37 protein-coding genes and 3 pseudogenes (1 of these 40 cut by a window edge) are annotated in these 57671 nt (G+C 61.4%); 27 read left to right on the forward strand and 13 right to left on the reverse strand.

Translation table 11 applies throughout. The features are described 5' to 3' along the window. The 4 genes from QNH97_RS00565 to QNH97_RS00580 form a co-directional block, all read right to left on the reverse strand. Positions 1 to 474, reverse strand: partial view of a non-ribosomal peptide synthetase gene (locus QNH97_RS00565; protein WP_283555125.1) — the 5' end (the start) only. 2952 nt of this gene lie to the left of the window's left edge; 474 of the gene's 3426 nt are visible here — the first part of the coding sequence; its start codon is at positions 472 to 474; the stop codon falls past the left edge of the window. Between the two features lie 10 nt (positions 475 to 484). After that, positions 485 to 1417, reverse strand: coding sequence for a diiron oxygenase (locus tag QNH97_RS00570; protein WP_283555126.1), 933 nt, complete (start codon positions 1415 to 1417; stop codon positions 485 to 487). Next, positions 1414 to 2190: a DUF3050 domain-containing protein gene (locus tag QNH97_RS00575; RefSeq protein ID WP_283555127.1), complete on the reverse strand. Its 777-nt coding sequence runs from the start codon at positions 2188 to 2190 to the stop codon at positions 1414 to 1416. The genes QNH97_RS00570 and QNH97_RS00575 overlap by 4 nt, the downstream gene beginning before the upstream one ends. Positions 2191 to 2877: 687 nt before the next feature. Further along, positions 2878 to 3570: a GntR family transcriptional regulator gene (locus QNH97_RS00580; protein WP_283555128.1), complete on the reverse strand. Its 693-nt coding sequence runs from the start codon at positions 3568 to 3570 to the stop codon at positions 2878 to 2880. A 202-nt stretch (positions 3571 to 3772) separates the two neighbouring features. On the opposite strand from QNH97_RS00580, the gene lapG reads away from it, so the two are divergent. The 3 genes from lapG to QNH97_RS00595 all read left to right on the forward strand — a co-directional run bounded on the left by lapG (position 3773) and on the right by QNH97_RS00595 (position 7931). Then, entirely contained in the window at positions 3773 to 4465 is a 693-nt protein-coding gene (gene lapG, locus QNH97_RS00585; RefSeq protein WP_283555129.1) for a cysteine protease LapG, read from the forward strand. 14 nt (positions 4466 to 4479) lie between these two features. Beyond that, positions 4480 to 6426, forward strand: coding sequence for a cyclic di-GMP receptor LapD (gene lapD / locus QNH97_RS00590; protein ID WP_283555130.1), 1947 nt, complete (start codon positions 4480 to 4482; stop codon positions 6424 to 6426). A gap of 1151 nt (positions 6427 to 7577) precedes the next feature. Continuing rightward, positions 7578 to 7931 carry a DUF6124 family protein gene (locus QNH97_RS00595; protein ID WP_283555131.1) on the forward strand — a complete coding sequence of 118 codons (354 nt, stop codon included), beginning with the start codon at positions 7578 to 7580 and terminating at the stop codon, positions 7929 to 7931. A 293-nt stretch (positions 7932 to 8224) separates the two neighbouring features. Here QNH97_RS00595 and QNH97_RS00600 read toward each other — a convergent pair whose 3' ends face one another. The 3 genes from QNH97_RS00600 to QNH97_RS00610 all read right to left on the reverse strand — a co-directional run bounded on the left by QNH97_RS00600 (position 8225) and on the right by QNH97_RS00610 (position 22487). Then, a complete protein-coding gene (locus QNH97_RS00600; protein ID WP_283555132.1) occupies positions 8225 to 8563 on the reverse strand; it encodes a tryptophan synthase subunit beta in 339 nt (112 codons plus the stop codon). Between the two features lie 120 nt (positions 8564 to 8683). Next, entirely contained in the window at positions 8684 to 22108 is a 13425-nt protein-coding gene (locus QNH97_RS00605) for a LapA family giant adhesin (protein WP_283555133.1), read from the reverse strand. A gap of 184 nt (positions 22109 to 22292) precedes the next feature. Next, on the reverse strand, positions 22293 to 22487 hold the full coding sequence (locus QNH97_RS00610) for a hypothetical protein (protein WP_283555134.1): 195 nt from the start codon (positions 22485 to 22487) through the stop codon (positions 22293 to 22295). On the opposite strand from QNH97_RS00610, the gene QNH97_RS00615 reads away from it, so the two are divergent. The 7 genes from QNH97_RS00615 (at position 22468) to QNH97_RS00645 (ending at position 31453) form a co-directional block, all read left to right on the forward strand. Continuing rightward, the gene (locus QNH97_RS00615) at positions 22468 to 23817 is read left to right on the forward strand and encodes a TolC family outer membrane protein (protein ID WP_283555135.1); all 1350 of its coding nucleotides are present in this window, start codon (positions 22468 to 22470) and stop codon (positions 23815 to 23817) included. The genes QNH97_RS00610 and QNH97_RS00615 overlap by 20 nt on opposite strands. Before the next feature lie 39 nt (positions 23818 to 23856). After that, entirely contained in the window at positions 23857 to 26013 is a 2157-nt protein-coding gene (locus QNH97_RS00620; protein WP_283555136.1) for a type I secretion system permease/ATPase, read from the forward strand. Beyond that, positions 26003 to 27370, forward strand: coding sequence for an HlyD family type I secretion periplasmic adaptor subunit (locus tag QNH97_RS00625; protein WP_283555137.1), 1368 nt, complete (start codon positions 26003 to 26005; stop codon positions 27368 to 27370). The genes QNH97_RS00620 and QNH97_RS00625 overlap by 11 nt, the downstream gene beginning before the upstream one ends. 374 nt (positions 27371 to 27744) lie before the next feature. Beyond that, positions 27745 to 28647 carry a TauD/TfdA dioxygenase family protein gene (locus tag QNH97_RS00630; RefSeq protein ID WP_283555138.1) on the forward strand — a complete coding sequence of 301 codons (903 nt, stop codon included), beginning with the start codon at positions 27745 to 27747 and terminating at the stop codon, positions 28645 to 28647. 35 nt (positions 28648 to 28682) lie between these two features. Beyond that, the gene (locus tag QNH97_RS00635; protein ID WP_283555139.1) at positions 28683 to 29708 is read left to right on the forward strand and encodes an ABC transporter substrate-binding protein; all 1026 of its coding nucleotides are present in this window, start codon (positions 28683 to 28685) and stop codon (positions 29706 to 29708) included. Positions 29709 to 29713: 5 nt separating this feature from the next. Beyond that, entirely contained in the window at positions 29714 to 30574 is an 861-nt protein-coding gene (locus tag QNH97_RS00640; protein ID WP_283555140.1) for an ABC transporter ATP-binding protein, read from the forward strand. A gap of 12 nt (positions 30575 to 30586) precedes the next feature. Further along, positions 30587 to 31453, forward strand: coding sequence for an ABC transporter permease (locus tag QNH97_RS00645; RefSeq protein WP_283555141.1), 867 nt, complete (start codon positions 30587 to 30589; stop codon positions 31451 to 31453). Positions 31454 to 31741: 288 nt separating this feature from the next. On the opposite strand, the gene QNH97_RS00650 is transcribed toward QNH97_RS00645, so the two are convergent. Then, positions 31742 to 31945, reverse strand: coding sequence for a DUF6124 family protein (locus QNH97_RS00650; protein ID WP_350356206.1), 204 nt, complete (start codon positions 31943 to 31945; stop codon positions 31742 to 31744). A gap of 408 nt (positions 31946 to 32353) precedes the next feature. Continuing rightward, a complete protein-coding gene (locus QNH97_RS00655) occupies positions 32354 to 32725 on the reverse strand; it encodes a DUF6124 family protein (RefSeq protein ID WP_283555142.1) in 372 nt (123 codons plus the stop codon). A 405-nt stretch (positions 32726 to 33130) separates the two neighbouring features. On the opposite strand from QNH97_RS00655, the gene QNH97_RS00660 reads away from it, so the two are divergent. Continuing rightward, the gene (locus QNH97_RS00660) at positions 33131 to 33586 is read left to right on the forward strand and encodes a cell division protein (RefSeq protein WP_283555143.1); all 456 of its coding nucleotides are present in this window, start codon (positions 33131 to 33133) and stop codon (positions 33584 to 33586) included. Next, complete coding sequence (locus QNH97_RS00665) at positions 33583 to 36033, forward strand: alpha/beta fold hydrolase (protein ID WP_283555144.1); 2451 nt, start codon at positions 33583 to 33585, stop codon at positions 36031 to 36033. The genes QNH97_RS00660 and QNH97_RS00665 overlap by 4 nt, the downstream gene beginning before the upstream one ends. On the opposite strand, the pseudogene QNH97_RS00670 reads toward QNH97_RS00665, so the two are convergent. Next, positions 36014 to 36435 (reverse strand): annotated as a pseudogene (locus QNH97_RS00670) (NYN domain-containing protein). The gene QNH97_RS00665 and the pseudogene QNH97_RS00670 sit on opposite strands and share 20 nt — an antisense overlap. 465 nt (positions 36436 to 36900) lie before the next feature. On the opposite strand from QNH97_RS00670, the gene QNH97_RS00675 reads away from it, so the two are divergent. The 4 genes from QNH97_RS00675 to QNH97_RS00690 are packed head-to-tail and all read left to right on the forward strand — an operon-like array spanning position 36901 to position 41583. Continuing rightward, on the forward strand, positions 36901 to 37680 hold the full coding sequence (locus QNH97_RS00675) for an efflux RND transporter periplasmic adaptor subunit (protein ID WP_283555145.1): 780 nt from the start codon (positions 36901 to 36903) through the stop codon (positions 37678 to 37680). After that, complete coding sequence (locus tag QNH97_RS00680; RefSeq protein WP_283555146.1) at positions 37677 to 38996, forward strand: efflux RND transporter periplasmic adaptor subunit; 1320 nt, start codon at positions 37677 to 37679, stop codon at positions 38994 to 38996. Before QNH97_RS00675 ends, QNH97_RS00680 begins: the two co-directional genes overlap by 4 nt. A 1-nt stretch (position 38997) precedes the next feature. Beyond that, positions 38998 to 41082, forward strand: coding sequence for a site-2 protease family protein (locus QNH97_RS00685; protein WP_283555147.1), 2085 nt, complete (start codon positions 38998 to 39000; stop codon positions 41080 to 41082). A 9-nt stretch (positions 41083 to 41091) separates the two neighbouring features. Next, positions 41092 to 41583, forward strand: coding sequence for a GNAT family N-acetyltransferase (locus tag QNH97_RS00690; RefSeq protein ID WP_283555148.1), 492 nt, complete (start codon positions 41092 to 41094; stop codon positions 41581 to 41583). Positions 41584 to 41716: 133 nt separating this feature from the next. Here QNH97_RS00690 and QNH97_RS00695 read toward each other — a convergent pair whose 3' ends face one another. Together QNH97_RS00695 and QNH97_RS00700 are read right to left on the reverse strand one after the other, a co-directional pair. Continuing rightward, on the reverse strand, positions 41717 to 42028 hold the full coding sequence (locus QNH97_RS00695; protein ID WP_283555149.1) for a DUF6916 family protein: 312 nt from the start codon (positions 42026 to 42028) through the stop codon (positions 41717 to 41719). Positions 42029 to 42073: 45 nt separating this feature from the next. After that, positions 42074 to 42661, reverse strand: coding sequence for a phage tail protein (locus tag QNH97_RS00700; protein ID WP_283555150.1), 588 nt, complete (start codon positions 42659 to 42661; stop codon positions 42074 to 42076). Positions 42662 to 42966: 305 nt separating this feature from the next. Between QNH97_RS00700 and QNH97_RS00705 the strand changes: the two genes are divergently transcribed. From QNH97_RS00705 to QNH97_RS00725, 5 genes are read left to right on the forward strand one after another with little or no spacing between them, the layout of a single operon-like run. Next, the gene (locus QNH97_RS00705) at positions 42967 to 43812 is read left to right on the forward strand and encodes a sulfotransferase (protein ID WP_283555151.1); all 846 of its coding nucleotides are present in this window, start codon (positions 42967 to 42969) and stop codon (positions 43810 to 43812) included. 51 nt (positions 43813 to 43863) lie between these two features. Continuing rightward, positions 43864 to 50184: an Ig-like domain-containing protein gene (locus tag QNH97_RS00710; protein WP_283555152.1), complete on the forward strand. Its 6321-nt coding sequence runs from the start codon at positions 43864 to 43866 to the stop codon at positions 50182 to 50184. Between the two features lie 40 nt (positions 50185 to 50224). Then, positions 50225 to 51736 carry a TolC family protein gene (locus QNH97_RS00715; protein ID WP_283555153.1) on the forward strand — a complete coding sequence of 504 codons (1512 nt, stop codon included), beginning with the start codon at positions 50225 to 50227 and terminating at the stop codon, positions 51734 to 51736. A gap of 13 nt (positions 51737 to 51749) precedes the next feature. Beyond that, complete coding sequence (locus QNH97_RS00720; protein WP_283555154.1) at positions 51750 to 52535, forward strand: aspartyl/asparaginyl beta-hydroxylase domain-containing protein; 786 nt, start codon at positions 51750 to 51752, stop codon at positions 52533 to 52535. After that, positions 52523 to 53467, forward strand: a complete 945-nt coding sequence (locus QNH97_RS00725) for a sulfotransferase family protein (RefSeq protein WP_283555155.1) — start codon at positions 52523 to 52525, stop codon at positions 53465 to 53467. Before QNH97_RS00720 ends, QNH97_RS00725 begins: the two co-directional genes overlap by 13 nt. 133 nt (positions 53468 to 53600) lie before the next feature. On the opposite strand, the pseudogene QNH97_RS00730 reads toward QNH97_RS00725, so the two are convergent. Then, positions 53601 to 53696: pseudogene (locus QNH97_RS00730) on the reverse strand (slipin family protein); the annotation flags it as partial. A gap of 107 nt (positions 53697 to 53803) precedes the next feature. On the opposite strand from QNH97_RS00730, the gene QNH97_RS00735 reads away from it, so the two are divergent. From QNH97_RS00735 to QNH97_RS00760, 6 genes and pseudogenes are all read left to right on the forward strand, one after another. Then, the gene (locus QNH97_RS00735) at positions 53804 to 54049 is read left to right on the forward strand and encodes a DUF2789 domain-containing protein (protein WP_283555156.1); all 246 of its coding nucleotides are present in this window, start codon (positions 53804 to 53806) and stop codon (positions 54047 to 54049) included. 59 nt (positions 54050 to 54108) lie between these two features. After that, the gene (locus QNH97_RS00740) at positions 54109 to 54354 is read left to right on the forward strand and encodes a type II toxin-antitoxin system Phd/YefM family antitoxin (protein WP_025211236.1); all 246 of its coding nucleotides are present in this window, start codon (positions 54109 to 54111) and stop codon (positions 54352 to 54354) included. Continuing rightward, positions 54344 to 54626: pseudogene (locus tag QNH97_RS00745) on the forward strand (type II toxin-antitoxin system RelE family toxin). Before QNH97_RS00740 ends, QNH97_RS00745 begins: the two are co-directional and overlap by 11 nt. 120 nt (positions 54627 to 54746) lie before the next feature. Further along, on the forward strand, positions 54747 to 55328 hold the full coding sequence (locus QNH97_RS00750) for an alpha/beta hydrolase (RefSeq protein WP_283555157.1): 582 nt from the start codon (positions 54747 to 54749) through the stop codon (positions 55326 to 55328). A 47-nt stretch (positions 55329 to 55375) separates the two neighbouring features. Next, positions 55376 to 56311, forward strand: coding sequence for a sigma 54-interacting transcriptional regulator (locus QNH97_RS00755; protein WP_283555158.1), 936 nt, complete (start codon positions 55376 to 55378; stop codon positions 56309 to 56311). 285 nt (positions 56312 to 56596) lie between these two features. Next, positions 56597 to 57379, forward strand: a complete 783-nt coding sequence (locus QNH97_RS00760) for a MetQ/NlpA family ABC transporter substrate-binding protein (RefSeq protein ID WP_003186887.1) — start codon at positions 56597 to 56599, stop codon at positions 57377 to 57379. Positions 57380 to 57671: the final 292 nt, after the last annotated feature.

Raw genomic sequence — 57671 nt, forward strand, 5'->3', positions numbered from 1 at the left:
CTCGAAGGCCAGTGGCTCCAGCGCATCGAGTGCCTGCAACGGTTGATCGGCTGCGTCAGCCGGCACCGTTGGCCAGTGATCGAAGCAGGCTTCATCCCGGGAAAACTGGCTGACCAGCCGCGCACCGTCCTCGACCACCGCCGCCAGCGTACGCAGCCTTAGGGACTGGCCGTTGCCGTCGCTGTGCTCGGCAATGGCCTGTCGCGACAATAGCCGCTGCCCACCGTCGCGGAACACCACCACCGGTTGCGGCAATGCCTGACCGGGCATTGCCGGCAATGCCACGCGCACCTGAAGGCGCAGCCGGGCGTGGATGACGCTCGACAGCGTACCGTCGTCGATCAGCACATCCACCGCATCGTGGCGGGCCAACGATTCATGAACGACGACCCCATGGCCGTGCAGTTCAAGTTCCTGGGCCAGTTCGATCATGGCCTGGCTTGTGCCAGACACTGCAATTTCGAGGCGTCTCATTGGAGGATCCTCATGGGGTCAGGTAGTCGGCGATGGCGTCGCGCACGCAGGGGGAGGCGAGCATGGAGCTGCTGCGCAAAAAGCGTGTGATGTTGCCCACCAACGGGTGAAAACGATTGATGGGGTAGGCCAGCGCACTGGCGTCTTCACGCAGCGACTGGCGCACCGATTCGTCGACGGGCAGGTGGGTGATCAGTGCGCAATCGAACGCCTGCTGCAGATCGCTCGCCAGGTACTGGGCGATGAAACCGGGCAGCAAGCGCGCAAGTGCCTCGCGGTCCTCTTCGGGCGCGGTGCGCCAGTAGATCTGCACCAACCGCGTCCAGAAACCGGAGTGCCGGCCCTCGTCCAGCAAGTGGTCGGCCATCAAGCCCTTGATCGAAGCCTTGACCGAATCATCGCGAGCGAACGCGGCCACTTCGTTGGTCACGGTGTTTTCGGCGATGGCGATGCAGATCAGTTCCATGGCGCTGAGCAAATGCTCCGGCGCCTGGGCCAGTGTCGCGGGAATCGCGCGGCTGAGTTCAATCTGCGAAGGCAGCGGGATCGGTGCGATGCCGGTCATGTCGATGGTCTGTTGCATGAAGTCCATCGCCACCAGTGCGTGATAATCCTCGTCGACCACCACCGTCATTGCGTCATAGCGGCAGGCGAAGGGGAATTCGATGCCGAAGCTGTTCTTGGCGATGCGTCGGGCGGTGTGGTCCACCAATTCAGTCTCGAAAATCACCACGTCGTTGATGAACTTGTAGAGGCTCTGCACCAGCACAAAATCGCGCAGTTGCGGGCAATGACTGAGAAAGGTCTGGCTGTGCACCAGCGGTTGACGGCTCATGGGGAAGATCAGCTTGTCGTCGTCTTCCACCCGGCGCCGTGGTCGGGTGCGGATGGTGGCGCGGCTTTCCCAGGCGTCGGCAAAGGATTGGTATTCGACGGCGTTCATGGCGTCACCTGTGCAACGGGTTGAGCCATGCTCTGACGCAGCCCGTCCCACAGCGCCGCGCGACTTTGAACGGCGGCGAGAGCGGCAGCCAGCACCTCTGTTTCGCGCTGGGGGTCGCCGTCGATCAGCCGGGCCAGCAGTTTTTCCGCCGCCGGGCCGTGGTCTTCGGAGTCGACCTCGATGTGCCGTTGCAGGTAATAACGAAACGTCGGCGCCTGATCCAGGCCAATGCCCCAGGCGTCCAGCATGCGCTGGAACATCTGTGGGATGACACTCTCGCGACCATGCACGAAGGCGGCGGCCACGCTGTGGGCCGGGGCGTGCAGGGCGGTGTGCAGCGTCTGGCGAACGAAGCGCGCCGCCGCAGGTTCCACCTCGACGCTTTCCAGTGCCGTCTCGGGGCTGACACCTTCCTGCTGCAGAGTGATGAACTGCTCGATCGCACGGGTATCTGCACCGACCTCCCGCATGGCGTCCAGATACAGTTCGAAATGGCTGCAATACCCGGCACCGGGGCGATCATCCGATTCCTCGCCCAAGACAATTTCGTTGATCAGGCGTGCAGCGTGTGGGTCCGCCGGCGGCAGCCAGGGCAGGTGGACACAGGTCAGCTCGCGTTGCAGCCGTTTGGTCAGTGACATGAAGTCCCATACGGCAAAGACGTGGCTTTCCATAAAGCGGCGTAACAGATCGATTGATGTTATTTCGGAAAAAACCGGGTGTTGGCCAAGTTCATGCTTTTTCAGAAATAGTTGTTCTTTGGTTGGCTGCATTGGAACGTCCTCATCAATGATGTTGTGTTCGGAAAGTTGCCCGTTCTTTATCAAGGCGAACGGGCGCCTGAACCGAAGTCCATGAATTACCCAAATGCTCAAGTAGTGGCTTTTAATGCGTGTTGTCGGCTTGTAATGCTTGATTTTGACGCCTGTGTCGGAAGCGGACACAGGCGATAACAATTCGACGAATAAAAAACTAATACACAAGACAAGTAAGCGGCAAGGGTTTTTTTAATTATTTAAAGTGGCAAGTTTATTGGGCGCGAAGTGGGGTATTAAAACTTTTTATATAAGTTTTATTCAGGCGAAGAGGCTCCTTCCGATTTAGGGGTATCAGAATCGAATAGTTCGAGCGAATGCCTCGCTCGGAGCACTTCAGGGATCAGGGGAATTAAGAGATTTGGCTTCTAAGGGAGGGACACCGGTCGGACCACCGATCATCCCGCCAGTTGGGCGACGCTCCTTGCGTATTGGCTTCGATTCGCCTGGTCTATGGCCAGGCGCTGACTTCTTCAGGTCTGTTTTTGAATCGACAAGCGCAAGAGTGAGCCCAAATCGTTGGCAGTGCCATTGAACTGGTGGACCAATGCGCTGCAGGCACGGTCAGGCCACGCCGGGCAGGCGAGAGTGCGGTTGGAAGGATATGTAAGAAGTTTTTACGCCGGCGGGACCGCCGGCGTGGGATCAACGATTTGACTGCTGCTCCAGATACCGGCGCATGGTGACGGAGGCTTTTTCCAGGTGGCGCTCCAGCAAGACAATGGCTTTATCGATGTCTTTGGCGCGTGCGGCGTCGAGCAATGCGCGGTGATCGTCCTGACTCAACTTGCCCAGCCCCATGGACGACAGATGAAAGCGCAGAAAACGCTCTTCTTCATTGAGCTCGCGCTCGATCAGGTCCAGCAGTTTCCCGTTGGGGGCCTTATGGTAAAGCGACATGTGAAACAGTCGATTGAGCTTGCCGATCTCTGCATGCACAGTTTCTGTTTCCAACTGTTCGATGTACTGGGCAGCCAGGACCAGATCGCTGTCATCGAGCAGCGGAATGGACAGGCGCAAGGCGAAAGACTCCAGGACCGAACGCAGGGCGTAGGTCTCGACCGCATTGTTGGTGATCAACGGCGCTACCACGGCGCCTTTGTGCTGAACCACATTGAGCAGTGATTGGGCCTCGAGCTGGCGCAACGCCTCGCGTACCGGCATGCGGCTTACGCCGAACAGGTCCGCCAGCTCCTGCTGGCGCAGGGCGGTGCCGCAAGGCAGGCGTCCATCGAGAATGGCCTCGCGCAGGGATTCTTCGATGATCGAGCGTGCCTGGTCAGAGGGAATGGGTCCGTTGACCTGGATAGTGCTGAGCGGTTTGGGCTTCTGTGTCACGACAACGCACCCTGACTGGTTATGGCGAATTGGATCCAAGCGAACATTAGTTACAGATTGCCAAGCCGTCAAAATATCGCGGTCCCGGTTCCTGAGCTAAAGTTTAGCCTGCCTGCGGTGATTGCACCCTGCCATTGTTTTTTGTCGGGCCAGGCTTCACCATCCAACGAATTTCCAACGGCCCTTTTCGGACGTACCTCCCTTGGCTGCACCTTCTCCTGTCCTCAGGTCCTTGCGCTGGTTGTGTTCGGCATTGTTGCTGGCCGGCCTCCTGCTGGGCGGTCTGCAGGCTGACTGGGACTTTGCGCAGATCAGCCGACGGGCGCAAGCGTTATATGGTCCGCTGGGCGAAGGGCAACAACGCATCGACGCGTGGCAGCAGTTGTTAGCGACCCAGAAGCAGATTCCGGAGCTCGAACAGCTCAAGGTGGTGAACCTGTTCTTCAACAAGCAGGTGCGCTACGTGGAAGACATCGACTTGTGGCGTGAGGTCGATTACTGGGAAACGCCGGTCCAGGCCCTGTGGAAGGGTGCCGGCGATTGCGAGGACTACGCCATCGCCAAGTACTTCAGCCTGCGTCATCTCGGGGTCTCCAGTGACAAGCTGCGCATCACCTACGTCAAGGCCTTGCGGCAGAACCGTGCGCACATGGTGCTCACCTACTACGCCACCCCCGAGGCGATGCCGCTGGTACTCGACAGCCTGATCGACGGCATCCAGCCGGCCAGCCAGCGAACCGACCTGCTGCCGGTCTACTCTTTCAATGCCGAAGGGCTGTGGCTGCCGGGTGCCAAGGGCAACAAAAAAGTGGGTGACACCAAGCGCCTGTCCCGGTGGCAGGATGTGTTGAAGAAAATGCAGGCCGAAGGTTTTCCGGTCGAGACGACTAACTAGGAGCGCGCGCTCAGATGTCCTTGTTCAAACAGCTGTTGATCGCTATCTGTCTGTTCCTGGTGGTTGCCTTCAGCGGCAGCTTCATGGTCAGCCTGGAGAGCTCGCGGGCCCAGTACGTCAACCAGTTGCGCTCCCATGCCCAGGACGCGGCTACGGCGCTGGCGCTGTCGCTGACGCCGAACATCGACGACCCGGCGATGGTGGAGCTGATGGTCAGCTCGATCTTCGACAGCGGCTATTACGCCAGCATCCGGGTGGTCGACGTGGCGACCGACAAGACCCTGGTGGAGCGCACCGGCACGCCCGACGCCGGCAGCGTGCCGCAGTGGTTCATCAAGCTCATCGGCCTGGAGCCGGCCGGCGGCGATGCCATCGTCAGCCGTGGTTGGGAGCAGGCGGCGCGGGTCGAAGTGGTCAGCCACCCGATGTTCGCCCTCGCCAAGCTCTGGCAGAGCGCGCTTGGCAGCCTGGGCTGGTTGCTGCTGTGCGGCGCCGTGAGCGCGGTGCTGGGGGCCTTGCTGCTGCGTCGCCAGCTCAAGCCGCTGGATTACATGGTGCATCAATCCCATGCCATCGCCCGGCGCGAATTCTTGAGCCTGCCGGAACTGCCCCGTACCCCTGAACTGCGCCGGGTGGTGCAGGCGATGAACCAGATGGTCGAGAAGCTCAAGGCGTTGTTCCAGGAGCAGGCCGAACGCAGCGAGAAACTGCGGGTCGAGTCCTATCAGGACAACCTGACGGGGCTGGCGAACCGGCGCTACTTCGAAATGCAGCTCAACGCCCGGGTGAGCAATCCGGAGCAGGCCAGTTCCGGTTATCTGCTGTTGCTGCGGGTCAAGGACCTGGCCGGTTTGAACCAGCGGCTGGGCGGGCAGCGCACTGACCAGTTACTCAAGGCCGTGGGCGAGCAATTGCTGCGTGAGTGCGCCCGGTATCCGGAAACCCAGAACCTGGTGACGCGCATTCGCGGCGGGGAGTTTGCCGTGCTTGCGCCAGGGCTGGTGCGTGACGAAGCGCTGCAATTGGCGCAGAACCTCGAGGCTGCATTGGCGAGCCTGCACGCCACTGGGGCGACCGACGTGGCCTCGGTGGCCTCCATCGGGCTGGCGCCGTTCATCCATGGCGACGCGCCGCAAGCGGTGCTCCAGCTCGGCGACCAGGCCCTGGCCCAGGCCGAAAGCCAGGGCGAGCCGGGTTGGGCCTGTCTGGACCATAGTGCATCGGCTAGCGTTGGCGACGATCACCATGCCTGGCATACATTGCTCGACCAGGCCTTGAGTCATCAGCGTTTTGAGCTGTACTTCCAACCGGTGGTGGCCGCTCAGGACACCCAAGTGGTGTTGCATTACAAAGTTCTGTCGCGGTTGCTGGATGAGCAGGGCCAGACCATTCCCGCTGGGCGCTTCCTGCCCTGGCTGGAGCGCTTTGGCTGGACTGCGCGCCTGGACCGCCTGATGCTTGAGCAGGTGCTCAAGCAGATGGCTGGGCACGAACAGTCCCTGGCGCTGAACCTGTCCTCTGCGACCCTGGCCGATCCTCAGGCATTGAATAAAATCTTTGAGATCCTGCGGGCGCATTCCAACCTCGGGCCGCGCTTGACCCTGGAGATCGGTGAAGAGCAATTGCCGGAGCAAGCGGTGCTGGAGCAGTTGACCCGGCGTCTGCGCGAGCTTGGCTTCTCCTTGAGCCTGCAGCGCTTTGGTGGGCGGTTCAGCATGATCGGCAACTTGTCTCGGCTGGGGTTGGCTTACTTGAAAATCGATGGCAGTTACATTCGTGCCATTGATCAGGAAAGTGATAAGCGTTTGTTCATCGAGGCTATCCAGCGCGCGGCCCACAGTATCGATTTGCCGTTGATTGCCGAGCGGGTGGAGACGGAGGGGGAGTTGGCGGTGATTCGGGAGATGGGGTTGTTTGGGGTGCAGGGGCAGTTGGTTGGGGAGCCTCGGCGGTGGGGGTGAGGCTTGTTGACGAGGCGGCCTGGTAGCCGGCCTGTCGCCCTTTTGACCGAGTACATATCCGTTCTTTTCGTAACGGCGACTTATGGTTTCGCCCTTACGGCGAGTCACTTTCGAAAATCCGGAAGCCGGCCCAGGCGAAAGTAACCAAAGCGCTTTTTGCCCCACCACTCGGCACCTCGCCTAGGCTCGGTGTGCCCTCACTCCGGCATTGCTCCGTGGGCCCGCTGCGAAGGGCCATCCATGGCCCAGCGCAGCTATCCCGGCATCCATGCCGGGATGCCCACTGCGTAATGCCTGCGTTCGGCCAGCGTGGTTAACGGGGCGCCGAGATCAACGTCCGACGCGAGGCGGCCTTATAGCCGACCTGGTTCTTGACTGGGACCGCGTTTCCCCTGTGGGAGCGGGCTTGCTCGCTCCCACATGGGTTTTGGTCGTTTACAAGATCAGTGTCCACCGCCGATCCCTGTGGGAGCCGAGCTTGCTCGCGATGGCGGTGGGTCAGCTAAGTAAATGCCGGGATGTGCCCCGCTCTTGCTCTTGCTTTGGCTTTTGATCTTGGGCGCCCCGTTAAACCACGCTGGCCGAACGCAGGCATTGCGCAGTGGGCACCTCGGCATGGATGCCGAGGTAGCCGCGCTGGGCCATGGATGGCCCTTCGCGGCGGCCCACGGAGCAATGCCGGAGTGAGGGCATGCCGAGCCTAGGCGAGGCACCGAGTGGTGGGGCATGAAGCGTTTTGCTTACTTTTGCGCTTCTCAAAAGTGAGCCGCTGTAAGAGCGGAACCGCCAGTAGCCGTTACGAAAAGAACGGATATACACCCCCTCTAAAGTAAGGTCCTAGGAGATTTCCTTCGAGTTGTAGCGAACTTGGTGAACTTGTCCGGCGTCTGCCTCGTGGCTAGTCTGGGTTTGTCACTGAAAAAACGGTGACACGGACGTGCAAGTCCGAAGAAACTGTTTAGGATGCGACGCTACATCGCTCAGGGGCTTTTTTCTGCCCACTGGCTTTATGGCGGCTGCACGCAGGAGATCCTTGGATCTGCTGGGTTTCCTAAACAGGCCCGGTCTTGCACACCTGCGTAAGGCCGCCACCCTCATTCGCGTGCAAGCGAACGGTGACGGTTTCCACTTAACTGTTTAGGAAATCTCTAATGTTCAAAGTAACTCCGAATCCGCCAGGAAGTCCTGGCAACGCCTCCAAAAAACTCGATGAGGCCGCCGAGCGCGCCCTCGACTACTACCTCAATCCCAAATCTACCGATGAAGCCTCGGGAAAACCCTCAACCGCCCAGCTCTTCATGGTTTCCCCAGACATCGACACTGAAACCCTTCTGGCCAATGCCTCCGAAGACTTGCTGTCCATCAGCGCCATCGCCGCCGACCTGGCTGACGACGTCGACGGCTCACGCCGCAGCGTGGTCCTGGCGATCAGTCGGATGGCCGATGGGGTGCAGTTGTTGGTGGAGCGGGCGATGGATCGGCTGGAGGTTCAAGCGGCGGGCTGACAGGCCTGCGGTGAATTGAGGACTATCATCGCGAGCAAGCTCGCTCCCACACGGGGTCTGTGTCGAGCCGGACTATCGAGGTCAATACCGATCAACTGTGGGAGCGAGCTTGCTCGCGATGGCGTCAGCCCAGACAACACGATCCCCTGTGGCGAGGGAGCTTGCTCCCGCTGGCCTGCGCAGCAGGCCCCAGCAGTTTTTCAGGCAGACTGCGTTGTCTGGTTTTGCGACTGCTGCGCAGCCGAGCGGGAGCAAGCTCCCTCGCCACGGGAATTGGGTTGTGCCGTTTGTAGTTAGATCAGGCCCTTCTCATCATCATCGATCAACCGGCTCAACCCGCCCAAGGCTTCCCGGGCCTGGGTACGGTCCATCAGCTTGGCCTGGGCCGCGGCTGGCAGGTCGGTGACGCGGATGACGCCTTTGCTGGTCAGCACCTGGATCAAGTCGTCGAGTACCCGGATCATTTCCAGGTCGCTCTGCTTGAGTTGCTTGAGGCTGTTTTCTACCGCCTGGTTGGCGAACCAGTCCTGGATCTCGTGGCTGTCGGCCGGCAGGGTTTCGGTGGCTTCGGCATACGCGGCGGCTTCCACGCGCGCCAGCAGGCCTTGTGCATCGCGTTGCACATAAAACATCGGGCATCCCTCATGTATGAAGCGGCGTCATGCTGGGCAGCATAGGCCAACTGCGGGGAGTATGAACACAAAACCGGTGGAGAGGGAGCAAGCACCCTCGCCACCGGTTTTGTGTCAGGTTCAGCTGTTGTTGTGATCGACCTTGATGGTCGGGTCACTGCCGGCGATCAACGAGTTCAGGTTGACGTTCGACCAGTTGTTGCCTTCGAGCTTGATCGTCACGTCCGGTGTGGCCGCTGCGCCGTTGGCCGCGTTGAACTGGCCGGTGGTGCTGACTTGCAAGGACGACACGCCATCGACCGTGCTGATTTTCAGGAAGTGGTCGATGGTGCTGCCGGTTTCGCCCTGCAACAGATCCCGCAGGTCGATCCGGTCGCCATCGCCGGCCTTGAAGTCCTTGATCACGTCGTTGCCCGTATCACCGGACTTCCAGACAAAGGTGTCACCCCCCAGCCCACCGATCAGGGTGTCATTACCCTGACCGCCGTTCAGCGTGTCGTTGCCAGTGCCTCCGAGCAGGATGTCATTGCCCTTGCCGCCACTGAGCGTGTCGTTGCCGCCTTGGCCGAAGATAATGTCATTGCCACCGCCGCCGAGCAGCGTGTCGTTGCCATCATGTGCACCCGACACGTCGAACGCGGTGTAGTGCTCGGTGATGTACTGGTGCACGTTGCTGGTGGTGACTTTGCTGGCGTCCACGCCGCTCTGCTGGGCCACGAACGCCTGGATGGCCTGGTAACCCTCGCCAGTGACGCCGTTGAAGCTCACCAGGTCGCCGAACAGGATGTCGTTGCCTTCGCCGCCGTTGACCGTGTCGGAGCCCGGCAGGGTCGCTTCGGTGTGGCCGATGATCGAATTCGCCAGGTCTTTCGGGTCGATGTTGGTCTGCGGTTTTGCATCCGAGTCGTATGGCTTGAGATCGGTCAGGGTCACGTCGCTGTTCAGGCCGATGGCCTCAACCGTGCTAAGGCCCTTGAGCAGCGTGAAGCTGTCGGACGAGCCGGCCGCCGAATCGACATAGTTCCAGTAGTCGGCATAGCCGGTGCCGCCCAGGTTCGACAGTTCAAAGGTGCCATTGCCCTCGGCATGCACCGTGCCCACATAGCTGTCGGTCCATTTCTTGCCGTTTTTGGTCGACAGGTACATCTCGCCGTTTTCGTAGATGGTGTACTTGTGCGTGCTGTCGATCGTCTGGCTGTAGAGCTTGCCGACGGTGTAATCGGCCGCACTCAATACGCTGTCGAGTTTGACGCTGCCGTACAACGTCGGGTTGGCCTGTTCGCCAGTCTGGTAGAAGGTCGGCTTGCCGTCGGTAATGAAATACGTCAGGTTTTTCGCGCCGGTATTGCTCAGGGCTTCGCTGCTGTTGAAGAAGTTCGCCGTGGTCTTGAACACGTCTTCGTAGTTGGTGCCGCCGCCGGAGACCATCGAATCCAGCACGCCTTTGAGCAGGGTCAACGCGCCCGGGTCGTTGAGGTTGACCGAGACGCTCTTGTTCACCTGGTTGTCGAAGTCCGCCAGGAAGATGTTCACTGTCCCGGAGTTGCCACCCATGCTCTGCTTGAGGGTATTGAACACCGAGGTCAGCGAGTTCTTGGCTGCTGCAATGGACGCGTCGCTCATGCTGCCGGAGCTGTCGACCATGAACGCGATGTTGTAGTTGACGCCCGGCACTACGGTCAGCCCGCCAATGTCGGCGACCACGATGTCGTTGCCGTCGGTGCCGGTGACGTTGTCACTGCCCGACGTGGCGGTGACGGCGTTATAGGTTGCCGGGTGCACGGTGACGGGGATCTGCGCCGTGCTCGTGGCCGAGCCGCCGAGGGCTTCGGTGGAGGTCGACGTCACGGTCAGGTTGAACTGGCCGTTGTAGTAGGTCGGCGGTGTCAGGGTCAGGCTGCCCAGGTTCCAGCCAGTAACCGAGGTCTCGCCGTTGCTGCCCACGGTCGCGGTGTGGCCGGCGCCGTCGCTCAGCACGCTGCCTTCCGGGATGCCGCCGACCTTCACGCTCAGGCTTTCGGAGCCGTCGGTATCGGTCAAGGCGGTGGTGATCTTCGACAGGTTCACGCTGGTGCCTTCGGCGCCTTCGTTGAGCTTGTAGCCGTCGTAGTAACCTTCGCCGTTGGTGCCATGCAAGTCGGAGACGGTCACGCCGGCATTCGCCAGGTCGGACACGCCGGTGTACAGCGGTATGCCGGCCCCGCTCAGGTCGACCGGTGTGCTGCCGTTGACCGACAGGTTCACGTCATAACTGCCCGGGCCGGTCTGGTTGTGGTGGTAGATGTCCAGGGTGTAGTAGCCGCTGGTGGTCGGCGTGAACGAGCCGTTCAGCTTGCCGCCCGCGCCCCAGGTAATGCCCGCCACGTCTTTGCCGCCGATAGTCACCAGCAGACTGTCGTCGCCGGTGCCGCTGAAGGTATAGACCTTGCCAGCTTCGAGGAAAATCAGGCCCGAGGTTTTCGACGCTGTACCGGCGTTTACGTTGCTGTCGGACTGCACGTTGGTCACGGTGCTGCTGCTGTTCGGCGTGCCGGCAGCGTCGATCACCGATTTGAGCGTGCCGGCTGGCGCACCATTGCCATCGCTGCCCAGGCCCGACAGGCCGGTCCAGACTTCCTTGATCAGGCCGGTAGAGGCCACGCTGTTGCCGGCCACGTTGAGGCTCGGTGCGTCGGCGACCGGGGTGATGTCGATCTTCACGGTACCGGTATTGCCCAGCGCCTGGCCGTCGGTTGGCTGGAATTGGATCTGTGCGTAATCAGACTTCTGGTTGCCCACGCCGCTCGGGTTGCCGTTGGCGCCGGATTCGTTGGCGTCCGGGGTGAAGCGCAGCTTGCCGGCGTCGATGTCGGCCTTGGTGAAGGTCTGGTTGTTGGCCACGTCCTTCCAGGTCGCGCCGTCAAGGTATTGCAGCTTGCCATCACCCGGCAGTCCGGTGATTTTCACGCCTTGGCTGGCGGCGGAACTGTCCACGTCGCTGACGCCGAAGGTCGACCAGCCGAGCACCAGCGACGTGTCTTCGGTACCGGTCACCGCACCGCCAGTGGCCACTGGTGCATCGTTGACCCCGACCACGTTAACAGTGGTGGTGGCGGTGTTGGAGTAGTTGCTGCCGTCGGTCACCGTCACGGTGATGACGCGCGGCACGGTGCTCGGATCTTCGCTGTTGTTGATGAAGCTGATGTTCTTGATCTGCTGCATGTAGTCGGCGAGCGTCGCGTTGCCCGAGAGCGTCAGCGTGACTTTGCCGTCGGTGCTGTTGGCGTTGATGCTGATGCCGTTGACGCTATTGCCCAGGTTCAGCGCATCGCCGGGCTGACGGTTGGTCAGCACGATGGTGGCGCCGGTCAGCATCGTGCTGTCCGGGTCGGTGATTTTCAGGTCGGTGTCGCCGATGGACACGCCCGGGCCGGTGGTGCCTTCGGTGAAGGTTACCTGATAATCGGCCCCGGTCTTGCCGCTGGAGTTGTTGGCGTCCAGGTCCAGTACCGGCGGCGCATCGTTGTCGATGATCGAGGTGCTGACGCTGCCGTTGGTGCCGCTGACCGCCAGGTGCTCGAAGTTGCCACCGGTGGCCGAGTCGACCTTGACCACGAAGTTTTCCGTGCCTTCGGTGATCTTGTCGTCCAGCGTCGCCACATTAAAGCTGGCGCTGGTGGCGTTGGCCGGGATCTTCACGGTGTAGACACCGGTGAAGTCCGAGCCGTCGGCGGCGGTGCCACTGTAGACGATCTTGATCGTCACCTCGGTCTGTGCCGGGTTTGTCAGGCTGACGGTGTACGTGGCGGCCTGGCCTTCAGTGACAGAGGTGCTGCCGGTGATGCTGACGGTGGTGTTGTCGACGGTATCGCCCACGGCCGTCGAGGCGCCGGTCTTATCGACAGCGATGGCTTCGAGGTTGCCGCCGGAGGCCGACTTGATCGTTTCGGTGATGGACGGTGCACCGGTGTAGACATCGTTGCCGACTGCGACGTCGAGCACGCCCGAGCTTGCGCCCGCTGCGATGGTGATGGTTTTTCCGCTGTCGAGCGTGACGGTGACCGGACCATTCTGCGCAGTGACGGGTTTGCCGTCGGCACCGGTCAGCGTGGCGGTGTAGGTGATGGTGCCGTTTTCATTCACGGTCGGCGTAGCGGTCAGCGTCACGGTGGTGGTGTCGTTGACATCGCTGACGATGGTGCTGACAGGAGCGGTGTTCGGCGCGATGGCTTCGAGATTACCGCCAGTGGCAGTACTGATGCTTTCGCTGATGGTGGTCGGACCTTGGTAAACGTCGTTGCCAACAGCCACGTCCAATACGCCCGAGCTTGCACCGGCTGCGATGGTGATGGTCTTGCCGCTGTCCAAGGTTACGGTCACCGGACCGTTCTGCGCAGTGACGGGTTTGCCGTCGGCACCGGTCAGGGTCGCGGTGTAAGTAATGGTGCCGTTTTCATTTACGGTCGGCGTAGCGGTCAAGGTCACCGTGGTGGTGTCGTTGACGTCGCTGACCACGGTGCTGACTGGAGCGGTGTTCGGCGCGATGGCTTCCAGATTGCCGCCGGATGCCGAGGCAATCGACTCAGTTACCGTGGTCGGACCTTGATAAACGTCATTGCCAACCGCTACATCCAATACGCCCGAGCTCGCGCCCGCTGCGATGGTGATGGTCTTGCCGCTATCGAGTGTGACGGTCACCGGACCATTTTGCGCAGTGACGGGTTTGCCGTCGGCACCGGTCAGGGTAGCGGTGTAAGTGATGGTGCCGTTTTCATTCACGGTCGGCGTAGCGGTCAAGGTCACCGTGGTGGTGTCGTCGATATCGCTAACGATAGTGCTGACTGGAGCGGTGTTTGGCGCGATGGCTTCCAGGTTACCGCCCGATGCCGAAGCAATCGATTCAGTCACCGTCGTTGGGCCTTGGTAAACATCGTTACCCACAGCGACATCAAGCACACCCGAGCTTGCGCCCGCAGCGATGGTGATGGTCTTACCGCTGTCCAAGGTTACGGTCACCGGACCGTTCTGCGCAGTGACGGGTTTGCCGTCGGCACCGGTCAGGGTCGCGGTGTAAGTGATGGTACCGTTCTCGTTTACGGTCGGTGTGGCGGTCAACGTCACGGTGGTGGTGTCGTTGACGTCGCTGACAATGGTGCTGACAGGAGCGGTGTTCGGCGCGATGGCTTCGAGATTACCGCCAGTGGCAGTACTGATGCTTTCGCTGATGGTGGTCGGACCTTGGTAAACGTCGTTGCCAACAGCCACGTCCAATACGCCCGAGCTTGCGCCGGCAGCGATGGTGATGGTCTTGCCGCTGTCCAAGGTTACGGTCACCGGACCGTTCTGCGCAGTGACGGGTTTGCCGTCGGCACCGGTCAGGGTTGCGGTGTAAGTAATGGTGCCGTTTTCATTCACGGTCGGCGTAGCGGTCAAGGTCACCGTGGTGGTGTCGTTGACGTCGCTGACCACGGTGCTGACTGGAGCGGTGTTCGGTGCGATGGCTTCGAGGTTGCCGCCGGATGCCGAGGCAATCGATTCAGTTACCGTAGTAGGACCTTGATAAACGTCATTACCGACGGCTACATCTAGCACACCCGAGCTTGCGCCCGCAGCGATGGTGATCGTTTTGCCGCTGTCCAAAGTCACGGTCACCGGACCATTCTGCGCAGTGACGGGTTTGCCGTCGGCACCGGTCAGGGTGGCGGTGTAGGTGATGGTGCCGTTTTCGTTCACGGTCGGCGTGGCGGTCAATGTCACCGTGGTGGTGTCGTTGATATCGCTGACGATAGTGCTGACTGGAGCGGTGTTTGGCGCTATGGCTTCCAGGTTGCCGCCGGTGGCGGTACTGATGCTTTCGCTGATGGTCGTCGGACCTTGATAGACGTCATTGCCAACGGCGACATCCAGCACACCCGAGCTGGCGCCCGCTGCGATAGTGATGGTCTTGCCGCTTTCCAAAGTGACGGTGACTGGACCATTTTGTGCGGTGACGGGTTTGCCGTCGGCACCGGTCAGGGTGGCGGTGTAGGTGATGGTGCCGTTTTCGTTCACGGTCGGCGTAGCGGTCAGCGTTACGCTGGTGGTGTCGTTGACATCGCTGACGATGGTGCTGACCGGAGCCGTGTTCGGAGCAATGGCTTCCAGGTTACCGCCCGTGGCGGTGCTGATGCTTTCGCTGATGGTCGTCGGACCTTGATAGACGTCATTACCGACGGCTACATCCAGCACACCCGAGCTTGCGCCCGCAGCGATGGTGATGGTTTTGCCGCTGTCGAGCGTGACAGTGACCGGACCATTCTGCGCAGTGACGGGTTTGCCGTCGGCACCGGTCAGGGTCGCGGTGTAAGTAATGGTGCCGTTTTCGTTCACGGTTGGTGTGGCGGTCAGCGTCACGCTGGTTGTGTCGTTGACATCGCTGACGATGGTGCTGACAGGAGCGGTGTTCGGTGCGATGGCTTCGAGGTTGCCGCCGGATGCCGAGGCAATCGACTCAGTTACCGTGGTCGGACCTTGATAAACGTCATTGCCAACCGCTACATCCAATACGCCCGAGCTCGCGCCTGCTGCGATGGTGATCGTTTTACCGCTGTCGAGCGTGACGGTGACCGGACCATTCTGCGCAGTGACGGGTTTGCCGTCGGCACCGGTCAGGGTGGCGGTGTAAGTGATGGTGCCGTTTTCATTCACGGTCGGCGTAGCGGTCAAGGTCACCGTGGTGGTGTCGTCGATATCGCTAACGATAGTGCTGACTGGAGCGGTGTTTGGCGCGATGGCTTCCAGGTTACCGCCCGATGCCGAAGCAATCGATTCAGTCACCGTCGTTGGGCCTTGGTAAACATCGTTACCCACAGCGACATCAAGCACGCCCGAGCTTGCGCCCGCAGCGATGGTGATGGTCTTACCGCTGTCCAAGGTTACGGTCACCGGACCGTTCTGCGCAGTGACGGGTTTGCCGTCGGCACCGGTCAGGGTAGCGGTGTAAGTAATGGTGCCGTTTTCATTTACGGTCGGCGTAGCGGTCAACGTTACGGTGGTGGTGTCGTTGACGTCGCTGACAATGGTGCTGACCGGAGCCGTGTTTGGCGCGATAGCTTCAAGGTTGCCGCCGGAGGCCGAAGCAATCGACTCAGTTACCGTGGTCGGACCTTGATAAACGTCATTACCGACGGCTACATCCAGCACACCCGAGCTTGCGCCCGCAGCGATGGTGATGGTCTTGCCACTGTCGAGTGTGACGGTCACCGGACCATTTTGCGCAGTGACGGGTTTGCCGTCGGCACCGGTCAGGGTAGCGGTGTAAGTAATGGTGCCGTTTTCATTTACGGTCGGCGTAGCGGTCAACGTCACGGTGGTGGTGTCGTTGACATCACTGACAATGGTGCTGACTGGAGCGGTATTCGGTGCGATGGCTTCGAGGTTGCCACCGGAGGCCGAAGCAATCGACTCAGTTACCGTGGTCGGACCTTGATAAACGTCATTACCGACGGCTACATCCAGCACACCCGAGCTTGCGCCCGCAGCGATGGTGATGGTCTTGCCACTGTCGAGTGTGACGGTCACCGGACCATTTTGCGCAGTGACGGGTTTGCCGTCGGCACCGGTCAGGGTAGCGGTGTAAGTGATGGTGCCGTTTTCATTCACGGTCGGCGTAGCGGTCAAGGTCACCGTGGTGGTGTCGTTGACATCGCTGACGATAGTGCTGACAGGAGCGGTGTTCGGCGCGATGGCTTCGAGATTACCGCCAGTGGCAGTACTGATGCTTTCGCTGATGGTGGTCGGACCTTGGTAAACGTCATTGCCAACCGCCACATCCAATACGCCCGAGCTTGCACCGGCTGCGATGGTGATGGTTTTGCCGCTGTCGAGTGTGACGGTGACCGGACCATTCTGCGCGGTGACAGGTTTGCCGTCGGCACCGGTCAACGTTGCGGTGTAGGTGATGGTGCCGTTTTCATTCACGGTCGGCGTGGCGGTCAATGTCACCGTGGTGGTGTCGTTGACGTCGCTGACAATGGTGCTGACCGGAGCCGTGTTTGGCGCGATAGCTTCAAGGTTGCCGCCGGAGGCCGAGGCAATCGACTCAGTTACCGTGGTCGGACCTTGATAAACGTCATTACCGACGGCTACATCCAGCGCGCCCGAGCTTGCGCCGGCAGCGATGGTGATGGTCTTGCCGCTGTCCAAGGTTACGGTCACCGGACCGTTCTGCGCAGTGACGGGTTTGCCGTCGGCACCGGTCAGGGTCGCGGTGTAAGTGATCGTGCCGTTTTCATTCACGGTCGGTGTGGCAGTCAATGTCACCATGGTGGTGTCGTTGACGTCGCTGACCACGGTGCTGACTGGAGCTGTGTTCGGAGCAATGGCTTCCAGGTTACCGCCCGATGCCGAGGCGATCGACTCAGTAACCGTCGTTGGGCCTTGGTACACGTCGTTGCCAACGGCAACATCCAATACGCCCGAGCTTGCACCGGCTGCGATGGTGATGGTTTTGCCACTGTCGAGCGTGACGGTGACCGGACCATTTTGCGCAGTGACGGGTTTGCCGTCGGCACCGGTCAGGGTCGCGGTGTAAGTGATGGTACCGTTCTCGTTTACGGTCGGTGTGGCGGTCAACGTCACGGTGGTGGTGTCGTTGACGTCGCTGACAATGGTGCTGACAGGAGCGGTGTTCGGCGCGATGGCTTCGAGATTACCGCCAGTGGCAGTACTGATGCTTTCGCTGATGGTGGTCGGACCTTGGTAAACGTCGTTGCCAACAGCCACGTCCAATACGCCCGAGCTTGCGCCGGCAGCGATGGTGATGGTCTTGCCGCTGTCCAAGGTTACGGTCACCGGACCGTTCTGCGCAGTGACGGGTTTGCCGTCGGCACCGGTCAGGGTAGCGGTGTAAGTGATGGTGCCGTTTTCGTTCACGGTTGGTGTGGCGGTCAGCGTCACCGTAGTGGTGTCGTCGATATCGCTAACGATAGTGCTGACAGGAGCGGTGTTCGGCGCGATGGCTTCGAGATTACCGCCAGTGGCAGTACTGATGCTTTCGCTGATGGTGGTCGGACCTTGGTAAACGTCGTTGCCAACAGCCACGTCCAATACGCCCGAGCTTGCACCGGCTGCGATGGTGATGGTTTTGCCGCTGTCGAGCGTGACGGTGACCGGACCATTTTGCGCGGTAACCGGATTGCCGTTGGCATCGGTCAGGGTCGCGGTGTAAGTAATGGTGCCGTTTTCATTTACGGTCGGCGTAGCGCTCAACGTCACGGTGGTGGTGTCGTTGACATCACTGACAATGGTGCTGACTGGAGCGGTGTTCGGAGCAATGGCTTCCAGGTTACCGCCCGATGCCGAGGCGATCGACTCAGTTACCGTCGTTGGGCCTTGGTAAACGTCGTTGCCAACAGCCACGTCCAATACGCCCGAGCTTGCACCGGCTGCGATGGTGATGGTTTTGCCGCTGTCGAGCGTGACGGTGACCGGACCATTTTGCGCGGTAACCGGATTGCCGTTGGCATCGGTCAGGGTCGCGGTGTAAGTAATGGTGCCGTTTTCATTCACGGTTGGTGTGGCAGTCAATGTCACCGTGGTGGTGTCGTTGACATCACTGACAATGGTGCTGACCGGAGCGGTGTTCGGTGCGATGGCTTCCAGGTTACCGCCGGAGGCTGAGGCAATCGATTCAGTTACCGTGGTCGGACCTTGATAAACGTCATTACCGACGGCTACATCCAGCGCGCCCGAGCTTGCGCCGGCAGCGATGGTGATCGTTTTACCGCTGTCGAGCGTGACCGTCACAGGGCCGTTCTGCGCAGTGACGGGTTTGCCGTCGGCACCGCTCAGCGTGGCGGTGTAGGTGATGGTGCCGTTTTCGTTCACGGTCGGCGTAGCGGTCAGCGTCACGCTGGTGGTGTCGTTGACATCACTGACAATGGTGCTGACCGGAGCGGTGTTCGGCGCGATAGCTTCAAGGTTGCCACCGGATGCCGAGGCAATCGACTCAGTTACCGTGGTCGGACCTTGGTAAACATCGTTACCAACAGCGACATCGAGCACACCCGAGCTCGCGCCCGCTGCGATGGTGATGGTTTTGCCGCTGTCGAGCGTGACGGTGACCGGACCATTCTGCGCAGTGACGGGTTTGCCGTCGGCCCCGGTCAGTGTGGCGGTGTAGGTAATGGTGCCGTTTTCGTTCACGGTCGGCGTAGCGGTCAGCGTCACGCTGGTGGTGTCGTTGACATCACTGACAATGGTGCTGACCGGAGTGGTGTTCGGCGCGATAGCTTCAAGGTTGCCACCGGATGCCGAGGCAATCGACTCAGTTACCGTGGTCGGACCTTGATAAACGTCATTACCGACGGCTACATCCAGCACACCCGAGCTTGCGCCCGCAGCGATGGTGATGGTCTTGCCACTGTCGAGTGTGACGGTCACCGGACCATTTTGCGCAGTGACGGGTTTGCCGTCGGCACCGGTCAACGTGGCGGTGTAGGTGATGGTGCCGTTTTCGTTCACGGTTGGCGTGGCGGTCAGCGTCACTGTGGTGGTGTCGTTGACATCGCTGACAATGGTGCTGACCGGAGCCGTGTTTGGCGCGATAGCTTCAAGGTTGCCGCCGGAGGCCGAGGTAATCGACTCAGTTACCGTGGTCGGACCTTGATAAACGTCATTACCGACGGCTACATCCAGCGCGCCCGAGCTTGCACCGGCTGCGATGGTGATGGTTTTGCCGCTGTCGAGCGTGACGGTGACCGGACCATTCTGCGCAGTGACGGGTTTGCCGTCAGCACCGGTCAGGGTCGCGGTGTAAGTAATGGTGCCGTTTTCATTTACGGTCGGCGTAGCGGTCAACGTCACACTGGTGGTGTCGTTGACATCGCTGACGATGGTGCTGACTGGAGCTGTGTTCGGAGCAATGGCTTCCAGGTTACCGCCCGATGCCGAGGCGATCGACTCAGTTACCGTCGTTGGGCCTTGGTAAACGTCGTTGCCAACAGCCACGTCCAATACGCCCGAGCTCGCGCCCGCTGCGATGGTGATGGTCTTGCCGCTATCGAGTGTGACGGTCACCGGACCATTTTGCGCAGTGACGGGTTTGCCGTCGGCACCGGTCAGGGTAGCGGTGTAAGTGATGGTGCCGTTTTCATTTACGGTCGGCGTAGCGGTCAACGTCACGCTGGTGGTGTCGTTGACATCACTGACAATGGTGCTGACAGGAGCGGTGTTCGGCGCGATGGCTTCAAGGTTGCCGCCGGAGGCCGAGGCAATCGACTCAGTTACCGTGGTCGGACCTTGATAAACGTCATTGCCAACCGCTACATCCAATACGCCCGAGCTTGCACCGGCTGCGATGGTGATGGTTTTGCCGCTGTCGAGCGTGACGGTCACAGGACCATTTTGCGCGGTAACCGGATTGCCGTCGGCACCGGTCAGGGTCGCGGTGTAAGTGATCGTGCCGTTTTCATTCACGGTCGGTGTGGCAGTCAATGTCACCGTGGTGGTGTCGTTGACGTCGCTGACCACGGTGCTGACTGGAGCGGTGTTTGGTGCGATGGCTTCCAGGTTACCGCCCGATGCCGAAGCAATCGATTCAGTAACCGTCGTTGGGCCTTGGTAAACGTCGTTGCCAACAGCCACGTCCAATACGCCCGAGCTTGCACCGGCTGCGATGGTGATGGTTTTGCCGCTATCGAGTGTGACGGTCACCGGACCATTTTGCGCAGTGACCGGGTTGCCATTGGCATCGGTCAATGTGGCGGTGTAGGTGATGGTGCCGTTTTCATTCACGGTCGGTGTGGCGGTCAGCGTCACGCTGGTGGTGTCGTTGACATCGCTGACGATGGTGCTGACCGGAGCCGTGTTCGGAGCAATGGCTTCCAGGTTACCGCCGGTGGCGGTACTGATGCTTTCGCTGATGGTCGTAGGACCTTGATAGACGTCATTGCCAACGGCGACGTCCAGCACACCCGAGCTCGCGCCCGCTGCGATGGTGATGGTCTTGCCGCTTTCCAACGTCACGGTCACCGGACCATTCTGCGCGGTAACCGAATTGCCGTTGGCATCGGTCAGCGTCGCGGTGTAAGTGATCGTGCCGTTTTCATTCACGGTCGGCGTAGCGGTCAAGGTCACGCTGGTGGTGTCGTTGACATCACTGACAATGGTGCTGACTGGAGCGGTATTCGGTGCGATGGCTTCGAGGTTGCCACCGGATGCCGAGGCAATCGACTCAGTTACCGTCGTAGGCCCTTGATAAACGTCATTGCCGACGGCTACATCCAGCACACCCGAGCTTGCGCCCGCAGCGATGGTGATGGTCTTACCGCTGTCGAGCGTGACGGTCACAGGACCATTTTGCGCAGTGACCGGGTTGCCATTGGCATCGGTCAATGTGGCGGTGTAGGTAATGGTGCCGTTTTCATTCACGGTCGGCGTGGCAGTCAACGTCACCGTGGTGGTGTCGATCGAATCGGTAATCGTAGTAACCGCAGGCGTGGTGCTTGGCACCAGATTTTCAAAGTTGCCACCGGTCGCGCCGGTAATAGTGGTACTGACAGTGCTGCCGTTGTTGTAGACGTCATTGGCCGGCGTCTCGACATTGACGGTGCCAGTCGTCTGGCCGGCTGCGATGGTGATGACCGAGCCATTGCTCAAGGTCACAGTCACTGGAGTCTGGGCCGGGTTGGTCAATGTAGCGGTGTAGGTGATCTGCCCGCCTTCGGTCACCGTATTGCCTGCCGTCAGGGTGACGGTGGTGGTGTCGATGGTGTCGGTAATCTGGGTTACGGCTGGCGTGGTGGGCAGGGTTACGGCAATGCCGCTGCCGCCGGTGGTGCCGGTGACCGTCACGCTGATCTGGCTTGGGTCGTTATAGACGGTGTCGTTCGGTGCCAGCGGTACGTTGACGCTGCCGGTGGTTTGTCCGGCAGGAATCACGATCACGGAGCCGTTGGACAGGGTCACGGTCAGGTTGGTCAGGGGCGCCTGGGTGACGGTCGCGGTGTAGACCAGCACGCCGCCGGCCTCGGTCAGGGTCGGGGTGGCGGTCAGGGTCAGGGTCGAATCGAGCAGCGCGTTGGCGGTGGTATCGCCGTTGGTGTCCAGAGCGGTGATGTTGTCGTCGGTAGCTGCGGCGGTGCTCAAGCCTTCAGTCGGGAAACCGACAGTAGGGTCGACGCTACCAGCGGTGGCATCCAGCACCACAAAGCTGTGCCCACCACCGGCGGCACCACCTGTACCCGCAGCTGTAGCGCCGGCGGCGGTGGCTTCCAGGGCTGTCGTCGGGTCAGCGCCCGCAGCAATGGCTTGTTGCAGCTCTTCTACCGACGGCGCGGCCTGGGCAGTGGCCTGGGCGAGGTCGGTGGACGAGTCCGGAGCACTGGCGCTCCACTGAGTGTCGCGGCCCAGGTCCAGGGAGCGGCCGTCGGCCAGCTCCAAGGTGACGGCACCGGCAGGTCCGGTGTCCAACTGGTCGCCCGTGTACAGGCGATCACCTTCAATGAGTACACGCCGAATGCCCTCGGGGGATACGACGAAAACTTGGCCAACAATGCTTTTGACAACGGCAACAACACTGCTCATTGAAGATTCTCCGGGTGCCACACTCAGTAGACTTCCATGGACCCGGCAGCCGGTAGGCGGCATCGGTCTGGACGCTCTTGCTTCACTAGATAAAGTTATTTTGACGTATTGGTCCGTCAATGTTTTGGCTGTTTATTATCGCTGACTTTGTTTATGCCAAACTATTGACCTTCTTCGAGCCATCCTAAACAATCACTGCCGTAATGTCACATTGATATTTAAGCGGCGACCTGTTCTTTTGGTGCGTGTTCAGCCCCAGTTTTGAACTTTCCGACATACGGTCATTCCGGTTGCCATCATCCGATGCAGCGCCACGTTTCGCTGTGATCCAAGACAAGTGTTTCAGGAAAAAATCCACCATGCGTTCGCCCTTGTTCATGGCCTTACCCTTCGCCCTTGCTGCCAGTTTCGTACAAGCACAAACCTTGCCGCAGGCCATGCAACAGGCGCTGGATGTCCATCCTGAAATTCAGGCGGGCGTGAACAGCCGCCTCGCGGCGGACTACCAACTCAAGGCCGCCAAGGGCGGCTACCTGCCTAGGGTGGACCTTGCAGCCGGGTACGGTCGCGAAGGTACCGACAGCGTCACCACCCGCTCGGGCAGTGCTGATCATTGGGAAACCCTGAACCGCAGCGAGTCGAGCCTGCGCCTGTCGCAAATGGTTTTTGACGGTTTTGCGACGTCCAGCGAAGTAGGGCGTCAACAAGCCACCGTCAATGCCCGCGCCTACTCGTTGTTGGATGCGTCCGAGCGCACTGGGCTGACGGTGGCCCAGGTTTACCTGGCCGTGCTGACCCGCCGTGAGTTCGTGCGCCTGGCCGAGGAAAACCTCAAGAGCCACGAGCGCATCTTCGACCAGATCAAGCTGCGCACCTCCCGTGGCGTGGGCAGCGGTGCCGATCTGGACCAGGCCGAAGCGCGCATGGCCCAGGCTCGCAACAACCTGATCACCGAGCAAACCAACCTGGCCGACGCCGAGACCAACTACCTCAGCGCCGTCGGACAACTGCCGGATCAACTGGAACGCCCCGCCGACTTTCTGGCGCTGTTGCCGGCCAACCTGACCGAAGCTCGCGCCCAGATGCTGGAAAACAGCCCGGTGTTGCGTTCGGCCGAGTCGGACATCGCCGCTGCCGAGCAGCAGTACGAAGCCGCCAAGTCGAGCTTCTACCCGCGCTTCGACGCCGAGCTGGGCCGCACCGCCGACAATGACCTGGACGGCCAGAACGGGCACAACAACGAATGGCAAGCCATGCTGCGCATGCGTTTCAACCTGTATGCCGGCGGCAGTAACAAAGCGGACCTGGAGTCCAAGTCGTACCTGTCCAACCAGGCCCTGGACATCCGCAACAACGCGCTGCGCCAGCTCAATGAAGAGCTGGGCCTGGCCTGGAACGCCTTGAACAACGCCAACGCCCAGGTGCCGGTCGCCCAGCAATACGTGGACCACAGCACCAGCGTGCGCACCGCCTACCAAAAGCAGTTCAGCCTCGGCGAGCGGACCCTGCTCGACTTGCTCGACAGCGAAAACGAACTGTTTAGTGCTTCCCGGCGCCTGGCAGAAATCAAGAACGTGCAGCTGTTCACCCAATACCGGATCAAGGCGACCATGGGCCAGTTGCTCAAAAGTCAGGGCGTAGTCGCACCGTTGGCATCGGTTGTGCAGAACGACGTGAAACCCAAGGTTCAGTTGCCTGGAATGAATTGAGTCATCCATCCAGTTTTGATCAGCAAAAGAGTGCCAAGCGTGGAATCAGAAGTCAGTCGAGTTGAACTCATCCATGATCCACGCACCCTGCACGACGACCCGTTGCTGGACGGTTTACTGGCGCTCTGCATGCTGCATCAGAAACCGGCCAGCGCCGCGATGCTCACCACCGGCCTGCCGCTGCCTAAGCAACGCCTGAGCGTCGAATTATTGTCGCGTGCGGCGGCCCGTGCCGGTTTGCAAGGTCGGGTGCTGCAGCGCAAGCTCGAACAGATCCCGGCCATTGCCATGCCGGCCCTGTTATTGCTCAAGGATGGCCGCAGTGCTGTCTTACTGGGTTGGGTCGGCGACGACCAGGCACGGCTGCTGCTCAGCGAAAGCGACGGCGGTGAAGTGACGATCAGCCGCGAGCTGTTGGCCGACGACTACAGCGGCAAAGTCTTCTTCGCCCAACCCCAGCATAAATTCGATGTGAACCACGGCACGCTGATTCCCCGGGCGCGTTCGTGGTTTCGCGACACCCTCAAGCGCTCCCGCTGGCTGTACGTCGATGCCATCGCCGCCAGCCTGCTGATCAACATCATCGCCATGGCCGCGCCGCTGTTCGTGATGAACGTCTACGATCGCGTGGTGCCGAACCAGGCTGAATCGACCCTGTGGGTGCTGGCCATCGGCATCACCGGCGCCTACGTGTTCGACCTGATTCTCAAGATGCTGCGCAGTTTGTGCCTGGACCTGGCGGGCAAAAAGACCGACCTGATCATTTCGGCGACGCTGTTCGAGCGCATCGTTGGCATGGCCATGAAGTACCGTCCGGCGCGGGTGGGCAGCTTTGCCCAGAACATCCATGAATTCCAAAGCCTGCGGGACTTCCTCGCCTCGCTGACCCTCACCAGCCTGATCGACCTGCCATTCACCTTGCTGATCTTCGCGGTTATCGCGATCCTCGGCGGGCACCTGGTGTGGATTCCCGTGCTGGCGTTCCCGCTTGCCCTGTTGATTGGCTACGTATTGCAAAAGCCTCTGGCAGCGACCATGGAGCGCACCATGGCCCTGGGCGCCGAGCGCCAGTCCAGCCTGATCGAAACCCTGGCGGGCCTGGATGCGGTGAAGGTCAACAACGCCGAGAGCGAGCGCCAATACCAGTGGGAACAGACCATTGGCACCCTCAGTCGCCTCGAGTTGCGGGTGAAGATGCTGTCCGGCCTGGCGATGAACATCACGCTGCTGATCCAGCAACTGGCTGGGGTGATCATGATCGTCTTCGGTGTCTACCAGATCATCGCCGGCAACCTGAGCATGGGCGGGCTGATCGCCTGCTACATGCTCAGCGGTCGCGCCCTCAGCCCGTTGGCCTCGCTGTCGGGCCTTCTGACCCGTTATCAGCAGGCGCGGGTGACCATGGTTTCGGTCGACCAGATGATGGAGCTGCCCCAGGAGCGCAATTTCGAAGAGCGTCCGCTGAGCCGCAAGGTCCTGCAGGGCGCCATTGAATGCCGCCAATTGAATTTCACCTACCCGAATCAACAGAACGCCGCGCTGAAGAACATCAACCTGGTGATCAAGCCAGGCGAGAAAATCGGCATCATCGGCCGTAGTGGCTCAGGCAAGAGCTCCCTGGCCAAGTTGCTGGTGGGTCTTTACCAACCCGACGACGGCGCTTTGCTGGTGGACGGCGTGGACATCCGCCAAATCGATGTCAGCGAACTGCGCTACAACATTGGCTACGTACCCCAGGACATCCAGCTGCTCGCCGGCACCCTGCGGGACAACCTGACCTCCGGCGCCCGTTACGTCGAAGACCAGCTGGTGCTCCAGGCCGCAGAGCTGGCGGGGGTGCATGAGTTCGCGCGCCTGCATCCGCAAGGCTATGAACTGCAGGTCGGTGAGCGTGGGCAGAACCTCTCCGGCGGCCAGCGCCAGAACGTCGCCCTGGCCCGCGCGCTGTTGCTCAATCCGCCCATCCTGCTGCTGGACGAACCCACCAGCGCCATGGACAACACCGGCGAGGAACGCTTGAAGCAGCGCCTGGCCGCCGTGGTGGAGAACAAGACGGTATTGCTGGTGACACACCGGGCATCCTTGCTCTCGCTGGTGGATCGCCTGTTGGTGATCGACCGTGGGCAGATCCTGGCCGACGGCCCGAAAGCTGCCGTGATGGAAGCGTTGAAGAAGGGGCAGATCAGTGTTGCTTAAGTCGGGTTTCAAGGATTCCGTAGGCCGCTACTTCAAAGGCTCTGCCTCGCTGCATGGACAACCGCTGCCCGAGGTCAACAAGGCGCTGATCGAGGACGCCCCGCGCGTGGTGCGCCTGACGATCTGGGGCATCATTGGCTTCTTTGTGTTTCTGGGGGTGTGGGCCAACTTCGCCGTGCTCGACGAAGTGACCAAGGGCGACGGCAAGGCGATTCCATCGTCCAAGATCCAGAAAATCCAGAACCTGGAAGGCGGGATCGTCGCTGAGCTGTTCGTCACCGAAGGGCAGATTGTCGAGGTCGGCGCGCCGTTGATTCGCCTGGACGACACGCGGTTTGTCTCCAATGCGGGAGAAACCGAGGCCGATCGCCAGGCCATGCTGTTACGCGTCGAGCGCCTGAGTGCCGAGGTCGATGACCGGCCGCTGAATTTCCCCGCCGATGTACTCAAGGCCGTACCGCGCCAGGCCGCCAGCGAGGAATCGCTGTACCTCAGCCGCCGCCAGCAGCTGCACGATGAAATCGGCGGGTTGCAGGAACAGTTGATCCAGCGCCAGCAGGAACTGCGCGAATTCATTTCCAAGCAAGCGCAGTATCGCTCCGGCCTGGCGTTGCAACGCCAGGAAATCAACATGTCCGAGCCGCTGGTGGCCCAGGGCGCGGTGTCGCCGGTGGAAGTACTGCGGCTCAAGCGCGGTGAGGTGGAAACCCGTGGGCAACTGGATGCCACGACGCTGGCGATTCCTCGCGCCGAATCGGCGATCAAGGAAGTGCAGCGCAAGATCGACGAGACCCGCGGCAAGTTCCGCAGTGATGCCCTGACTCAGCTTAACGAAGCGCGCACCGACCTGAACAAGGCCCAGGCTACCGGCAAGGCCCTGGAAGATCGGGTGAGCCGTACCTTGGTGACTTCGCCGGTGCGCGGCATTGTCAACAAACTGCTGGTGAACACCATCGGCGGGGTGATCCAGCCCGGCAGCGACCTGGTGGAAATCGTGCCGTTGGACGACACCATTCTGGTGGAAGCGAAAATCCGTCCCCAGGACATCGCCTTCCTGCACCCCGGCCAGGACGCCACGGTGAAATTCACCGCGTACGACTACACCATCTACGGTGGGCTGAAAGCCAAGCTGGAACAGATCGGCGCCGACACCATCACCGATGAAGACAAGAAAACCACCTACTACATCATCAAGCTGCGCACCGAACGCAGCCACTTGGGCACCGATGAAAAGCCGTTGCTGATCATTCCCGGCATGGTGGCGTCGGTGGACATCATCACCGGCAAGAAAACCGTGCTCAGCTACCTGCTCAAGCCCATCATCAAGGCCCGGTCCGAGGCGATGCACGAGCGGTAGAGGCCCAATAGCTCGGGACGGCGAGTGTGGGAACAATCAAATGGTGGCTGGGTAGCTTTTGTGGCGAGGGAGCTTGCTCCCGCTGGGTCGCGCAGCGGCCCCAAAAAAAGCGATGAGCGCTTCGCACTCAAGCGGGAGCAAGCTCCCTCGCCACAGGTTGGTGTCGCTTTTCAAATTTTGTTTTTGCATCTCAAGCCAAAAGCCATATCGTTATTCATTAACGGTATTTAAATTTAAGTTCTTATACCCTTAAAGTCATCTCCCTGCGTACCTGCCGACCAATCGGCGCGCCGCACGACACAAACCGACACGGTAACCCCGTGAGTTTTTGATCGACGCGCGCCCATTGAGCGCGCCGTGCGTGGGAGTGATGTATGCCAGCCGTCTCTTATTCTCCAGATTCAAGTACCCAAGCCATCGCGCCGCAGACGTTCGACGTTCGCCCGTTCAGCGGTGCCGTCGGTGCCGAGATCGTTGGGCTGGATCTGTCCCAACCGATCAATGACCAGGACTTTGCCCGCATCCATCGCGCGCACCTGGACTATCACGTCGTAGTGTTCCGCGACCAGCGCATCACCCCCGAACAACACATCGCCTTCAGCCGTCGTTTTGGCGTGCTGCAAATCCATGTGCTCAAGCAGTTCCTGCTGGCCGGGCATCCGGAAATCCTCATCGTTTCCAACATCATCGAAAACGGCCAATCCATCGGCCTCGGGGATGCCGGAAAATTCTGGCATTCAGACCTCTCCTACAAAGAACTCCCCAGCCTGGGCTCGATGCTCCACGCCCAAGAGCTGCCAAGCGAAGGCGGCGACACGCTGTTTGCCGACATGCACAAAGCCTGGGAGGGCTTGCCCGACGCGTTGCGCAAGGCTGTGGAAGGCCGTTCGGCGGCGCACTCCTACACGGCGCGCTACAGCGAGACCAAATTCGAAGGCAACTGGCGCCCGACGCTGACGCCGGAGCAACTGGCCCAGGTCGCCGAAGTCGTCCATCCGATCGTGCGCACCCACCCGGAAACCGGGCGCAAGGCGTTGTTCGTCAGCGAGGGTTTTACCACCCGTATCGTTGGTCTGCCGGAGGACGAAAGCCAAGCGCTGCTGGCCGAGCTGTATGCCCACAGCGTGCTGCCGCAGAACATCTATCGCCACCAATGGCAGCCCCACGACTTGGTGTTCTGGGACAACCGCTCGCTGATCCACCTGGCTGCCGGTTGCCCGAGCCATCTGCGCCGCAAGCTGTATCGCACCACCATCCAGGGCGACGCCCCTTTCTGATCGGCTGCGCCTGGCGCAAGAGCTGGAGACTCACCATGTCCAAACGTATTGCTTTCGCACCGCTGGCCGCCGCCATCGGCCTGGGGTTCAGCTTGCTGACCGGCAGCCTGGTTGCGCCTTCCAGCGCCCACGCCGAAGGCGAGATTCGCATCGCCGAGCAGTTCGGCATCGTTTACCTGTTGCTGAACGTCGTTCGTGATCAACAGTTGATCGAAAAATACGGCAAGCAGGAAGGCATCGACATCAAGGTCGACTGGACTCAGTTGTCCGGCGGCGCGGCGGTCAACGATGCCTTGCTGTCGGGCTCCATCGACATTGCCGGGGCCGGTGTCGGGCCGTTGTTGACCATCTGGGACCGCACCCACGGCAAGCAGAACGTCAAGGCGGTGGCCTCCCTGGGCAACTTTCCCTATTACCTGTTGAGCAACAACCCCAAGGTCAAGACCATTGCCGACTTCACCGAGCAGGACCGCATCGCGGTGCCGGCGGTGGGCGTTTCGGTGCAATCGCGGATCTTGCAATACGCCGCCGCGAAGCAGTGGGGTGATAAGGATTTCAATCGCCTGGACAAGTACACCTTGGCCGTTCCCCACCCGGATGCCACGGCGGCGTTGATTGCCGGCGGCACCGAGTTGACCGGGCATTTTTCCAACCCGCCGTTCCAGGACCAGGCCCTGCAAAACCCCGGCGTCCACGTGGTGCTCAACTCTTATGACGTGCTCGGGCCGAACTCGCCCACGGTGTTGTTCGCTACCGAAAAATTCCGCGATGAAAACCCGAAAACCTACAAGGCGTTCGTCGACGCGCTGACCGAAGCGGCCACATTCGCCCAGAACGACAAGGGCGCGGCGGCGGATACCTACCTGCGCGTGACCAAGGCCAAGATTGATCGGGCGACCCTGCTGAAAATCATCGACAACCCGCAGATCGAATTCACCGTCAACCCGAAAAACACATACCCGCTGGCCGAGTTCCTTTACCGCGTCGGTGCGATCAAGAACAAACCGGCATCGTGGGAGGATTATTTCTTCCAGGACGCCAAACCGTTGCAGGGGAGCTGATTGTCATGAACGCGCCATTGCAAGGCCACGCGGCCAGCAATCCCACGGTCACCGGCACGGCATTGTTGTCGGTGGATAACGTCAGCCTGGAATACCGCACCCCGCAGCGCGTGGTGCGGGCCACCCACCAGGTGAGTTTCGAGGTCGATCCGGCGGACCGCTTCGTCTTGCTCGGCCCGTCCGGTTGCGGCAAGTCCACCTTGCTCAAGGCTATTGGCGGTTTCATTGCACCTTGCGAAGGCGAGATACGTTTGCAAGGCCAGGCCGTCCGCGCGCCTGGGCCGGACCGGATCGTAGTCTTCCAGGAGTTCGATCAACTACCGCCGTGGAAAACCGTCAAGCAGAACGTGATGTTCGCGCTGCTGGCGTCCCACACCCTCAAGCGTCGCGAGGCCGAGGAGCGGGCGTTGCATTACCTGGAGAAGGTCGGGCTGGCGGCGTTTGCCGATGTGTATCCCCACACCTTGTCCGGCGGCATGAAGGCTCGGGTCGCCATTGCCCGGGCATTGGCGATGCAACCGAAAATCCTGTTGATGGACGAACCCTTCGCCGCCCTCGATGCGCTGACCCGACGCAAGATGCAGGAAGAGTTGCTGCTGCTCTGGGAGGAGGTGCGCTTCACGCTGTTGTTCGTCACTCACTCCATCGAAGAGGCGTTGGTGGTGGGCAATCGCATCCTGCTGCTGTCACCGCACCCCGGGCGTGTGCGGGCGGAAGTCCACAGCCATCAATACGACTTGCAAAGCCTCGGTGGCGTGGCGTTCCAGCACACGGCGCGGCGTATCCATGGGTTGCTGTTCAATGAAGGCCAGCCGCTTGAAGCCGAGCACGAGCTGGATTTCAGCGACATTCGTATCGCGTACTGAGGGGAACGTTCCATGAGCCATTTATCGCCCGTGCGCGAAGAATACGAAGTCGACCTGCAACCGCTTACCCATGTGCCGCTGGAGCGGGAACTGCCCCTGGGCCAGCGCCTCTGGCAACAGGGTTGGTTGCGTAAAAGCCTGATCCTGTTATTGCTGGCGGTGCTGTGGGAAGGCGTGGCCCGGTACCAGAACAATGACCTGCTGCTGCCGGGTTTCCTGCAAACCGCCAGCGCCTTGTACGACGGTTTGCTCAGCGGCGAGCTGTTGGGCAAGGTGTGGATTTCCTTCGTGGTGCTGGTCAAGGGCTACCTGCTGGGCATCGTCCTGGCGTTTGGCCTGACCACCCTGGCGGTGTCGACCCAACTGGGCCGCGACCTGCTCAGTACCCTGACGTCGATGTTCAACCCGTTGCCGGCCATCGCCCTGTTGCCGCTGGCGCTGCTGTGGTTTGGCCTGGGGCAGAACAGCCTGATTTTCGTGCTGGTGCATTCGGTGCTGTGGGCGCTGGCGTTGAACATGTACGCGGGTTTTCTCGGCGTGTCGGAAACGCTGCGCATGGCCGGGCGCAACTACGGGCTCAAGGGCCTGCGTTTTGTGCTGTTCATCCTGATCCCGGCGGCGCTGCCGTCGATCCTCGCCGGGCTGAAAATCGGCTGGGCCTTCGCCTGGCGCACCCTGATCGCCGCCGAACTGGTGTTCGGCGCCACCAGCGGCAAGGGTGGCCTGGGCTGGTACATCTTCCAGAACCGCAATGAGCTTTACACCGATAAGGTGTTTGCGGGGTTGGCGGTGGTGATTCTGATCGGGTTGCTGGTGGAGAACCTGGTGTTCGACAGCTTGGAGCGGGTGACGGTGAAGCGCTGGGGGATGCAGCGCTAATCGGTGGGGCGAATGAACCCTGTGGCGAGGGAGCTTGCTCCCGCTGGCCTGCGGAGCAGGCCCCTGCGTTTCTTCAGGCGGACCGCGTTGCCTGGTTTTGCGACTGCTGCGCAGTCGAGCGGGAGCAAGCTCCCTCGCCACGGGGTTTGAGTTGTCTGGGCTGGCGTCATCGCGAGCAAGCTCGCTCCCACACTGGATCTGTGTCGAACCGAAATATTGAGATCAACACCGTTCAACTGTGGGAGCGAGCTTGCTCGCGATGGCGATCTTCAATCCACCACGGGAACGTCAGCCCGATGCCTGAACCTCAAGCCGATCCATCGCCCGTTCCACCAACAAATGCACTCCATCGGCCATCCGGCTGATCGCCAGGATGACACTGCGGCGACTGCCATCAACATCATCCGCCAAGTCGGTGGCGATGGCGCTGATGGATGTAGGGGCCCAATAGCTCGGGCCGGCGCTCTCTGTGGCGAGTGTGGGAACAATCAAATGGTGGCTGGATAGCTTTTGTGGCGAGGGAGCTTGCTCCCGCTGGCCTGCGGAGCAGGCCCCTGCGTTTCTTCAGGCGGACCGCGTTGCCTGGTTTTGCGACTGCTGCGCAGTCGAGCGGGAGCAAGCTCCCTCGCCACGGGGTTTGGGTTTGTCTGGGCTGGCGTCATCGCGAGCAAGCTCGCTCCCACACTGGATCTGTGTCGAACCGAGATATTGAGATCAACACCGTTCAACTGTGGGAGCGAGCTCCCTCGCCACGGGGTTTGGGTTGTCTGGGCTGGCGTCATCGCGAGCAAGCTCGCTCCCACACTGGATCTGTGTCGAACCGAAGTATTGAGGTCAACACCGTTCAACTGTGGGAGCGAGCCTGCTCGCGAAGGCGATCTTCAATCCACCACGGGAACGTCAGCCCTGCGCCTGAACCTCAAGCCGATCCATCGCCCGCTCCACCAACAAATGCACCCCATCGGCCATCCGGCTGATCGCCAGGATGACACTGCGGCGACTGCCTTCAACGTCATCCGCCAGGTCGGCGGCGATGGCGCTGATGGACAGCAGGTCTTCGGAGGCATTGGCCAGCAGGGTTTCGGTGTCGATGTCCGGGGCGACCATGAAGAGCTGGGCTGTTTGGGTTTTGCCCGAGGTTTCATCGGCCGGTTTGGGGTTGAGGTAGTAGTCGAGGGCGCGCTCGGCGGCTTCGTCGAGTTTTTTGGTTTTCGAGGATTTGTCAGAGAGGTTGCCAGGATCGCCTGGCGGATTTGGTGTCACTTTGAACATGTCGTGTAGCTCCATCTGTAGTGTTGGAACTGACACTCTTTCGCTTGCACGCAAATGAGGTGGCAGTTGTACGTAGGTGTGCAAGACCGGGCAGACGGAACCCCGGCAGACTCTTCCTTACGAAAAAATCTCCCACGCACAACCGCCATAAAAAAGCCTTGATCAAGGCTGACAGCGATGTGCGTCGTCTTTTACCCGGACTTGCACGTCCGTGTCACCGTTTTTTCAGTGACAAACCCAGACTAGCGGCGGGCCCGAAGCCGGACAAGTTCACCAACATCGCTACAACTTGAAGGAAATCTCCTAGGACCTGGCTGTACGAGTGCACCCAATCCAAATAGCCAGATAAAGCCACCTCCTTTTCCATTAGACTTGCGACCCTCCAGCAAGCCTTCAGGACACGGAATGCCAGTCCCTCAAAGCACCCTTCGCCAAGCCCTGGTCGTTTGGCTCTATGTCGCCGCCCTGATGCATCTGCTTGCCGGTCTCACGCTGAGCTGGGCAGGTCATTCAGGCTTGCTCGATGGCTACCTGCAAAACATCGAACAGATCTTCTGGGGCGCCGCCACGGTGCCGACTATCGCCAGCGAGCAGCAAGTCTGGTGGGTGGCCTTGTTCGGCGTCACGTTGCAAAGCTACTCGCTGTACATGCTCGCGCTCGTGCATATCGGCAATCGATTGAAGAGCGCCATGCCTTGGGCCTGGATAATCGCCGGCATTCTGCTCTGGGCGCCCCAGGACATGCTGATTTCCGCCCAGGCCCGGGTCTGGTCGCACCTGTGGCTCGACAGTCTCGCGCTGCTTGCCCTATTGCCGCCGCTGTTCTGGCTCTATCGCCATGATCGCCGGGCGTCCCCATGAGCAAGCCCCGGATGTACCTGCTGGCCGGCAACGGTAGCGCCGCCGATTGGTGGGATGACGCCTTACCGCACTTTGAGCGCTACGACGTGGTGCCGCTGGAGTTGCCAGGTTTTGGCAGCAACCCACAAGCTCCTTGCGAAGACCTGGCCGCCTACGCGCAAGCGCTGCTGACGGCGACGCTTAAGGGCAGCGCGATCATGGCGGTGGGGGTGAGTGCGTTGTTGGTGCTGCATGCGCTGCAACGCCAGCCAGGGCACTTCTGCCGCAGCGTGTTGCTGGCGCCAGTGGGTGCCTTTTTGTGGCAGCGACGATTGCCGGCTTTGATGTCGCCGCTGCCGATTCGCAAGACCATTCACTGGCTGCTTTCGAACAAGCCGACGCTGTTTGCCGACAAGTTCTCCCGCCAGACCTGGACCCACGCGCAATACCAACGCATGGGCGCCGGGTATACCCGCTGCCGCGCCTTTGTGCCGCTCTGGGATCAACTGCGTGCGGATACCGCGTTGCCGCTGTTGGAGTGGATCACTGATCCGGTGGAGTTGGTGTGGGGCGATCAGGACAAGGTGCTGGGCATCGAACAAGCGGCGGCCTGGTCCGCCATTCTTGCCCGTGCCGATCTGACCATCAGCCTGAAACCCGGTTGGGGGCACTACCCATGGATCGATGCGCCGGCCGAGTTCGCCGCATGGCTGGAGTCGGGCGAGCGTGGGTTCGTCGCGCACACCAAGGGTGGGCGCCTGCGCCTGGCGGAACTGGCCGGGCAAGCGGTGCCTGCGGCGTTGTCACTCAACGATTGCCACGACCCGCGCTTGCCGGCGTTTCTCGACGGCCAACCCGGCGCCATCTGGGCGGTGCGCTCTTCCAGCTACGGCGAGGACCAGGCCGACGCGGCGAATGCGGGGCTAAGCACCACGTTCCTGCGTGAACCGACGCAAAACGTACCTGCGCGCATCGCCAAGTTGACGGCGGCGGGTGTCGAGGAAGTGGTGGTGCAGCGCTTCATCACGCCACGGCTGTCCGGGATCGCGTTCGTGCGTCACCTGTCGATCGAGCTGGAATGGGTCGAGGGACACCTGGAGTCGTTGGCCGACGGTCAGGTAAGCCCTGAGCGCGCGATCATGTCCCGCCTCGGCTCATCGTGGAGCAGCGACACCTTCAAGCCCGCCCATGGCCTGACCGCCGACGCGCTGTGGCGTTTTCTGCAAGGCGTATTGCGGGTCTTTCACTACGTGCCTGGCGACGTTGAATGGGCCTGGGACGGCACCCAACTCTGGCTGCTGCAATACCGCCCGATCAGCGACTACGGCTGGCGCCGTCACCTGACTGCCGCCAACATCGCCGAGATCCTGCCGCCGCAACCCAGCGCCTTGGTGGAGTACGCCCAGCGCCGCGCGGCGGCGAGCATTCCGGCGATCATGGCGCGGTGGGATTCCCGGGTGTTGCAGGACAACGAGCCGTTCACGGCAGTGTTTGGCGGCGCCTCGTATATCAACAACGACCTGTTTCTCGCACGATTGGCCGACTGGGGCATCAGCGCCAGCAGTTACGCCGGCGAAGTCGGTGGCGCAACGCCGCATCTGCCCTGGAGCCCGTTGCGCCTGATGCGTTCGCTGCCGTTGTTCCTGCGCATGCAACGCATCGCTCGCGGGCATCTGCTCACGCTCGAACACGGCTTGCTGCGTTTCGACCGGGAGCTGCTCGAACTGACCGAACAAGCCGCCGACGGCCTGCAATTGGCCGACTGGTTCACCCGCTTCTACGTGTTCGTGGTGCAAGGCAACCTGTGCATCGCCAGTGCGTTGGCCAGCAGTGGCGGCGACCTGTTGGGGCGACCACCCACCGCCTATGACGACCTTGAACACAGCCCCCATCGCCTGCCGTGGGAAACCGATCCGGCCACGCCACGCCCAGCCCCCACCGAGTTGCCCTTGCAGGCGTTTCCGCAATGGCCCCTGGCGATTCGCCTGGCTCATTCGACCGGCCTGCCGGGTCTGCGCGGTTATTACCTGCAAGTGCGCGAATGGTATCGCGACAACCTGATGCGGATGTTTTTTCGCCTGCACCACGCCATGCCGACGGCTGACCGAGCACATTGGTTTGCGCCGCACCCGGACATTCGCAGCCGCGACGGCAGTTTCTGGCAGGACGGTCGTGAAGGCACCGAGCAGGCCAGCGGTTTCATGATTTATCCGGGGCAGGCTCAGGGGATTCTGGGTGAGGACATTCTGCTTGAAGACACGCTAGACCCTGGTCGCCACGCGCACTATCAAAGCGCCCGGGCCGTGATCGCACGCATGGGTGGGCGTTTGTCCCATGGCTCGACGTTGCTGCGTGAGTTGCGCAAACCCTCGGCGGTGTTGCCGCAGGTGGATGTGGGTTGGTTGGGGCGTGAGGTGGTGTATTGCGATGGGGAGCTGAGGTTGGTTGCTACCAATAATCCGGCTTGATGGCGGGGGCTTTGTGCGTGGGCACTCGGTTGGGGAATTGGTGGGATTGGAGTTCGTCGCAAGTGACAACGCGGCGCATCCAGTGGGCGTGCTGCTTTAGCGAACCTGGAGACGGACGACTCAACTCAGCTCGATGAGGAAGAATGACGCCAACGGTTATTTCGGGAAAATCCTCCCGCAAGGCTCTCAAAGCGGGAGTCATATCGGTGTCGCTGGTCCACGGGTGGCCAGTGAAGGTTTGACCGAGGAGGTGAAGTAATCAACTGAGGCGGTTGTGCTGCGCGGGTTTTCGATATGCGCGATGTGTGACAACAGGCTTCGCAAATCCAGCCATTTGTAAGGTGTGTCTGCGAGCAGTCCATAGAACAGGTTGTAGCCGTCAACAAAAAATGCGGTGCGCACAAACTCAATCCCCAGAAACGAAAAAACCGGCCTAAGCCGGTTTTTTCACCCCAACAGCCAGAGAACTGAATCTCTGCGTACGGGGTTGAGTAGGGCCATCCTAAGTTGAGCGTGTCACAACGTCAACCGTTGGCTGGATGCTCCCTCGTCACCGGCGCAACAGTGTTGAGCGTATGCATGGTAGAAGGTCAAACCCATTTTTTGCTTGATCTGTCAGCGTTTGTTGCGAAATAGAGTCTTTCTTAAGGCAATGCTAGAAATCCGTCACCGAAAACCATTTCGAGCGAATGGAAGCTCCCAATCCCTTGTGGGATTTGATGTCCGTTGATATCAGAAAAAAACTGCACGTTTTTTGGCCCCCCTTCAACCTTTTTGAAACAAGAGTTTTCTCACTCCTGACGGCAACTCCCTTGACGCCCCCCGCCGCTGTCGTAGACTCCGCCCATCCGTCAGGGAGTTACGGTCATGCGACGTTTGAGTAGTTGGGTTGTGGGATTGACCTTTGTAACGTGCGGAGTCCAGGCGCAAACGCCGGTCGCTGACGATCCTTTGCTGGAGAGCAGCGTCACGTCCGGTGCACCGGGCGGCAACGAGGCGCGAGGGGTGCTTCGGGCGCGGGATCAGGCCGTGCTGGCCAGCGAGTTGGCCGGGCGCATTGTCGAGTTGCCATTCAGTGAGGGCGAGTCGTTCAAGAAGGGCGACACCCTGGCGCGTTTCGATTGCTCGGCGTATCAGGCCCAGCTCAATGCAGCCCAGGCGGCCAGCCGCGGTGCCGGTGAGGAGCTGGCGCACAACCGGCAACTGGCGGCATTGAAGTCAGTGGGGCGTTTTGAAGTGTCGCGGGCCGAGGCCCGACTCAGCGAGGCTCAGGCCCAATCCCAGGTGTATCAGGTTCAGGTCAAGCGCTGCAGCGTGATAGCACCCTTCGACGGTCAGGTGGTGGTGCGCAAGGTCCAGCGTTATGAAAGCGTGGCGGCCGGCGCACCGTTGCTGGATGTGGTCGACAACCGCACCTTGGAAATCCATCTGCTGGTGCCGTCGCGTTGGATGAGCAGGCTCAAGCCCGGCCAGCCCTTCACCTTTATTCCCGATGAAACCGGCCAGCCGTTGCAAGCGACGGTCAAGCGCCTGGGTGCGCGCATCGACGAGGGCAGCCAGACCCTGTTGCTGGTGGCGAGCGTGCCGGATTCCAGCGGCTTGTTATCCGGCATGAGTGGTACCGCGCGTTTCGCGGAGTCCAAGTGAACGCGCCGGTCACCGGTAACACCGAGCAGGTGTTCGCCCGCTTCCTCGACCTGGAACGCCAGACGCGCGCTGCACGTACCCCGGCGCAATTGAGCTATAGCCTGGTCAACGACGGCCAGGCTCTCTTCGGCTTTCGCCACGCCGCGCTATTGATCGCCGGCAAGGTCCAGGCCGTGACCGGCGTCAGTGCCGTGGAACCGAACGCGCCGTTTGTGGCGTTCGTCGAACAGGCGGTGGCGCAGTCGTTCAAGCAGGGCGTGTTGAATCAGGCTCGGGTGATCGCCGCCGAGGGGGTGAGCGAATCCATCCGGGCGGACTGGCGAAGCCTGTCGGCCGGGCAGGTGTTCTGGCTGCCGTTGATCGATCATCAAGGCCAGGTGTTTGGCGGCTTGTGGTTGGCCCGTGACCTGCCATGGACCCCGGCCGAGCAAGTGCTGTTGTCGCAATTGGGCGACACCTACAGCCACGCCTGGCTGGCTCTGCAACCGCGCAAGCCGTGGCGCCTGCGCTGGACGCGCAAACGTCAGGTTGCGCTGGTGGCGTTGCTGTTGCTGGGGTTGCTGGTGCCGGTGCGTCAGTCGGTACTGGCCCCGGCCGAAGTCGTGCCGTTGGGCGGGCAAGTCGTCGCGGCGCCGTTGGATGGGGTGATCGCCGAATTTCTGGTCAAGCCCAACCAGGCCGTCAAGAACGGTGACCTGCTGCTGCGTTTCGAAAGCACCAGTCTCAAGGCCCAGGCCGATGTGGCCCAACGTGCGTTGGGCGTGGCCGAGGCGGAACTCAAGGCCAATTCCCAACGCTCCTTTGCCGATGCTGAATCGAGCTCGAAGATCGACCTGCTGGCCGCCCGCGTCGAACAGAAACGTGCCGAGCGCAACTATGCCTTGGAACTGCTAAAACGCAGCGAGGTGCGCGCCGAACGGGATGGCATTGCGGTGTTCGCCGATGCCGAGCGTTGGCTCGGCAAGCCGGTGCAGACGGGTGAGCGGTTGATGGAAATTGCCGACCCGAACCAGGCCGAGTTACGCATTGAATTGGCGGTCGGCGATGCGATTGCCCTGGAGCCTGGTGCACAGGTGGCGTTGTTCCTCGACAGCGATCCACTGCAGCGACACCTGGCCCTGCTCGAGCGTTCGGCCTACGAAGCGCAACCCACCGCCGCCGGGCAACTGGCGTATCGCCTGGATGCGCGTTTCGAGGCGACAGCACCGCGCATCGGCCTGCGGGGCACGGCGAAGATCTTCGGTGACCGTGCCCCGCTGGCGTTGTACCTGTTGCGGCGGCCACTGGCCGGCCTGCGCCAGAGCGTAGGCCTGTAGCATGAGCCTGCCGAGCCTGCGCCCGGACCTGCAATTGTCCCCGGCGGCGCCGGACCCGGACGGTTCGCCCCAGTGGACCCTGGCCGATCCGGTGCGTGGGCGCTATTTCAAGCTCGGCGCGGCAGCGATGCGCATGCTGCGGCACTGGTCCCTGGGGGATCCGGCGCAGGTGCTGCAAGCTGCGAACCGTGAGCCGGGCCTGCCGCTCAACGGTGAGTCACTGGAACAGTTGCTGGGGTTTTTGCGCGGTCACGACCTGATCAGTGCCATGGACCCACAACAGCGCGACAGCTATCAGTTCAAGACGGCCGCCCAGCGCCAGAGCCTGTGGCAGATCCTGCTGCATCAATACCTGTTTTTTCGCATTCCACTGTGGCGCCCCGACGCCTTTCTCAACCGCGCCTGGCCCTGGTTGGCGCGGTTTGGCCCCGGCGTCCTGCGCTATGGCATGCCGCTCACCCTGGGCTTGGGGATTTTCCTGGTGTCGCGGGATTGGCAGCGCTTCATCGCGACGTTTCCGCACCTGTTCAGCCTCGGCGGTGCGCTGGCGTTGTTCTTTGCCAAGCTGTGTCACGAATTTGGCCATGCCTTCATGGCCAAGCGCGCCGGATGCCGTGTGCAAAGCATGGGCGTGGCGTTCATGGTGCTGCTGCCGATGTTTTACACCGACGTCAGCGATGCCTGGCGGATCAATGATCGTCGGGCCCGCTTGCTGATTGGTGCTGGCGGGGTCTTGGCCGAGCTGCTCCTGGCGTGCATCGCATTGCTGGCCTGGTCGCTGCTGCCAGACGGGCCGGCGCGCACGGCGGCGTTCATGCTGGCGAGCGCCACCTGGATCACCACGCTGCTGATCAACCTGAATCCGTTCATGCGCTTTGACGGTTATTTCCTGCTCAGTGACTTCTGGGCGGTGGATAACCTTCAGGGCCGTGCATTCGCCCTGTGTCGCTGGCGTTTGCGAGAAGCCTTGTTCGGTTACGGTGTGGCGGCGCCGGAGCCCTGGTCGCCGAAGATGCGTCGCCGTTTGCTGGTGTGGGGATATGGCGCTTGGCTGTGGCGTGCGGCGCTGTTCCTGGGGATTGCCCTGGCGGTCTATCACTTGTTCTTCAAGGTGCTGGGCATTTTTTTGATGATGGTGGAATTGGTGTGGTTCATTTTTATGCCCATCGTGAATGAATGGCGGCAATGGTGGAGCCGCCGCGAGCAGGCCCATGGTCCGCGAGTGCTGCTTGTCGGCCTGGTTTTGCTGGCGTTGGTGTTGGCGCTGTTGCTGCCCTGGCGCAGCGCCGTGGAAGTGCCAGCCATGCTTGAGGCCGGCCGCGCCAGCGCCCTGCATGCGCCTGTGGCGGCGCGGGTCAAGCAGGTGAATGTGCACGACGGCCAGACCGTGGCCCAGGGCGATGTGCTGATTGAATTGGAGTCGCCGGACACGGCTTCGCGACTGACCATCGTGCGCCGGGAGATCGAGATCCAGCAGTTGCAGATGCGTCGTCAGGCCGGGCGCAGCGAAACCGCCGCCGATGCCGGCATCGTTGAGCAGCAACTGGCCGAAGCGGTGGCCGAGTACCGAGGCCTGGTCGCCCAGCGCGAGCGCCTGTTGTTGCGGGCGCCCCATGCCGGCCAGGTGCGCGACCTGCTGCCGCAATTGTCGGTGGGGCGTTGGTTATCGCCCACACAGCCGCTGGCCCGGGTGGTGCAGACTGATTCACGACTGCGTGGGTATCTGACCGAAGCCGAGCTGTGGCGAGTCGGGGCGGGTGCCACGGGACGGTTCATCGCTGACGATCCGATGCACCCGTCGATTGCCGTGCAATTGAATGAAATCGACACCAACGGTGCGGCCTGGGTCGAGCAACAGGCGTTGACCTCCGACCACCATGGGCCGATTGCCGTGCGCCGTGATTCGCAGCAACGGGCGGAGCCGGTGCAGGCGCAGTATGGCGTGCGCCTGAGTGCCGTTGATGACACGTCCGCTCCGGTGCAGCCGCTGCGTGGCGTAGTGGTGTTGCAGGGGCAGGGCGAGTCGGTGTTGGGGGCGGCCTGGCGTCGGTTGGCGGCGTTGGGTGTCAGGGAAAGCGGTTTCTAAGGAGCGAACATGGATTCGGTGGCGGCAGAGGGGTTGGTGGTGCGTCCATCGCGGGTCAGCGATGGTCCGTTCTTGCAGAGTCTTTACCAGGCAGCGCGGCCGGATCTGCAATGGATCGACGGCGAGCCTGAGCAGGTGCAACAGGTGATTGCCCAGCAGTTCCAGGTGCAAGAGCAGGGGTTGGGGGAGCATTTTCCCAACGCCATGCATTACGTCGTGGAAAAACTCGGCAGCGCGATCGGCGCCTTGAGCACTGATTTCGGACCCAATGAAATCCGCGTGCTGTACTTGGCCTTTATCCCCCAGGCGCGCGGACAGGGTTTTGGTCGGGCGGTGCTGCAAGGGGTACAAAAAGCCGCGCAGGAGATCCGCTGCCCAGTGGCGACCGTGGTCTGGAGCAGCAACCCTCATGCGCGCCGGCACTACCTGGCGCTGGGTTTCGAAGTGCAGGAAAGCAACCCGGCGGCGGAGCGGTTGGTCTGGTATCCGAAGGGCAACTGAACAGTGCCTGACTTGCCAACATGTTCAATGTGGGAGCGAGCTTGCTCGCGATGAGGGCGGTAAATCCAACATGGATGCAAGCTGACCCTCCGCCATCGCGAGCAAGCTCGCTCCCACAAGGGATCATCGGTCTTTAGTTAAATGCAATGTAGAAGTAGCCCAGCGTCGGATCCCGTCCCATGGGCGGTATCCGCGATACGAACACCCCTTCGAGCCTTCCCAGTCCGGGCACTTCCAGGCCACAGAGTCCGTCCACGAACGCTGTGCTTCCCAGGCTGTTGAGTTCCACGCTGAACGGCATGCGTTCGGCGTTCGGCATCTTCGCTCGAGGCGTTTCCTCTAGGTTCTCGAAGCGTACGGGCAGCTGACTGCCGTCCGGCAGGGTCAAGCTGCTGGCCTGGCCCAGCAGCGGTTGGAAATGGCGGCTATGAACCTGTTGCAGCATGTCGACACTCCAAAGACCGGAGGGCCTTGGCCCTCCGGTGGGTGATCAGTTACGGGATGGGAAATAACCTTGGAGGGCGATGCTGAAGTTGATCGCCAGGAACGGGTTCATGACCTCCATTGGCAAACCGTTGCCCGTGGGGGAAATCGTGCCGTTGATGGTCGTGCTCACGCCCTGCAGCGACACGGGTGAGGCGCCTATCTGGTCGGAATAGATCGCCGCCGAGCCCGGCCCGGTGCCCGAGGTGCCGATGAATGAGTTGGTGGCCGTTGGCGTGTTCACCGGGTTGCTGGCCGGGTTCGCCAGTTGCAAGGTCGTTGCGGCGACGAGGCCCGCGAGCGTGTGAGTGTGGTTGGGTAGGTTGTTCAGCGTCGCAGTGACGTTTTCAGTGCCGGAGACTTCGCCGATGACACGTGGAGTCAGGCCCAGGCCAGTACCTTGTCCCAGGGGCAGGCGACCTTGCAGGTTGGGGAGCATGAAGGTGGTCTGGCCGTTACCTCCGTACGTCACGCCGATCAGGGCGAACAAGGTCTGGTACTGGGACAGGCTGAGCGTCTGCCCGTTGCATAGGGCCCAGTTGCTGGGCGCGAAGTTAAAGGCAAACGATTGGATAGTGCCGATGAATACTTCCATAGAATCCTCATCCTTCAGGTTTGTTGGTCTGGCGGTACCTGGCGGATACAACGAGCAAGGATGCGATCAGCCGACTCCTTCGTTCCCTGGCCTGGTCACGCACGGCTGAGCGTAGACCGGGATGTTTCATTTTGCCGGGCCAGAAGCGTTGAAAAGTGTTGTCGGTTGGCTTAATCGATTCAGTTATATGGCCGATACCTACCGTCCATCTTTTTTACAGACCTCGGTGAATTTGATATCAAAGTACTACTAGGCGGCGTTTGTTTCCTCGGCTACGCTTCGCGATACAAAGGGACTACAAAAAGGTGAAGGGATTGCCGCAGTTTCACTTTATTTCCGGCTTGCCGCGCTCAGGCTCGACCCTGCTTTCTGCCATCTTGCTGCAGAATCCGCGCTTTCATGCCGGCATGACCAGCCCCGTCGGCACGCTGTTCAGCAGCGTCCTGCAGCAATGCAGCGCCGGCAGCGAATTCGGCTCGGTGATCGATACCGACCTGCGCCGCCGCCTGCTGCGCGGACTCTTCGACTCCTACTACGCCGACAAAGCCGATAAACCGGTCATCTTCGACACCAATCGCCAATGGTGCGCGCGTCTGCCTGCCTTGCAGGACCTGTTCCCCAAGGCCAAGACCATCGCTTGCGTGCGCAATGTCGCCTGGGTGCTCGACAGCCTGGAGCGGCTTTACCGCGCCAACCCGTTCGAGAACACCAAACTGTTCAACGACGATGACGAGCGCAACACCGTCTACAGCCGCTGCGAAACCCTGGCCCAGCGTAACCGCCTGGTGGGGTTTGCCTGGACAGCGCTCAAAGAGGCCTATTACGGCGAGAACGCCGATTCGCTGCTGATCGTTGACTACGACCTGCTGAGCCAGGCCCCTGAGCGGGTCATGCGGCTGGTGTACGACTTCATCGACGAGCCCTGGTTTGAGCACGATTTCAATCACTTGACCTACGACGCACCCGCCTTCGACCAGGCCCTGGGTGTCGCCGGCCTGCACAAGGTCAAGCCCAAGGTCGCGCCGCAAGCCCGGCGCACCCTGTTGCCGCCGGACCTGTTTGAAAAGTATGCCGAGTTATCGTTCTGGCGCGATGGGTCCGCAAGCGCCGCCAATGTCATTCGTATGAAAACCGACGCCGCGATTAACTGATTGCGGTTTTTTTTCATCTACGTATTCAAAGTTCGAGTCCAGGTGACCGTCATGTGGTGGAGCAAAGGCAAATCGCGGGTAACCGAGGGCGCACAGGCCCTGGCATCGCCAATGATCATGTCCCTGGAGCCGCGAATGCTATTCGACGGCGCGGTGGCTGCTACCGTGGCCGATGCCGCGCAAGCGGACGCGCAACCCACTGCCGAGGCGGCCAAGACGCCCACGGCGGACCATGCTTCAGACAACCATGCCCCACAGGGACAGGTCGATGCTACCCAGGCTGCCGTTCCCGGCAAGACCGTGGTGTTCGTCGATTCCCGGGTCAAGGATTCCACCAGTCTGCTCGAAGGCGTCGCGCCCGGGACCCAGGTGGTGCAATTGGATGCCACCAAGGACGGCCTGCAGCAAATCGCCGACTACCTGGACACCCACCAGGGCATCAGCTCGGTGCAGATCATCGCCCACGGCAACGCCGGTGATTTGTGGCTGGGCAACAGCTACCTGTCGGCGGACAACGTCCAGGCGCGCAGCGAAGTGCTGGCGCAAATCGGCCAGGACATGAACGTTGGTGGCGATATCCTGATCTACGGCTGCTACACCGCCGAAGGTGACCGTGGCCTGGGCCTGGTGGACTCCCTGGCGCAGTTGACCGGCCGTGACGTGGCCGCCTCGAATGATCGCACTGGCCTAGGCGGCGACTGGGAGTTGGAAATTGCCACCGGCAACATCGAAAGTGCCAACGTGCTCTCGGCCACGGCCATGAGCGAGTACCAGTGGGGCCTGGCCACTTGGACCGCTACCAACAATTTCAATTCCGGCGTGGGCTCCTTGCGCGCGGCCTTGGGTTCTGCGCAGAACGGCGACATCGTGACCTTCAATGCCAGCATGACCGTCGCGCTGACCCAGGTGCTGGTGGTCGACAAAAACGTCACGATCGATGGCGACCTCAATAACGATAACGTGGCCGACGTCACCCTCGACGGGCAGTACCGTACCCAGATCATCAACGTGACGGCTGGCACCACGGCCACTCTCGATGGCCTGGTGATCACCCGGGGCATGACAGCGGGCAACGGCGGTAACGGCGGCGACGATGCGCTGGTGTCCAAGGGCGGTGGCATCTACAACGCCGGCACCCTGACCCTGAGGAACGTCACGGTCACCGCCAACGCCGCTTCTGGCGGTGGTGGCGGCGGCGGTGTGACCCCGCAATACGCCGGTGGCGGCGGCGGTGGCGGCGGTGCGATCACTGGCGGTACCGGCGGGCGCGGCGGCGATACGCTCAACTCCACGGGTTCTAACGGCTCGTCTGGCCAGGGTGGCGCCGGGGGTGGTTTCTTCAACATCGGCGGCCGTGGTGGCTCCTCTACCGGCGGGGCGGGCGGTGCCGCTTATCCTGGCTACAGCACCGGTTCCGCCGGTGGCACGGCCAGCAGCGGTGGCTTGTCCATCGGTGGCGGCGGCGGTGGCGATGGCTATAACGACATCGGCGGTGCCGGTGGCGGAGCGGTCGGTGGTATCTACAACGACACGGGCGCGACCCTGCGGATCATTGGCAACACGGTGATTTCCAACAACGTCGGGGCGGGCGGTGGTGGCGGTGGTGGCGGTGCCGGCGGAGGCTACAATCAGCCGGGCGGTGCGGGTGGCGTCGGCGTCGGCGCTATCTGGAACAAAGGTTCGATCCTGATTACCGCGGCCAACTTCGCGGCCCTGGCCGGCAACGTCGGCGGCAGCGGCATTGGTGGCACGAGTGCCGGCACGGCAGGTGTCACTCCGGCGTCGGTGGCCAACGTCTATGGCGATGGCGGCACCATCAACACCAACTACGTGCCGGACGAAACGCCGCCTACCGCGACTGTCGTGGTGGCCAATACCAACCTGAACTCCGGCGGCACGTCGCAGGTGACCATCACCTTCTCCGAGGCGGTGACGGGGTTGACCGCGGCGGACCTGACTGTGCAGAACGGCACCGTTGGCACGCTGACCAGCGGCGACGGCGGCATCACCTGGACCGGTACGCTGACGGCGGCGAGCAACATCGCCGATACCACCAACATCATCACCCTGAACAACACCGGGGTGGCGGACCTGGCGGGCAATGCCGGCGTGGGCACCACTGACTCGAACAATTACGTGGTCAACGACACCGTGGCGCCCACGGCTTCCATCGTCGTGACCGATACCGCCCTGAGAGTCGGTGAAACCTCCCTGGTGACCATCACCTTCTCCGAGGCTGTCAGCGGCTTCACCGCCGCCGACCTGACGGTGGCCAACGGTTCGCTCAGCGGGCTGAGTTCCAGCGATGGCGGGATTACCTGGACTGCGACTCTGACTCCAGACGCGGCCGTCACCGACACCAGTAACCTCGTCACCCTGAACAACACCGGGGTCGCGGACCTCAATGGCAATGCTGGCGTCGGCACCACCAACTCCAACAACTACGCCGTCGACACCCTGCGCCCCACCGCCAGCATCGTGGTGGCCGACACCGCGTTGCGTGTCGGCGAAACGTCGCTGGTGACCATCACCTTCAACGAAGCGGTGAGCGGTTTCACCGCTGCCGACCTGACGGTCGCCAATGGCACGGTCACCGGGCTGAGCAGCAGCGACGGCGGCATTACCTGGACCGGGACCCTGACCCCGAGCGCCAGCGTCAGCGACACCACCAACTTGATCACATTGACCAATACCGGTATTGCCGACTTGTCCGGAAACACCGGCACGGGCACCACCGACTCGAACAACTACGCCATCGACACGCTGCGTCCGACCGCTACGATCGTGGTAGCCGATACCGCGCTGAACATCGGTGAGACCTCGCTGGTGACGATCACCTTCAGCGAGGCCGTGACCGGTTTCACCCTGGCCGACATGACGGTGGCCAACGGCAGTCTGAGCGGGCTGAGCAGCAGCGACGGCGGTATCACCTGGACCGCGACGCTCACCCCGAGCGCCAGCATCACCGATGCCACCAACCTGATCATCCTGGCCAACACCGGCTTGGCAGATGCCGCTGGAAACACCGGCACCGGCACCACCAGTTCCAACAACTATGCCGTCGATACGCAGCGCCCGACCGCCACCATCGTGGTGGCCGACACCGCGCTGAGCATCGGCGAAACTTCGCTGGTCACCATCACCTTCAATGAAGCGGTGACAGGCTTTACCACCGCCGACCTGACGGTCGCCAACGGTACAATCACCGGCATGAGCAGCGGTGACGGTGGCATCACCTGGACCGGGACGCTCACCCCAAGCGCCAGCGTCAGCGACACCACCAACCTGATCACCCTGGCTAACACCGGCGTTACAGATTCGGCGGGCAACGCCGGCAGCGGTACCACCGACTCCAACAACTACGCCATCGACACGGCGCGGCCCACCGCCACCGTCGTGGTCGCCGATACGGCCATTGCCGTGGGCGAAACCTCGCTGGTGACCATCACCTTCAACGAGGCGGTGACCGGCTTCACCCTGGCGGACCTGACCGTCGCCAACGGCAGCTTGAGCGGGCTGAGCACCAGCGACAACATCACCTACACCGCGACCTTCACGCCAAGCGCTGGCATCAGCGATGTCACCAACCTGATCACGCTCAATAACACAGGCGTGGTGGATGGCGCAGGCAATACCGGCAGCGGCACCACCGATTCGAACAACTATGCCGTCGACACGCAGCGCCCGACCGCTACCATCGTGATCGCCGATACTGCGTTGAGTGTCGGCGAAACTTCGCTGGTGACCATCACCTTCTCCGAAGCGGTGACGGGCTTCGACAACTCGGACCTGAGCATCGCCAACGGTACGCTGAGTGCGGTCAGCAGCAGCGATGGCGGCCTCACCTGGACGGCCACCTTCACCCCGGCCCTCGGGGTCAGCGACACGTCCAACGTCATCACCTTGAACAACACCGGCGTCAGCGATGCGGCGGGTAATACCGGCACCGGCACCACCAACTCCAACAACTACCAGGTCGACACCAACGTACCGACGGCGACCATCGTGATTGCCGACAGCACACTGAGCATCGGCGAGACGACATTGGTCACTGTGACGTTCAACTCGGCGGTCAGCGGTTTCGACAATTCGGACCTGACTATCAGCAACGGCACGCTCAGCACCATGAGCAGCACCGACGGCGGCGTCACCTGGACGGCCACGTTCACGCCGAGCGCCAGCATTTCCGATACCAGCAACGTGATCACCCTGGACAATACCGGCTTGATCAACGGCGCAGGCAACGCGGGTGTCGGCACCACTGACTCCAACAATTACGTGGTCGACACCGTGCGCCCCACCGCGACCATCGTCGTGGCTGACACGGCCATTGCCGCGGGCGAGACTTCGCTGGTGACCATCACCTTCAATGAGGCCGTAACCGGTTTCACCGGCGCCGACCTGACTGTCGTCAACGGTACGCTCAGCGGCCTGAGCAGCAGTGACGGCGGTATCACTTGGACCGCAACCTTCACGCCGACCGATGGCATTACTGACACCAGCAACGTCATCACCCTCGCCAACGGTGGTGTCGCGGACCTGGCGGGCAACGTTGGCACCGGCACCACCGACTCCAACAACTACACCCTTGATAGCGAGCGTCCAACCGCCACCATCGTGCTGAGCGACTCGCTGCTCAAGCCGGGTGAAACCGCCCAGGTGACCATCACCTTCACCGAAGCGGTGACCGGCTTCAGCAATGCCGACCTGAGTGTGGCCAACGGCACCTTGAGCGCCGTCAGCAGCAGCGACGGTGGCCTGACCTGGACCGCCACCTTCACCCCGGACCTGGGCGTGACCGACGCCACCAACCTGATCGTCCTGGACAATGCCGGGGTCAGCGACGCGGCGGGCAACACCGGGACCGGCACCACCCATTCGGCTAATTACGCGGTTGAGACGCGGGTGCCGACCGCCACAGTCGTGGTGGCGGATAACGCACTCACGGTGGGCGAAACCTCGCTGGTCACCATCACCTTCTCGGAAGCGGTCAGCGGGTTCGACAATGCCGACCTGACGGTCAGCAATGGCACGTTGAGCAATGTCTCGTCCACCGATGGTGGCGTGACCTGGACGGCCACGTTCACCCCGACCAGCAGTATCACTGACACCAGCAACCTGATCAGCCTGGACACCAGCGGTGTGGTCAACGCTTCGGGCAATAGCGGTGTAGGCGTGGTGGACTCCAACAATTACGCGATCGATACGGTACGCCCAGGCGCCACCATCACTGTGGGCGATACCACGCTGGGCATCGGCCAGAGCACCACCGTGACCATCAGCTTCACCGAGGCGGTGTCCGGTTTCGACCTGTCGGACCTCAGCGTCGCCAACGGTGTGTTGTCCAACCTTGCCAGCAGCGATGGGGGCCTGACCTGGACGGCGACCCTGACGCCTACGGCGGGCGTGACCGACGCCACCAACCTGATCCTGCTCGACGCCAGCACTGTGCAGGACATCGCTGGCAACGCCGGCGTGGGTATCGCGATTTCCAGCAACTATGCACTCGATGCCACCCGGCCGACCGCGACCATTGTGGTCGACGACCCGAACCTGAGTGTGGGCGAGACGACCCAGGTGACCTTCACCTTCAGCGAAGCCGTGGCGGACTTTGACCTGTCGGACCTCAGCGTCACCAACGGTGAACTGACCAACCTGGCCACCAGCGACGGCGGCAAGACCTGGACCGCGACGTTCACCCCGACGGTGAATCTCACCGACCCGAGCAACTTCATTGCCCTGGACACCAGTAACGTCAGCGACCTGACGGGCAATGCCGGTGCCAGCGTGGCGGTGTCCAACAATTATGCGATCGACACCGTGGTGCCCAACGATGTGAAGCCGCCACCGGAGTTCCTCACATCGGACCCTGTGACGGTCATTCCACCGTCCGAGGTGCCGTTGCAGCCGATCGTCTTCACGCCGCCGACGGGCGATCTTGGCTCGCCGGTGGGCTTTCCCCCACTGTTTGAACAGCGGGATGTGGGCGGTGGTCTTCGGCCGATAGGGGACATTTTCATCAACCGTGGCGAACTGGCGCCGAGCTATATCGCGCAAGTATTCAGCAGCGACGCGGCTGGCGATGGTTCAGGCCAGGGCTTCCTGGGCTTTGGCGGTGGCGATGGCGGGGTGTTCGGCAGCAGCACGGTGGCCAGCCTCTTCAGCCAGGACTTCGGTTCTGACGGCGAATCGATGGAAGCCTTTGGCAGCCAATCGATGCAGGGTGGCGATGCGTCCCAAGGCTTGCGCGGGATGTTCGGCGCACCGACGCTGGGCCAGCAACTGCAACAACTCAAGGACACGGAACAGCGTCAGGTCAATAGCTTGGCAATGGCTTTACAGCAGGTCGGCATCAGTCAAGTGCAGGCCTGAACATCATAAGAAATTGGGGCAGTCAGGGGCAATCCAGGGAATGAATAGAAGTCAGAAGTTATTCACAGTGAGTGTGCTGGCGTTGGTGGTGAGTGGATGTGCCGTCACCAGCGAGCCGATCGAACGCAGCGTCAGCGAACAGCGCGCTCGAACCGACCTACAGAATATGTACAAGGATCAGGAGCCCCTCAGCGGTCCGCTGACCTTGCACCAGGCCATGGCTCGAGCGGTGAAGTACAACCTCGAAGGCCGCCTTAAGATCATGGAAGAAGCCCTGGCCAAGCGACAGCTGGACCTGGCCAGTTTCGACATGCTGCCGCGCATGGCCCTGGACGCCGGTTACGTGGGCCGTAACAACGTTAGCGCCTCCAGCAGCGAGAGTGTCGAAACCGGCACCCAATCCCTGGAGCCGTCGACCTCCCAGGACCGCAACCGTGAAGTGGCCGACCTGACCATGGTCTGGAACGTGCTCGACTTCGGTGTCAGCTACATCAGCGCCAAGCAGGCCGGGGACCAGCGACTGATCGTGCAGGAGCGTCGGCGCAAGGTGATCAACACCATCGTCCAGGACGTGCGTTCGGCGTACTGGCGCGCCATGGCCGCCGAGCGTCTGCTCAAGCAGATCGACAGCCTGATGGCCCGGGTCGAGACGGCGCGTGGCAACAGCCAGAGCATGAGCGAACAGCGCATTGGTGATCCGGTGCAGGCCTTGGGTTACCAGCGCTCGCTTATCCAGGCGACCCGCCAGCTCGAAGAACAGCGTCGGGCGCTGTCCCTGGCCAAGACCGAGTTGGCGACCCTGATCAACCTGCCCTTGGGTACGGATTTGACCCTGGCCACCCGGGATGAATACGACATCCCGGAACTCAAGGTCGACCTGGCCCGCCTCGAACAGGAGGCGCTGACCAGCCGTCCGGAATTGCGCGAACAGGATTACCAGACTCGCATCACCGCTGCCGAAACCCGCAAGGCCATGCTGCGCCTGTTGCCAGGCCTGGAGTTCTCCGCTGGCGGGCATTACGACAGCAACTCGTTCCTGGTGGAGCAGGGCTGGGCGGACTATGGCGTGAAAGTCACGTGGAACCTGTTCAACGTGATCTCTGCCCCGGCGGCCATCGACGTGGCCAAGGCGGGTGAAGAAGTGGCGGCGGCGCGGCGTCAGGCGATGTCGATTGCCGTGCTGGCGCAGTTGTACGTGGCCAATGCCAACTATCGCGAGGCGCTGCGTCAGTTCAAGACCAATCAGCAACTGTCGGACATCGACGGGCAAATCGTCGGCCAATTGCGTAGCCGTCACCAGGCCGCCGGCATTGGCGAGCTGGACCTGATCCAGGGTGAACTGAACACCCTGCAGGCCGATTTGCGCCGGGATCTGTCCTATGCGGATTTGCGCAACGCCTACGGCCAGATCTTCGCCAGCGCCGGCCTCGACCCGCTGCCCGATGAAGTGCAATCGACCGAAGTGCAGTCGATTGCCACGGCATTGGCCAACCGCGAAGCCGCCTGGGCCCAGGGCGATATTGCAGTCTCGACGGCTGCGGTGACCCCATAACAGGCGCGCCAGCATGACGCGCCCGGCGTTTTCCCGGCTGCCGGTGACGGCGAACCTGCCGTTGCTGTTGCAGGCACTGGCCGCGATTGAAGACGAGCGTTGGCAAGGGCATTTCAACAGTGCCTATTACAGTGGCGACTGGAGCGGCGTGGCGCTGATCTCGGCGGCCGACGCCTTGACCGAATTGTCTCCCGGGCGTGGTCTGCCTGTGCCGCGCGCGCCTTGGGCAGCGGATGGCCGTTGGCGCCAGGCGTTGGGTGATTGGCCCCTGGACATCGTTTCGGCCCGGCTGCTTCGGCTGGGGCCCGGCGGGTGCATTCACGAGCATCGCGACTATGATCTGGGCGGGCCGGACGCCGACCTGCGCCTGCACATTCCGTTGCTCAGCCCGCCGCAAGTGGATTTCTGGCTGGAGGGGGAGCGCATTCCGATGACGGCGGGCGAGTGCTGGTTTCTCGACTTGTCGCGGCCGCATCGTGTCGATAACCGCAGTGCCGAGTCGAGAGTTCATCTGGTGCTCGATTGCCGCCCGGGGCCGTGGTTGGAACAGCAGATTACCGATGGGCTGCCCACCACGCCGGCTGCTGGTGTTGGACAAAGCGACTTCGGCCGTTTTCAGCAGTGCGTGGAAACTGATCCGCAACTCGCCCGCACGTTGCAGAGCCTGCATGACTTGGACGCTTTCATTGAAAGTGCAATCGCGTTGGGCGTTGAACAAGGCCTGCACTTCACCGAGGAAGCAATACGGGCGGCGATGCGCAACGGTCGCCGGCAGTGGCGTGACCAATGGAAGGCTTGAACCTGGACGGCTGGTTGCCGATCCGCGTCTGGCAAGAGGCCGGGCAGTGGTGGGTCGATTGGTGCTGGTTCGGTGACGCAGCGTTGTCGCAACCGTTCTTCAACGATGCCGTAGAAGACGCCCTGCGCTTGCCTTTCAATCAGGTGTTCCGCCGCCAGACGCCCTTGCGCGAGCTCGGGCGGTGGCAGCAACAGAGCCCGGGCCTGGCGCCCAGTGCGTTCATTTTCCATGCCTCCCGTTGCGGCTCGACATTGGTCAGCCAGATGCTTGCACAACTGGCTGACCACATCGTCATCTCCGAACCGCCACCGCTGGACACTCTGTTGCGCGGTGACATGGCGCATGCCGAACGCTGCGTGGCGCTCAAGGGTTTGTTGTCGGCCTATGGGCAACGTCGCGGCGGTGTGGAGCGGCGCTTGGTGGTCAAGCTCGACGCCTGGAACATCGGTGAGCTGCCGCTGCTGCGAGCCTGCTTTCCCGACACGCCGTGGCTGTTCGTGTACCGCGACCCTTTGGAAATCGCCGTCTCCCACCTGCGCCGTCCCGGCATGCACATGGTGCCGGGGATGATTGGCGCGAGCGTGCTGGACGAAGGTTTGCCGTTCAGCAGCCAGGAGGATTTCATCTCGCGCCGAGTCGGACGGTTGTTGGCGAAGGGCCTGGAACACTGCCAGGCGTTTGCTGGAATGGCGGTCAACTACACCGAACTGCCCGAGGCGATGGCGGGAAGGCTGGCGGTGTTTTTCCGGTTGGATGACGCGCAATGCCGGCAAGTGTTTGCGGCGGTGGGCCAGCATTCCAAGCAACCGATGCAGGTGTTTGCCGGCGATAGCGAGGACAAGCGCCGCGAGGCTTCGCCGTTGTTGCGTGGGCGGGTGATGCATTGGGCGCAGGGGCCTTATGAGGCCCTCGAGTGTCTGCGAAAGTCTTGAGTTAAGGAGTGTTCTGTGGCGAGGGAGCTTGCTCCCGCTCGGTTGCGCAGCGACCGCAAGATCTTGGGGCCGCTGCGCAGCCCAGCGGGAGCAAGCTCCCTCGCCACAGGGGCAACGTTTGTGCCTTGCCTAACCTGGGAGACAACTCCGCCATCCCCTTGAGCAACTCGATCGGCAAAGGGAGGACGATGGTGGCGCTTTTGTTCCCAGCCTGTAGGTAGCGCAGCTGCTGGGTAGTCGAGTCATGGATTGATTGAATTTTGATCAGTCTGACGGTCATCAAGGGACTAGACTGCGGGAACGTCCCAGCCATCTTTCTATGCTCAGGAGCCTCGTATGGAATCCCCGATCCACAGCCTTCCCGCGCTGTTTAAACAGCTAGGCCTGCCGGACGACGCCATCAGCATCGACCAATTCATCGCCACCCATTCACCCCTCAAGCCCAAACTGCATCTGGCGGATGCGTTTTTCTGGAACAACGCCCAGCAGCAATTACTCCGCGAAGAAATCCTTGAGGACGCTGACTGGGCGGAGGTGGTGGATCAGTTGAATGTGTTGTTGAGGAAAGGGCGCGACGAATGAGCGAAGTTGTACCGTGCTTCGAAAAAGACCAGAATTCAGTACCTTTTGAGGACCTGATTATGCAGAGTATTCTGGCTGATATGGCTGTAAGTGTTTCCGAATTGAAGAAAAATCCTTCGGCTGTCCTGAGCGGCGCTCATGGCGGTCCGGTGGCGGTGCTCAATCACAACCGGGTGATGGGTTATATGGTACCGGCCGAAGTATTCGAAGCCATGATGGAACGTCTGGATGATCTTGAATTGGCTGAGATCGTTCGCGCCCGCCGTCATGAAACACCAATTCCGGTGAGTCTGGATGACTTATAAGCTCGAATTCCTGCCCTCGGCTCGCAAGGAATGGGACAAGTTGGGTCATACCGTGCGGGAGCAATTCAAAAAGAAATTGGTGCAGCGACTTGAAGCGCCTCGCCTCGCCGCTGATACCCATGCACGGCATACCTGACTGCTACAAAATCAAACTCAAGGCGTGCGGGTACCGATTGGTTTATGAAGTGATCGATGATCGTCTTGTTGTTTCGGTCGTTGCTGTGGGTAAGCGTGAACGCAGCGAGGTCTATCAGAAAGCCCGAAACCGCTAGTCTATGGCCTCACTAGTCCTATTAGTCCAAATAGTTATTAATAAATATCTTCTTATTCCTTAACCAATATAACTCTCCTCCCTATACTCGTCCGGGAACAGACACGCAGGAGAGCAACCCATGCGCAACGAATCGATTCGCTACCTGATTGTGCCGGGCTGGCAAGGATCGCCGGAAAATCATTGGCAAACCCACTGGCAGAACAGCCTGCCCAACAGCGCCCGGGTCGAGCAGGCCGACTGGTTGACGCCCCGGCGTGAAGACTGGGTCGCGGCGTTGGCCGAAGCCATAGCTGCCGACAGTACGCCGGTCATTCTCATTGCCCATAGCCTGGGTTGCATCACGGTTGCCCATTGGGCCGCCACTGCGCCGGTGCAGTTTCTGCGCCAGGTGCGCGGGGCGTTGCTGGTGGCGCCGGCGGATGTGGAACGGCCGGCCTGCGCCCCGGCGCTGCGCAATTTTGCGCCGATTCCCACCGATCTGTTGCCGTTCCCCAGCCAGATCGTCAGCTCGGACAACGACGCTGCGGTGAGCGCTCCGCGTGCTCTGGAGCTGGCGCGCAACTGGGGCGCCGAGGCCGGGATTCTGGCCGGGGCGGGGCATATCAATGTGAAGTCCGGTCACCAGCGCTGGGAGCAGGGGTTCGCTTATCTCTATCGTCTGCAAAGTCGCATGGAGCACCACGCCCTGCGTCGCGCCTGAATTTTAACGCCCTCCCGTCTCCCGACGGTTGGGGGCGGGAGTCTGCCATGAGCTTGCATGAAACCTTCGGTCAGCCGTTGCTGACCTTTCCCGATGCGGAAAAAAGCCCCCTGAGCATTCGTGCCAAGGCGCTGGTGTTCGTCGACCCGCGTTCGCGACAGTTGCGCCAAGAGTTGGAGCAGTTGGCACCCCGCTCGGTCTCGGTGCTGATACGCGGTGAAACCGGTACTGGCAAGGAACTGCTTGCCCGGCACATCCATCGCGAAAGTGATCGCGCTGGGCTGTTTGTCTCGGTCAATTGCGGCGCCATCAGCCCGACCTATGCTGACGCCGAACTGTTCGGTTATGCCGCTGGCAGCTACAGCGGCTCGGCCAGTAGCCGGGCGGGCTGGTTTGGCTCGGCCAATGGCGGCACCCTTTACCTGGATGAAATCGGTGATTTGCCGCTGCCGATCCAGATCAAATTGCTGGCAGCCCTGGAAAATCATGAAGTCACCCGCGTCGGCGCTCACCAGCCCAGCCCGGTGGATGTACGCCTGGTCGCGGCCACCAGCATCGACCTGGCGCAGGCGGTGGCTGCCGGGAAATTTCACGAGCGGCTCTATTATTACCTCAGCGAAGGTCGGCTCGAATTACCGGCCCTGCGCGAGCGAGTGGGCGATATCCTGTCCCTGGCCGAATACTTCCTGGGCATCTACACCCAGCGCCTCGGCCTGACTGTGCCGCTGATCAGCGAAGCGGCGCAACAGGCCCTTGAACGGCACAGTTGGCCGGGCAATACCCGCGAGCTGGAAAACGTCATTCACTTTGCGTTGCTGGTGAGTGGGGGGGATGAGATTTTGCCGGACCATCTGAATTTGCCGCTCCAGCCTTCAGTGCCGGAGCTGATCGAGCAGCAAGTGGCGCAGGTCATTGCAGGGGGCTCGGAAGGTGAGCGCGCCGCGCTCAAGGCGCTGTTCAATCGACTGGGCTCAACGCTATAGGTACGGCAGACCCGCTCTTGTGGCGAGGGAGCTTGCTCCCGCTCGGTTGCGCAGCAACCGCAAAAAAATTGGGGCCGCTTCGCAGCCCAGCGGGAGCAAGCTCCCTCGCCACACAGAAAAGCGGTTCAGCTATATGAGTAAAACGAATATGAACTTGAATAAAAGATATTGTTAAGGCATAAAAAATATCGGTATCGTCCGCATCACGCCAGCGATAGCACTTCGCTGGCACTCGCACATTTGCCTGTCATCCAAGACGACAGTGATTTTCGATAAGGACACTGCATGAAAAAGGTTCTGTTGTTCACCGCATTGGCGGCAGCCCTGACCTCGGGCCTGGCCCAGGCGGCGGAGAAACTGGTCGTGGCGGCCACCCCGGTACCTCACGCTGAAATCCTCGAGCTGATCAAGCCGGCCCTGGCCAAAGAAGGCGTGGACCTGCAAATCAAGGTCTTCACCGACTACGTTCAACCCAACGTACAGGTTGACCAGAAGCGCCTGGACGCCAACTACTTCCAGACCCTGCCATACCTCAAGAGCTTCAACGAAGGTAAAGGCACTAACCTGGTGACCGTGATCGGCGTGCATGTCGAACCATTCGGCGGTTACTCGAAGAAAGTCAAAAGCCTGGCCGAGCTGAAGGACGGCGCCACCATCGCCATTCCCAACGAAGGCAGCAACAGCGGTCGCGCGCTGATCCTGCTGCAGAAGGCTGGCCTGATCGAGCTCAAGGACCCGAAAAACGCCTTGGCCACGCCGAAAGACATCGCCAAGAACCCGAAGAACTTCAAGTTCAAGGAGCTGGAATCGGCCATGTTGCCGCGGGTGCTGGATCAGGTCGACCTGGACATGATCAACACCAACTACGCCCTGGAAGCAGGACTTAACCCGGCCAAGGATGCACTGGTGATCGAAGGTGCGGATTCGCCTTACGTCAACTTCCTGGTGGCCCGTCCGGACAACAAGGACAGCCCGGCCATGCAGAAACTGGCCAAGGCCCTGACCAGTCCGGAAGTGAAAGCCTTCATCGAGAAGAAATACAGCGGCGCGGTACTTCCCGCGTTCTGATCGAAGGGTACAGGTTTGAAGTTACAACGCCGACGGCTTTGCCAGCGTCGGCGTTTTTTTGTGCCGACGCCTAAGACCCGATGCTCACCGGACGGTGTCGCGGGCAGGCTTGTTTTTTAATGCGCGGCGCAGGGCTGCAAGCAGTTTGAGGAGGTCTTGTGGATCGAGGTATTGCGGGGCTTTCACGTCAGCCATTGTTATCTTCCTTGTGATGGGGCCGGGGAGTCTGGCCATAAGCTGCGGTTCCGGGGAGAGGTCTATCGAAAAAAAGACCCGTCCTACAGCGAATGGA

The sequence above is a fragment of the Pseudomonas sp. G2-4 genome, from assembly GCF_030064125.1.
Classification (GTDB): Bacteria; Pseudomonadota; Gammaproteobacteria; order Pseudomonadales; family Pseudomonadaceae; genus Aquipseudomonas.

What these genes read in the sequence shown, in the direction of transcription:
- QNH97_RS00655 (WP_283555142.1), bottom strand. Translation starts at nt 32,725, where the DNA reads ATGTTCAAAGTGACACCAAATCCGCCAGGCGATCCTGGCAACCTCTCT.
- QNH97_RS00635 (WP_283555139.1), top strand. Translation starts at nt 28,683, where the DNA reads ATGTCCAAACGTATTGCTTTCGCACCGCTGGCCGCCGCCATCGGCCTG.
- QNH97_RS00660 (WP_283555143.1), top strand. Translation starts at nt 33,131, where the DNA reads ATGCCAGTCCCTCAAAGCACCCTTCGCCAAGCCCTGGTCGTTTGGCTC.
- QNH97_RS00735 (WP_283555156.1), top strand. Translation starts at nt 53,804, where the DNA reads ATGGAATCCCCGATCCACAGCCTTCCCGCGCTGTTTAAACAGCTAGGC.
- QNH97_RS00675 (WP_283555145.1), top strand. Translation starts at nt 36,901, where the DNA reads ATGCGACGTTTGAGTAGTTGGGTTGTGGGATTGACCTTTGTAACGTGC.
- QNH97_RS00595 (WP_283555131.1), top strand. Translation starts at nt 7,578, where the DNA reads ATGTTCAAAGTAACTCCGAATCCGCCAGGAAGTCCTGGCAACGCCTCC.
- QNH97_RS00570 (WP_283555126.1), bottom strand. Translation starts at nt 1,417, where the DNA reads ATGAACGCCGTCGAATACCAATCCTTTGCCGACGCCTGGGAAAGCCGC.
- QNH97_RS00605 (WP_283555133.1), bottom strand. Translation starts at nt 22,108, where the DNA reads ATGAGCAGTGTTGTTGCCGTTGTCAAAAGCATTGTTGGCCAAGTTTTC.
- QNH97_RS00630 (WP_283555138.1), top strand. Translation starts at nt 27,745, where the DNA reads ATGCCAGCCGTCTCTTATTCTCCAGATTCAAGTACCCAAGCCATCGCG.
- QNH97_RS00715 (WP_283555153.1), top strand. Translation starts at nt 50,225, where the DNA reads ATGAATAGAAGTCAGAAGTTATTCACAGTGAGTGTGCTGGCGTTGGTG.
- QNH97_RS00645 (WP_283555141.1), top strand. Translation starts at nt 30,587, where the DNA reads ATGAGCCATTTATCGCCCGTGCGCGAAGAATACGAAGTCGACCTGCAA.
- QNH97_RS00665 (WP_283555144.1), top strand. Translation starts at nt 33,583, where the DNA reads ATGAGCAAGCCCCGGATGTACCTGCTGGCCGGCAACGGTAGCGCCGCC.
- QNH97_RS00600 (WP_283555132.1), bottom strand. Translation starts at nt 8,563, where the DNA reads ATGTTTTATGTGCAACGCGATGCACAAGGCCTGCTGGCGCGCGTGGAA.
- QNH97_RS00760 (WP_003186887.1), top strand. Translation starts at nt 56,597, where the DNA reads ATGAAAAAGGTTCTGTTGTTCACCGCATTGGCGGCAGCCCTGACCTCG.
- QNH97_RS00610 (WP_283555134.1), bottom strand. Translation starts at nt 22,487, where the DNA reads ATGAACAAGGGCGAACGCATGGTGGATTTTTTCCTGAAACACTTGTCT.
- QNH97_RS00750 (WP_283555157.1), top strand. Translation starts at nt 54,747, where the DNA reads ATGCGCAACGAATCGATTCGCTACCTGATTGTGCCGGGCTGGCAAGGA.
- QNH97_RS00695 (WP_283555149.1), bottom strand. Translation starts at nt 42,028, where the DNA reads ATGCTGCAACAGGTTCATAGCCGCCATTTCCAACCGCTGCTGGGCCAG.
- QNH97_RS00640 (WP_283555140.1), top strand. Translation starts at nt 29,714, where the DNA reads ATGAACGCGCCATTGCAAGGCCACGCGGCCAGCAATCCCACGGTCACC.
- lapD (WP_283555130.1), top strand. Translation starts at nt 4,480, where the DNA reads ATGTCCTTGTTCAAACAGCTGTTGATCGCTATCTGTCTGTTCCTGGTG.
- QNH97_RS00710 (WP_283555152.1), top strand. Translation starts at nt 43,864, where the DNA reads ATGTGGTGGAGCAAAGGCAAATCGCGGGTAACCGAGGGCGCACAGGCC.
- QNH97_RS00615 (WP_283555135.1), top strand. Translation starts at nt 22,468, where the DNA reads ATGCGTTCGCCCTTGTTCATGGCCTTACCCTTCGCCCTTGCTGCCAGT.
- QNH97_RS00725 (WP_283555155.1), top strand. Translation starts at nt 52,523, where the DNA reads ATGGAAGGCTTGAACCTGGACGGCTGGTTGCCGATCCGCGTCTGGCAA.
- QNH97_RS00685 (WP_283555147.1), top strand. Translation starts at nt 38,998, where the DNA reads ATGAGCCTGCCGAGCCTGCGCCCGGACCTGCAATTGTCCCCGGCGGCG.
- QNH97_RS00720 (WP_283555154.1), top strand. Translation starts at nt 51,750, where the DNA reads ATGACGCGCCCGGCGTTTTCCCGGCTGCCGGTGACGGCGAACCTGCCG.
- QNH97_RS00575 (WP_283555127.1), bottom strand. Translation starts at nt 2,190, where the DNA reads ATGCAGCCAACCAAAGAACAACTATTTCTGAAAAAGCATGAACTTGGC.
- QNH97_RS00690 (WP_283555148.1), top strand. Translation starts at nt 41,092, where the DNA reads ATGGATTCGGTGGCGGCAGAGGGGTTGGTGGTGCGTCCATCGCGGGTC.
- QNH97_RS00700 (WP_283555150.1), bottom strand. Translation starts at nt 42,661, where the DNA reads ATGGAAGTATTCATCGGCACTATCCAATCGTTTGCCTTTAACTTCGCG.
- QNH97_RS00755 (WP_283555158.1), top strand. Translation starts at nt 55,376, where the DNA reads ATGAGCTTGCATGAAACCTTCGGTCAGCCGTTGCTGACCTTTCCCGAT.
- QNH97_RS00740 (WP_025211236.1), top strand. Translation starts at nt 54,109, where the DNA reads ATGCAGAGTATTCTGGCTGATATGGCTGTAAGTGTTTCCGAATTGAAG.